Origin of the sequence: Marinobacterium mangrovicola (assembly GCF_004339595.1) — a bacterium.
In the GTDB taxonomy this organism is placed as follows: Bacteria; Pseudomonadota; Gammaproteobacteria; order Pseudomonadales; family Balneatricaceae; genus Marinobacterium_D; species Marinobacterium_D mangrovicola.
The window spans coordinates 1-55299 of the sequence record NZ_SMFU01000015.1; the positions used below are offsets into that span (position 1 = coordinate 1).

At 57.4% G+C, this 55299-nt stretch carries 61 protein-coding genes (1 of these 61 only partly in view); 23 read left to right on the plus strand and 38 right to left on the minus strand.

What is annotated here, in order from left to right; translation table 11 throughout:
- Nucleotides 1–224 precede the first annotated feature (224 nt).
- From CLV83_RS21900 to CLV83_RS21920, 5 genes are all read right to left on the minus strand, one after another.
- On the minus strand, nucleotides 225–830 hold the full coding sequence (locus CLV83_RS21900) for a Yip1 family protein (RefSeq protein ID WP_132297983.1): 606 nt from the start codon (nucleotides 828–830) through the stop codon (nucleotides 225–227).
- Between the two features lie 126 nt (nucleotides 831–956).
- Nucleotides 957–1865: a heme o synthase gene (gene cyoE / locus CLV83_RS21905; protein WP_132297985.1), complete on the minus strand. Its 909-nt coding sequence runs from the start codon at nucleotides 1863–1865 to the stop codon at nucleotides 957–959.
- Nucleotides 1843–2892: a COX15/CtaA family protein gene (locus tag CLV83_RS21910; protein WP_243642485.1), complete on the minus strand. Its 1050-nt coding sequence runs from the start codon at nucleotides 2890–2892 to the stop codon at nucleotides 1843–1845. Before CLV83_RS21910 ends, cyoE begins: the two co-directional genes overlap by 23 nt.
- A gap of 14 nt (nucleotides 2893–2906) precedes the next feature.
- A complete protein-coding gene (locus tag CLV83_RS21915; RefSeq protein ID WP_132297987.1) occupies nucleotides 2907–3374 on the minus strand; it encodes a hypothetical protein in 468 nt (155 codons plus the stop codon).
- Nucleotides 3341–4093, minus strand: coding sequence for an SURF1 family protein (locus CLV83_RS21920; RefSeq protein ID WP_165900381.1), 753 nt, complete (start codon nucleotides 4091–4093; stop codon nucleotides 3341–3343). Before CLV83_RS21920 ends, CLV83_RS21915 begins: the two co-directional genes overlap by 34 nt.
- Before the next feature lie 14 nt (nucleotides 4094–4107).
- Here CLV83_RS21920 and CLV83_RS21925 point away from each other — a divergent pair, with 14 nt between their 5' ends.
- Entirely contained in the window at nucleotides 4108–4311 is a 204-nt protein-coding gene (locus CLV83_RS21925) for a DUF2909 domain-containing protein (protein WP_132297991.1), read from the plus strand.
- Between the two features lie 24 nt (nucleotides 4312–4335).
- Here CLV83_RS21925 and CLV83_RS21930 read toward each other — a convergent pair whose 3' ends face one another.
- The 9 genes from CLV83_RS21930 to msrP all read right to left on the minus strand — a co-directional run bounded on the left by CLV83_RS21930 (nucleotide 4336) and on the right by msrP (nucleotide 11423).
- Nucleotides 4336–5238: a cytochrome c oxidase subunit 3 gene (locus CLV83_RS21930; protein WP_132297993.1), complete on the minus strand. Its 903-nt coding sequence runs from the start codon at nucleotides 5236–5238 to the stop codon at nucleotides 4336–4338.
- Nucleotides 5235–5807, minus strand: coding sequence for a cytochrome c oxidase assembly protein (locus tag CLV83_RS21935; protein ID WP_132297995.1), 573 nt, complete (start codon nucleotides 5805–5807; stop codon nucleotides 5235–5237). Before CLV83_RS21935 ends, CLV83_RS21930 begins: the two co-directional genes overlap by 4 nt.
- Nucleotides 5808–5811: 4 nt before the next feature.
- Complete coding sequence (ctaD, locus tag CLV83_RS21940; RefSeq protein ID WP_424399134.1) at nucleotides 5812–7422, minus strand: cytochrome c oxidase subunit I; 1611 nt, start codon at nucleotides 7420–7422, stop codon at nucleotides 5812–5814.
- Nucleotides 7422–8555, minus strand: a complete 1134-nt coding sequence (gene coxB, locus CLV83_RS21945) for a cytochrome c oxidase subunit II (RefSeq protein WP_132297997.1) — start codon at nucleotides 8553–8555, stop codon at nucleotides 7422–7424. Before coxB ends, ctaD begins: the two co-directional genes overlap by 1 nt.
- Nucleotides 8556–8773: 218 nt before the next feature.
- Complete coding sequence (locus tag CLV83_RS21950; RefSeq protein ID WP_132297999.1) at nucleotides 8774–8980, minus strand: DUF2970 domain-containing protein; 207 nt, start codon at nucleotides 8978–8980, stop codon at nucleotides 8774–8776.
- 90 nt (nucleotides 8981–9070) lie between these two features.
- On the minus strand, nucleotides 9071–9310 hold the full coding sequence (locus tag CLV83_RS21955) for a DUF3144 domain-containing protein (protein WP_132298001.1): 240 nt from the start codon (nucleotides 9308–9310) through the stop codon (nucleotides 9071–9073).
- Nucleotides 9311–9324: 14 nt separating this feature from the next.
- On the minus strand, nucleotides 9325–9627 hold the full coding sequence (locus CLV83_RS21960; RefSeq protein ID WP_132298003.1) for a hypothetical protein: 303 nt from the start codon (nucleotides 9625–9627) through the stop codon (nucleotides 9325–9327).
- Between the two features lie 168 nt (nucleotides 9628–9795).
- On the minus strand, nucleotides 9796–10428 hold the full coding sequence (locus tag CLV83_RS21965) for a protein-methionine-sulfoxide reductase heme-binding subunit MsrQ (protein WP_132298005.1): 633 nt from the start codon (nucleotides 10426–10428) through the stop codon (nucleotides 9796–9798).
- Nucleotides 10419–11423: a protein-methionine-sulfoxide reductase catalytic subunit MsrP gene (gene msrP / locus CLV83_RS21970; protein WP_132298007.1), complete on the minus strand. Its 1005-nt coding sequence runs from the start codon at nucleotides 11421–11423 to the stop codon at nucleotides 10419–10421. The genes CLV83_RS21965 and msrP overlap by 10 nt, the downstream gene beginning before the upstream one ends.
- A gap of 306 nt (nucleotides 11424–11729) precedes the next feature.
- Here msrP and CLV83_RS21975 point away from each other — a divergent pair, with 306 nt between their 5' ends.
- On the plus strand, nucleotides 11730–12659 hold the full coding sequence (locus CLV83_RS21975) for a 2-hydroxyacid dehydrogenase (RefSeq protein ID WP_132298009.1): 930 nt from the start codon (nucleotides 11730–11732) through the stop codon (nucleotides 12657–12659).
- Between the two features lie 89 nt (nucleotides 12660–12748).
- Here CLV83_RS21975 and CLV83_RS21980 read toward each other — a convergent pair whose 3' ends face one another.
- The 5 genes from CLV83_RS21980 to CLV83_RS22000 all read right to left on the minus strand — a co-directional run bounded on the left by CLV83_RS21980 (nucleotide 12749) and on the right by CLV83_RS22000 (nucleotide 17772).
- Nucleotides 12749–14206, minus strand: a complete 1458-nt coding sequence (locus CLV83_RS21980) for an NAD-dependent succinate-semialdehyde dehydrogenase (protein ID WP_132298011.1) — start codon at nucleotides 14204–14206, stop codon at nucleotides 12749–12751.
- Nucleotides 14207–14278: 72 nt separating this feature from the next.
- Nucleotides 14279–15169 carry a GNAT family N-acetyltransferase gene (locus CLV83_RS21985; protein WP_132298013.1) on the minus strand — a complete coding sequence of 297 codons (891 nt, stop codon included), beginning with the start codon at nucleotides 15167–15169 and terminating at the stop codon, nucleotides 14279–14281.
- Between the two features lie 10 nt (nucleotides 15170–15179).
- Nucleotides 15180–15668, minus strand: coding sequence for an Lrp/AsnC family transcriptional regulator (locus CLV83_RS21990; protein ID WP_132298015.1), 489 nt, complete (start codon nucleotides 15666–15668; stop codon nucleotides 15180–15182).
- Between the two features lie 48 nt (nucleotides 15669–15716).
- Complete coding sequence (locus tag CLV83_RS21995; protein WP_132298017.1) at nucleotides 15717–16379, minus strand: HAD family hydrolase; 663 nt, start codon at nucleotides 16377–16379, stop codon at nucleotides 15717–15719.
- A gap of 430 nt (nucleotides 16380–16809) precedes the next feature.
- The gene (locus tag CLV83_RS22000) at nucleotides 16810–17772 is read right to left on the minus strand and encodes a LysR family transcriptional regulator (RefSeq protein ID WP_132298019.1); all 963 of its coding nucleotides are present in this window, start codon (nucleotides 17770–17772) and stop codon (nucleotides 16810–16812) included.
- Between the two features lie 103 nt (nucleotides 17773–17875).
- Here CLV83_RS22000 and CLV83_RS22005 point away from each other — a divergent pair, with 103 nt between their 5' ends.
- From CLV83_RS22005 to CLV83_RS22030, 6 genes are all read left to right on the plus strand, one after another.
- Nucleotides 17876–18958 carry an ABC transporter ATP-binding protein gene (locus CLV83_RS22005; RefSeq protein ID WP_132298021.1) on the plus strand — a complete coding sequence of 361 codons (1083 nt, stop codon included), beginning with the start codon at nucleotides 17876–17878 and terminating at the stop codon, nucleotides 18956–18958.
- Between the two features lie 61 nt (nucleotides 18959–19019).
- Nucleotides 19020–19718, plus strand: a complete 699-nt coding sequence (locus CLV83_RS22010) for an HAD-IA family hydrolase (protein WP_132298023.1) — start codon at nucleotides 19020–19022, stop codon at nucleotides 19716–19718.
- 1 nt (nucleotide 19719) lies between these two features.
- Complete coding sequence (locus CLV83_RS22015; RefSeq protein WP_132298025.1) at nucleotides 19720–21039, plus strand: NAD(P)/FAD-dependent oxidoreductase; 1320 nt, start codon at nucleotides 19720–19722, stop codon at nucleotides 21037–21039.
- A 38-nt stretch (nucleotides 21040–21077) separates the two neighbouring features.
- The gene (locus CLV83_RS22020; protein WP_132298027.1) at nucleotides 21078–22127 is read left to right on the plus strand and encodes an ABC transporter substrate-binding protein; all 1050 of its coding nucleotides are present in this window, start codon (nucleotides 21078–21080) and stop codon (nucleotides 22125–22127) included.
- Nucleotides 22128–22193: 66 nt separating this feature from the next.
- Complete coding sequence (locus CLV83_RS22025; protein ID WP_243642489.1) at nucleotides 22194–23093, plus strand: ABC transporter permease; 900 nt, start codon at nucleotides 22194–22196, stop codon at nucleotides 23091–23093.
- On the plus strand, nucleotides 23090–23872 hold the full coding sequence (locus CLV83_RS22030) for an ABC transporter permease (RefSeq protein ID WP_132298029.1): 783 nt from the start codon (nucleotides 23090–23092) through the stop codon (nucleotides 23870–23872). Before CLV83_RS22025 ends, CLV83_RS22030 begins: the two co-directional genes overlap by 4 nt.
- 80 nt (nucleotides 23873–23952) lie before the next feature.
- On the opposite strand, the gene CLV83_RS22035 is transcribed toward CLV83_RS22030, so the two are convergent.
- Nucleotides 23953–24573, minus strand: a complete 621-nt coding sequence (locus CLV83_RS22035; RefSeq protein WP_132298031.1) for a cupin domain-containing protein — start codon at nucleotides 24571–24573, stop codon at nucleotides 23953–23955.
- Nucleotides 24574–24828: 255 nt separating this feature from the next.
- Between CLV83_RS22035 and CLV83_RS22040 the strand changes: the two genes are divergently transcribed.
- The 4 genes from CLV83_RS22040 to CLV83_RS22055 all read left to right on the plus strand — a co-directional run bounded on the left by CLV83_RS22040 (nucleotide 24829) and on the right by CLV83_RS22055 (nucleotide 28317).
- The gene (locus CLV83_RS22040) at nucleotides 24829–25578 is read left to right on the plus strand and encodes a substrate-binding periplasmic protein (protein WP_132298033.1); all 750 of its coding nucleotides are present in this window, start codon (nucleotides 24829–24831) and stop codon (nucleotides 25576–25578) included.
- A gap of 72 nt (nucleotides 25579–25650) precedes the next feature.
- A complete protein-coding gene (locus CLV83_RS22045) occupies nucleotides 25651–26307 on the plus strand; it encodes an amino acid ABC transporter permease (protein WP_132298035.1) in 657 nt (218 codons plus the stop codon).
- A complete protein-coding gene (locus CLV83_RS22050; RefSeq protein WP_132298037.1) occupies nucleotides 26304–27035 on the plus strand; it encodes an amino acid ABC transporter ATP-binding protein in 732 nt (243 codons plus the stop codon). The genes CLV83_RS22045 and CLV83_RS22050 overlap by 4 nt, the downstream gene beginning before the upstream one ends.
- A 16-nt stretch (nucleotides 27036–27051) precedes the next feature.
- The gene (locus CLV83_RS22055) at nucleotides 27052–28317 is read left to right on the plus strand and encodes an NAD(P)/FAD-dependent oxidoreductase (RefSeq protein ID WP_207894989.1); all 1266 of its coding nucleotides are present in this window, start codon (nucleotides 27052–27054) and stop codon (nucleotides 28315–28317) included.
- 69 nt (nucleotides 28318–28386) lie between these two features.
- On the opposite strand, the gene pssA is transcribed toward CLV83_RS22055, so the two are convergent.
- The 3 genes from pssA to CLV83_RS22070 all read right to left on the minus strand — a co-directional run bounded on the left by pssA (nucleotide 28387) and on the right by CLV83_RS22070 (nucleotide 30953).
- Nucleotides 28387–29157, minus strand: a complete 771-nt coding sequence (gene pssA, locus CLV83_RS22060) for a CDP-diacylglycerol--serine O-phosphatidyltransferase (protein ID WP_132298039.1) — start codon at nucleotides 29155–29157, stop codon at nucleotides 28387–28389.
- Between the two features lie 84 nt (nucleotides 29158–29241).
- Nucleotides 29242–30231, minus strand: a complete 990-nt coding sequence (locus tag CLV83_RS22065; RefSeq protein ID WP_132298041.1) for a patatin-like phospholipase family protein — start codon at nucleotides 30229–30231, stop codon at nucleotides 29242–29244.
- A 155-nt stretch (nucleotides 30232–30386) separates the two neighbouring features.
- Nucleotides 30387–30953, minus strand: a complete 567-nt coding sequence (locus tag CLV83_RS22070; protein WP_132298043.1) for a protoglobin domain-containing protein — start codon at nucleotides 30951–30953, stop codon at nucleotides 30387–30389.
- Nucleotides 30954–31124: 171 nt separating this feature from the next.
- Between CLV83_RS22070 and CLV83_RS22075 the strand changes: the two genes are divergently transcribed.
- Nucleotides 31125–31451 (plus strand): type 2 periplasmic-binding domain-containing protein, encoded by a 327-nt coding sequence (locus tag CLV83_RS22075; RefSeq protein WP_132298045.1) that lies wholly within the window; start codon nucleotides 31125–31127, stop codon nucleotides 31449–31451.
- Between the two features lie 96 nt (nucleotides 31452–31547).
- On the opposite strand, the gene CLV83_RS22080 is transcribed toward CLV83_RS22075, so the two are convergent.
- The 3 genes from CLV83_RS22080 to CLV83_RS22090 form a co-directional block, all read right to left on the minus strand.
- Nucleotides 31548–31766 carry a hypothetical protein gene (locus CLV83_RS22080; RefSeq protein ID WP_207894990.1) on the minus strand — a complete coding sequence of 73 codons (219 nt, stop codon included), beginning with the start codon at nucleotides 31764–31766 and terminating at the stop codon, nucleotides 31548–31550.
- 84 nt (nucleotides 31767–31850) lie between these two features.
- Nucleotides 31851–32678 (minus strand): dienelactone hydrolase family protein, encoded by an 828-nt coding sequence (locus CLV83_RS22085; RefSeq protein WP_132298047.1) that lies wholly within the window; start codon nucleotides 32676–32678, stop codon nucleotides 31851–31853.
- Nucleotides 32679–33045: 367 nt separating this feature from the next.
- Entirely contained in the window at nucleotides 33046–34926 is a 1881-nt protein-coding gene (locus CLV83_RS22090) for a sigma-54 interaction domain-containing protein (RefSeq protein ID WP_132298049.1), read from the minus strand.
- A 319-nt stretch (nucleotides 34927–35245) separates the two neighbouring features.
- On the opposite strand from CLV83_RS22090, the gene CLV83_RS22095 reads away from it, so the two are divergent.
- The 5 genes from CLV83_RS22095 to CLV83_RS22115 all read left to right on the plus strand — a co-directional run bounded on the left by CLV83_RS22095 (nucleotide 35246) and on the right by CLV83_RS22115 (nucleotide 39507).
- A complete protein-coding gene (locus CLV83_RS22095) occupies nucleotides 35246–36712 on the plus strand; it encodes a CmpA/NrtA family ABC transporter substrate-binding protein (protein WP_132298051.1) in 1467 nt (488 codons plus the stop codon).
- 3 nt (nucleotides 36713–36715) lie between these two features.
- Nucleotides 36716–37543, plus strand: coding sequence for a nitrate ABC transporter permease (ntrB, locus tag CLV83_RS22100; protein ID WP_132298053.1), 828 nt, complete (start codon nucleotides 36716–36718; stop codon nucleotides 37541–37543).
- A 3-nt stretch (nucleotides 37544–37546) separates the two neighbouring features.
- Nucleotides 37547–38461 carry an ABC transporter ATP-binding protein gene (locus tag CLV83_RS22105; protein ID WP_132298055.1) on the plus strand — a complete coding sequence of 305 codons (915 nt, stop codon included), beginning with the start codon at nucleotides 37547–37549 and terminating at the stop codon, nucleotides 38459–38461.
- Nucleotides 38462–38519: 58 nt separating this feature from the next.
- Nucleotides 38520–38960 carry a cyanase gene (cynS, locus tag CLV83_RS22110; RefSeq protein WP_132298057.1) on the plus strand — a complete coding sequence of 147 codons (441 nt, stop codon included), beginning with the start codon at nucleotides 38520–38522 and terminating at the stop codon, nucleotides 38958–38960.
- Between the two features lie 73 nt (nucleotides 38961–39033).
- Nucleotides 39034–39507, plus strand: a complete 474-nt coding sequence (locus tag CLV83_RS22115) for a nuclear transport factor 2 family protein (RefSeq protein WP_132298059.1) — start codon at nucleotides 39034–39036, stop codon at nucleotides 39505–39507.
- A gap of 96 nt (nucleotides 39508–39603) precedes the next feature.
- Here CLV83_RS22115 and ilvN read toward each other — a convergent pair whose 3' ends face one another.
- Both ilvN and CLV83_RS22125 read right to left on the minus strand, forming a co-directional pair.
- The gene (ilvN, locus tag CLV83_RS22120; protein ID WP_104005744.1) at nucleotides 39604–40098 is read right to left on the minus strand and encodes an acetolactate synthase small subunit; all 495 of its coding nucleotides are present in this window, start codon (nucleotides 40096–40098) and stop codon (nucleotides 39604–39606) included.
- Between the two features lie 2 nt (nucleotides 40099–40100).
- Complete coding sequence (locus CLV83_RS22125) at nucleotides 40101–41822, minus strand: acetolactate synthase 3 large subunit (RefSeq protein WP_132298061.1); 1722 nt, start codon at nucleotides 41820–41822, stop codon at nucleotides 40101–40103.
- A gap of 420 nt (nucleotides 41823–42242) precedes the next feature.
- Between CLV83_RS22125 and CLV83_RS22130 the strand changes: the two genes are divergently transcribed.
- Nucleotides 42243–42509, plus strand: coding sequence for a hypothetical protein (locus CLV83_RS22130; protein ID WP_132298063.1), 267 nt, complete (start codon nucleotides 42243–42245; stop codon nucleotides 42507–42509).
- 35 nt (nucleotides 42510–42544) lie between these two features.
- Here the strand turns inward: CLV83_RS22130 and CLV83_RS22135 are convergent, their stop codons facing one another.
- The 5 genes from CLV83_RS22135 to CLV83_RS22155 all read right to left on the minus strand — a co-directional run bounded on the left by CLV83_RS22135 (nucleotide 42545) and on the right by CLV83_RS22155 (nucleotide 47005).
- Nucleotides 42545–43384, minus strand: a complete 840-nt coding sequence (locus CLV83_RS22135; protein ID WP_132298065.1) for a 23S rRNA (adenine(2030)-N(6))-methyltransferase RlmJ — start codon at nucleotides 43382–43384, stop codon at nucleotides 42545–42547.
- A gap of 31 nt (nucleotides 43385–43415) precedes the next feature.
- A complete protein-coding gene (locus tag CLV83_RS22140) occupies nucleotides 43416–44120 on the minus strand; it encodes a hypothetical protein (RefSeq protein ID WP_132298067.1) in 705 nt (234 codons plus the stop codon).
- A 13-nt stretch (nucleotides 44121–44133) separates the two neighbouring features.
- A complete protein-coding gene (locus tag CLV83_RS22145) occupies nucleotides 44134–44922 on the minus strand; it encodes a response regulator (RefSeq protein WP_132298069.1) in 789 nt (262 codons plus the stop codon).
- A gap of 95 nt (nucleotides 44923–45017) precedes the next feature.
- The gene (purT, locus tag CLV83_RS22150; protein WP_132298071.1) at nucleotides 45018–46193 is read right to left on the minus strand and encodes a formate-dependent phosphoribosylglycinamide formyltransferase; all 1176 of its coding nucleotides are present in this window, start codon (nucleotides 46191–46193) and stop codon (nucleotides 45018–45020) included.
- A gap of 221 nt (nucleotides 46194–46414) precedes the next feature.
- A complete protein-coding gene (locus CLV83_RS22155) occupies nucleotides 46415–47005 on the minus strand; it encodes a malonic semialdehyde reductase (protein ID WP_132298073.1) in 591 nt (196 codons plus the stop codon).
- 427 nt (nucleotides 47006–47432) lie between these two features.
- Between CLV83_RS22155 and CLV83_RS22160 the strand changes: the two genes are divergently transcribed.
- A complete protein-coding gene (locus CLV83_RS22160) occupies nucleotides 47433–47837 on the plus strand; it encodes a DUF4399 domain-containing protein (protein WP_132298075.1) in 405 nt (134 codons plus the stop codon).
- Nucleotides 47838–48117: 280 nt separating this feature from the next.
- Nucleotides 48118–49062, plus strand: coding sequence for a bile acid:sodium symporter family protein (locus tag CLV83_RS22165; protein ID WP_132298077.1), 945 nt, complete (start codon nucleotides 48118–48120; stop codon nucleotides 49060–49062).
- A gap of 109 nt (nucleotides 49063–49171) precedes the next feature.
- Here CLV83_RS22165 and CLV83_RS22170 read toward each other — a convergent pair whose 3' ends face one another.
- The 5 genes from CLV83_RS22170 to CLV83_RS22185 all read right to left on the minus strand — a co-directional run bounded on the left by CLV83_RS22170 (nucleotide 49172) and on the right by CLV83_RS22185 (nucleotide 53290).
- Nucleotides 49172–49966 (minus strand): helix-turn-helix domain-containing protein, encoded by a 795-nt coding sequence (locus CLV83_RS22170; RefSeq protein WP_132298079.1) that lies wholly within the window; start codon nucleotides 49964–49966, stop codon nucleotides 49172–49174.
- A gap of 417 nt (nucleotides 49967–50383) precedes the next feature.
- Nucleotides 50384–50545 carry a hypothetical protein gene (locus tag CLV83_RS22645; RefSeq protein ID WP_165900382.1) on the minus strand — a complete coding sequence of 54 codons (162 nt, stop codon included), beginning with the start codon at nucleotides 50543–50545 and terminating at the stop codon, nucleotides 50384–50386.
- Nucleotides 50546–50945: 400 nt separating this feature from the next.
- Nucleotides 50946–51758 (minus strand): DODA-type extradiol aromatic ring-opening family dioxygenase, encoded by an 813-nt coding sequence (locus CLV83_RS22175; protein WP_104005758.1) that lies wholly within the window; start codon nucleotides 51756–51758, stop codon nucleotides 50946–50948.
- 49 nt (nucleotides 51759–51807) lie between these two features.
- Nucleotides 51808–52755, minus strand: a complete 948-nt coding sequence (locus CLV83_RS22180) for a glutathione S-transferase family protein (RefSeq protein WP_132298081.1) — start codon at nucleotides 52753–52755, stop codon at nucleotides 51808–51810.
- 91 nt (nucleotides 52756–52846) lie between these two features.
- Nucleotides 52847–53290, minus strand: coding sequence for a DoxX family protein (locus CLV83_RS22185; protein ID WP_132298083.1), 444 nt, complete (start codon nucleotides 53288–53290; stop codon nucleotides 52847–52849).
- 163 nt (nucleotides 53291–53453) lie between these two features.
- Between CLV83_RS22185 and CLV83_RS22190 the strand changes: the two genes are divergently transcribed.
- Together CLV83_RS22190 and CLV83_RS22195 are read left to right on the plus strand one after the other, a co-directional pair.
- Entirely contained in the window at nucleotides 53454–54359 is a 906-nt protein-coding gene (locus CLV83_RS22190; RefSeq protein WP_132298085.1) for a LysR family transcriptional regulator, read from the plus strand.
- A 45-nt stretch (nucleotides 54360–54404) separates the two neighbouring features.
- A protein-coding gene (locus tag CLV83_RS22195) for a GGDEF domain-containing protein (protein WP_132298087.1) crosses the window boundary here: on the plus strand, nucleotides 54405–55299 show its 5' portion. 476 nt of this gene lie beyond the right edge of the window; only the first 895 of its 1371 coding nucleotides appear in the window; its start codon is at nucleotides 54405–54407; its stop codon lies beyond the right edge, outside the window.

The window sequence follows — 55299 nt, forward strand, 5'->3', positions numbered from 1 at the left end:
TAGAAATTCAAGTGGTTGGAAAACCGCCTCGCTGGTCGTCTGCAGCCCCGAAGGGTGTGTCGTCTCAAGCGAGGAGGCGCATTCTACAGACCTGCTTGAGGGAGTCAACAACCTTTTTGGAAATAATTTACAAAAAGTTCAAAGCGCCTCTTCCGGGCTATAAACAGCCCACAAGAAAGGGAGCTAAGGCTCCCTTTCTTCATACTCCCATCAGTGTATAAAAATCACCCAGAAACATAGCTAAGTGGGACCACTGTACTCCAGAGAATCACGGTAGAAGCCAGCAGACCTACCAGGACCACAAGTCCGACGGTCAGGATCGAGGTTGAGAAGAAGAACGCACGATCTTCCGGGATCTGCATGATCTCCGGCACACCACTATAGAGCAGATAGACCGAGTAACTCAGCGCTATCAATCCCACGATGACGTTGAACCACAGCATGGGGTATAGACCTGCAAGCCCAGACAGGAACAGAGGTGTCGCGGTAAAGGTCGTCAGCACCATGCACTCATCAAAGCTCACGCTGCCGCCATAGGTTTTCTCCATCCAGCGGATCGTATAAGCAATAAAGCCAACGGCCACCCACATCGCCAGGTAGAGTGCGATCGCGGCGGGCAAGGCACTGGACACAGAAAGTTTTACGTAATCGGAACCGGTAATACTCCAGCCAACCTGAGTAGTACCTATAAACAGCGCTATGGCCGGTATTGCGGCCAGCACGCTGATCTGGGCGAGAAACACATGTGTTGTGGAGTAATGTTCGCTCTTGATTGAGCGCCACTCCCGCTTCGGGTGATAGAACACCCCCATCATGTGCTGCAGGAACATACGTCTACCCTCCTAACGAACGGCTATTGTTATTTTCCCGTCCGTGTTGCTTTGCTGATTGGTCTTCAGACGAACCGTGAACCCTCACGTTACCGCCTGTCCATCACCCGCTTTTCAGCGGAGCTTTTACAGCTGCAGTTTCAAGTAGTGATCAACAAGAAGTATGGCAAACAACGCCATGATGTACAGAATCGAGAAGCGGAACATTTTCATCGGATCAGCCACTTCCCGGGCGCTGTACAAACGCCATGCCCAGTAGAGCAAGCGGGCATCCAGGATAAGTACGCAAACCAGGTAGATCAGACCACTCAGGCCAATAAAATAGGGCAGCAGAGTCAGCAATACGGTTAACAGGGTGTACAGCAAAATCTGCAAGCGGGTGAAGCTTTCCCCATGAGTGATCGGCAGCATCGGCACTCCCGCCCGGGCGTAATCATCTTTGCGCGCGATACACAGAGCCCAGAAATGCGGCGGCGTCCAGGCGAAGATAATCAACATCAAAAGCAAGCCATCCGCTGTAACCTGTCCCGTTACCGCAACCCAGCCGATAAGCGGCGGCGCCGCCCCCGCCACACCACCGATGACTATGTTCTGCGGAGTCGCCCTTTTCAGGAAAGCGGTATAGACAAAGGCGTAGCCGATTAAAGAGCCTAGCGTCAGCCAGGCCGTAAGCGGGTTGACCGTGAGCGCGAGCACTGTAATACCAGCCACACCGAGCGAAGCCGCGAAGACGACCGCCTGCAGCGGGGTCACCTTTCCTTGCGGTAGTGGCCGACGGGCGGTGCGCGCCATGCGCGCATCAATGCTCTGATCGAGCACGTGGTTAACCGCCGCAGCCGAAGCAGCCGCCAAGCCGACACCTATATTGGTCAACAGCAGCAACGCCAGCGAAGGTAGCTCCGGGGTAGCCAGACACATGCCAACAACCAGCGTCAGCAACATCACTGCGACCACTCTCAATTTGCATAGCGCTAGATAATCTCGCCAGCCTGCCTTGCCAATGATCTCCGGTCTAGCCAGGGGATAGGTAGCCATGAATGACCTCCGTTCGCTTCCGCTTTACACAAGCCCTGCCATAAACAGCCATCACCGAGAGCAGCAACATAACCGCCGCCGCGTGGTGAGCCGTCGCCAATGACAGAGGTAACTGGAAAACCACGTTGAGCACGCCCAGCACTATCTGAGCGCCAGTAACCACCCAAACCAGCCCCAACCAGGGCTTCAACGCCGGGTTATTGCGCAGCCGCCAGGTGGCCAGTAGCAAAGAAAGAACGAACATCAGGGCGCCGATCCGGTGGCTGATCTGAATGGCAGCCCTTGCCTCTGCGGGAAGCATACCGCCTTCATAATTGGGGCCGAGGGGAACAACAGGGTTCATGCCGGTCGCAAAGTCATACTCAATAACATTCCCCTGGTGGCAGACCAGCCAGTGATCGCAGGCCCAGCCTGCATAGTTGGTACTGGTCCAGCCACCCAACGAAATCTGTATAAATAGCGCCACCACCAACATGACAACGGCGGGTTCGGCATGACGCCCGGTCGGTAACTCAGCGCCTTTTAGCGCCTTCAGACGCTGACGCAGCCTCACCAGCAGCGCGAGGGTAGCCATACCCCCCAGTAGATGCAGAGTTACAACCCAGGGAACAAGTTTGAGAGTCACCGTCCACATGCCGAACAGCCCCTGGATGATCACCAGCACCAGCAAACTGCAGGACAACGACAGAGGGTAGCCTTCAATGCTTCGCTTACGTATGGCTATGACTGCCTGCAGCAGAATCATCAGGCCGAGCAGTGAAGCGGCGTAACGGTGCACCATCTCCAACCAGCCCTTCTTCAGATCAACCGCATGACCCGGGAAGTCGATCAGAATCCGCTCTTCCACCTGATGCGCGGGCGGTAGAACGAAATGGCCATAGCAGGCCGGCCAGTCCGGGCAGCCCAACCCTGCATCGTTAAGGCGCGTCCATCCACCCAGCAGCACAACCACCAGCGCAAGCCCTATGGAGAAATTAACCAGACGCCAGCTTGAGTTCAGGCTTGGCGTTTTCGGGTTAAGGTTCATGCCTACCTCCCCGCTTAGCCCAGCTGAGACGCCTTCAGTAGACGCTTCAAGTCCTTGAGCAACGGTTTGCCGATCAGCTCAGGCCGGTACTTGAGGACCAGGTTACCGTTCGGATCGATTAACCAGACACCCTGCTCTACCGCGAGCGATTCAGTCTCGGCCACATGTACTCTCAACCGGGTCGAATCGCGCCCAAGCGCATCATGAATCGCTTTCAGCCTCTCCACCTGGGTCTGGCAAGGCTGGCGGCACTCTTGCTCCGGCTTAACCAATAGCGTCCAGTGACCTGTGTATAACTCACTGCTGCCACCCCACTGATTCAAGGTGAGCACAGGGCTCTGAAGTTCTCCCTGGTTAGTACGCCCCTGCGTTAGCGGCCAATCCAGAGTGTAGGCAAGACTTGCCGCGGCCACCGGAACCAATGCGATGGCCCAGATTGCCCAAAGCGTCACGCGTGATGCTGTCTTCTTCTTATTTTCCATTCCAGCACTCCTCCCAGTATCAGCAGTGCAAATGCCAGCGAAAACCACTGAAACGCATAGCCGATATGTCTTTCCGGTGGCATCTGCCCCGTCCCTGGAGACCTCGCTACTACGTCAGCAACTACGGGCTCAGTCAGCCAGATCACCCAGGGCTGCAACTCCAACTGCCAGCGCGCTTCCATCTTCCGCAGACTTTGCTGCTGCAGGCGCCACTTCTTATCAGCCCCACTTTCCGCCAAGGTGAATGTATCCACCGGTGAACCCAGCACTGCGGAGAGACCCCCTACCTCCGGCCTTACCAATCGAGGCTTTACATCACGGTTTCCCGGTATCGGCAGCCACCCCAAATTGGCGGCGATATGGCTCCCATCCTCCAGCCTTACCGGCAGTAACAGCTCATAACCGGCCTGCCCCTGGTAGGTTCTGTTATCGAGATATAGCGGTTCGACCGGCGGCCAGCTGACCGGCAGCACAACTCTGATCCAGTGACGCCCTTTCATGGCCTGCGTGATCTCCACTTCGCTCGGAGAGATCAACTCCAGATCCTGCTGTTGCGCCAGCCAACGCTTTTTCAGGTCCGCCCTGTCGAGCTGCCACAAACCCAGTGAAACAAGTCCCGCCAGCACCAAAAGCCAGAATGGATAGAGCCAAAACCGGGCGCTCAGCTTGCCGGATATCCTCACCTCTTCTTTACTGACTGAAAATAACAACCGAGCCACCACAGGATCTTCCTATGTTTCGCGTCGCAGCCCTGCTCATCTTTGCTTCCATCGTGACCGCCCTGTTCACCAGCCTCTGGTTCATGATGAAAGACAGGGACGGAGAAAAACGCATGGCCAATGCCCTGATGATCCGCGTCATTCTCAGCGCCGCGCTGCTCGCCCTCGTGCTGTTTGGCTTTCTCAGCGGCCACCTCCACTCCCACGTACCCTGGTAATCAGGCAACCCCAGGGCGCTGCTCCTAGAACACATAAACAAACAGGAACAGACCGATCCAGACCACATCCACGAAGTGCCAGTACCAGGCCACGGCCTCGAAGCCGAAATGATGCCTTGAATCGAAATGCCCCTTGAGAATCCGCAGCAGAATGATGATCAGCATCAGCGTGCCGAGGGTGACATGCAGACCATGAAATCCGGTGAGAATAAAGAAGGTTGCGCCATAGATACCGGCGTTCAGCGTCAGCCCCAGATCGTTGTATGCGTGCACATACTCGTAGGCCTGAAAGCCGATAAAGATCGCACCCAGCGCTATGGTCGCGGTAAGCCAGAGCGCCACCATCGCGCGTTTGTCCTTGAGCAGGGCATGATGGGCCAGCGTCACTGTGAAGCTTGATGTCACCAACAGCACGGTATTGAGCAACGGAATGTGCCAGGGATCGACGATTGCTCTGGGACCGGCAAACTGCGCAGCATCCGGCGGATTCATCAGCGGCCACTCCGCGGTGAACCCTGGCCAGAGCATCTGCGATACCCCCTTATCCCCCTCACCACCAAGCCAGGGCACCGCCAGGTTGCGCACATAGAAGAGCGCGCCGAAAAACGCCGCAAAAAACATCACTTCAGAGAAGATGAACCAGCTCATACCCCAGCGAAAAGAACGGTCCATCTGTGGACTGTACAGGCCGGCCCGGCTTTCATGGATGACATGACTGAACCAGCCCACCAGAATGCCCACCATCAACAACGCACCCAGCATCAGCAAGACTACGCCGAAGGTTCCATCCGCTTTGCCGCTTAGTCCGTTGATCGTCGTTCCCGCCCCGAACGCCAGCAGAAACATGGCGAACGAGGCCAGGATCGGCCAGCTGCTTTGCGCCGGCACATAGTAGGATTCCTGCGCATTCACATTTGGAGCACTCATATCCTGGAACCTCCCATCTGGACCTCTTCGGAGCGGCTCGCGGTTTTATCCGGCGAGATATCGAAGAGCGTGTAGGAAAGTGTGATCGAGCGGATATGCTCGGGCAGCTCCTTGTCGATCACGAACAACAGCGGCATATCCACCGATTCACCGGCTGCCAGCGTCTGAGAGTTAAAACAGAAACAGTTCACCTTGTGCAGATACTGCGCGGCTTCTCCCGGAGCGACCGAAGGAATCGCCTGGGCCACCATGGAACGCCCTGTAGGATTACTTGCCTGAAACGCGGTTTGTCGCATCTCCCCCGGATTAACCTCCACCAAAGAATCGATCGGCCCGAACTGCCAGGGCATACCCTCGTTGTTCACACCGATCATCCGCACCTTGACCAACCGCTGCGTATCGACACCGGTCTGCTCCACCGGGCCCGTATTGGTTATCTTGCCGTTTAACCCGGTAACGCGGCAGAAAACGTCATACAGCGGCACCAGCGCAAAACCAAAGCCGAACATCAGAACTGCCGCCAGCAGAAGACGTGTGATCAAACGACGATTGGCGCTACGGACTGTCATCGCCTTAATCCACTTTCGGTGGTGTGCTGAAGGTGTGATATGGCGCCGGTGAATCCACGGTCCATTCCAGTCCTTCGGCACCCTCCCAAACTTGAGATGTGGCTTTCTCACCGCTGCGCACGTTCTGGATCACGTTCCAGACAAACAGCAGCTGCGAAAAGCCGAAGATGAAAGCACCGATGGAGGCCACCATGTTGAAGTCGGCAAACTGCAGCGCGTAGTCAGGAATACGCCTGGGCATACCGGCCAGGCCGATAAAGTGCATCGGGAAGAAGGTGATGTTGACGCCGACAAAGCTAAGCCAGAAATGCAGCTTGCCCATGGTTTCGTTGAGCTGATGTCCGGTCCACTTCGGCAACCAGTAATAGACCGCCGCCATGATCGAGAAGATCGCCCCCGGTACCAGCACGTAGTGGAAATGCGCCACTACGAAGTAGGTATCGTGATACTGAAAATCCACCGGCGCTATCGCCAGCATCAGACCGGAGAAACCACCGATGGTGAACAGCACCACAAAGGCGATGGCGAACAGCATCGGCGTCTCGAACGTGAGCGAGCCGCGGAACATGGTTGCCACCCAGTTGAACACCTTCACCCCGGTGGGCACCGCGATCAACATGGTGGCAAACATAAAGAACAGCTCACCCACCAGAGGCAGCCCCACGGTGAACATGTGGTGCGCCCAGACCAGGAAGGAAAGAATCGCGATCGACGCTGTTGCGTACACCATCGAGGCATAACCGAACAGTTTCTTACGCGAAAAGGTCGGAATGATCTGGCTGATGATGCCGAACGCCGGCAGGATCATGATGTACACCTCGGGGTGGCCGAAGAACCAGAACACATGCTGGAACAGCACCGGATCACCGCCGCCGGCGGCATTAAAGAAGCTGGTACCGAAATGGATATCCATCAGCATCATGGTGACCACACCGGCCAGCACCGGCATCACCGCGATTAGCAGAAACGCGGTAATCAGCCAGGACCAGACAAACAGCGGCAGCTTCATCATGGTCATGCCGGGAGCGCGCATGTTCAGAATGGTGGCGATGATATTGATCGCCCCCATGATGGAGCTCGCCCCCATGATATGGATGGCGAAGATAAAGTAGGTCACGCTGGGCGGCGCATAAGTCGTGGACAGAGGCGCATAGAAGGTCCAGCCGAAGTTGGGTGCACCGCCATCCATAAACAGGGTAGAAACCAGCATCGCGAAGGCGAACGGCAGAATCCAGAAACTCCAGTTATTCATCCGCGGCAGCGCCATGTCCGGCGCTCCGATCATCATCGGGATCATCCAGTTAGCCAGGCCGACAAAAGCCGGCATCACCGCGCCGAATACCATGATCAGGCCGTGCATGGTGGTCATCTGGTTAAAGAACCCCGGCTCAACCAACTGCAGCCCCGGCTGAAACAGCTCGGCACGGATCAGCAGCGCCATCACGCCGCCGGTCAGGAACATCAGCAGGCTGAACCAGAGATAAAGCGAGCCAATATCCTTGTGGTTGGTCGTGAACAACCAGCGGCCTATGCCTTTCGCCGGACCATGATGATGCTCTTCATGCAGCTCGCCTGCAGTTGTATCCATGCCTCCGGTCGTATCCGAGATAGCCATCAGTTGCCCTCCCCTTCTGCAGCAGCGCCAAGTCGGTCCGCAATCTGCGTGGGCGAAACCGCCTCACCGGTGCTGTTACCCCAGGCATTACGTTCATAGGTGATCACCGCTGCCAGCTCGACCGGGTCCAGCTGATCACGGAACGCCTGCATCGCAGTGCCGCTTTTACCGTTCAGTACGATATCGATATGCGCACCCACATCACCCACGGCGATCGGGCTGTTTTTCAGCGCGGGGAAAGCGGGCGGAAGCCCTTCGCCACTGGCCTGGTGACAGGCTGCGCAGCTACTCAGGTAAACCTGCTCACCGCGCTGCATCAACTCATCCAGTGTCCAGCTGCGATTGGCCGCCTCTGCTGCTGCGGCTTTTTCAGCCTTGGCGTCGGCCAGCCACTGCTGGAACTCCTCGGGAGGAACCGCCTCCACCACGATCGGCATAAAGCCGTGATCCTTACCGCAGAGCTCGGCACACTGACCGCGGTAGATGCCGGGTTCATCGATCTGGGTCCAGGCTTCATTGATAAAGCCCGGAATCGCATCCTTCTTCACCGCCAGCGCCGGCACCCACCAGCTGTGGATAACGTCATTGGCGGTTAGTAGAAATCGAATTTTGGTATCGGTAGGTAACACCAGATGGCGATCCACCTCTAAAAGGTAGTTTTCGCTCTTGGCCTGTTCGTTACTGACCTGTTCACGGGGAGTTGCCAGGTTACTGAAGAAATCCAGATCCTGATCCAGGTACTGGTAACGCCACTTCCACTGGTAACCGGTGACCTGCACATCAAGGCCTGCATCCTTGGGGTCGTACATCTTGACCAGCGTTGCCGTTGCCGGCACCGCCATGGCGACCAGAATCCCCAGGGGAATCAGCGTCCAGATCACCTCCACCAGGGTGTGTTCGTGGAAATGATGGGCTTTGGCACCGCGGGACTTGCGGTGATGGAAGATCGACCAGAACATGATCCCGAATACCACGCAGCCGATGGCAACACAGATCCAGAAGATCGTCATGTGCAGATCGTAGATGGAGCGACTGATCTCGGTCACACCGGGACTGAGATTCAGCGTCCACTCGGCCCTTGCCGTCAGCGGCAACAGGGTCAGCGGGAAGCTCCGGGATATTATTCTTATCATTCCCATGCCTGGCCTCCATAAGGATATACCCAGGTTCCGTTCCGGCCCGCCGAGGCGGGTCCCTTTCCCTTTGGAATCAGAGAGCTAAGCAAGCAACTTTCAAGATCTGGCGGCTGGCTTTGGCTTGGCCCTCACTGCCGAGTATAGCAGCCGCCAGAAAAATGCAAGGAAGTGACAAGTTGAAGAAGCGAACGTCGGGCTTTGTCGCCAAACAGGTATTATGCGCCACTGAGACTCAAAGCCCAACGGACGAGAAAAATCACGAAAATCACGAAAACGGCGGCCATCAACAGGCCTACAACCACGAAGTGGATGGCCCGCCCTTCTTTGAAATCCTCTTGCCGGCGCCGCTCGGACTGGACGCCCAAAAAGCCAGCGAGTACTCCAAGCAGGGTTCGCCACCAGCGCTTCAGGATATGACTCATAAGACTCACCTTCCTTAAGAAACCTGTGGGCAGGTCTCTTAAGATATAGGTCAGGCAAGCCTCTTTTGCGAGAGAGCCATACCGAGAGGATCAGCCAGCGCGCTGCATCTCTCGAATCGCTTCTTCCAGCATCTGGCGATACTGATCGGTCAGAAATCCCACCGCCTTGGACGGGTCATCATCTTCCTGGCTGAGATAATTGAATGCATTGAACCGCGCGGCGGCATGCATGATCGCGGCGCTCAACATAGGCTGAGCCCACTCCTCCAGCATCTCGTTGGCGAGATTGACGAACTCATCCGATACTTCAAAAAAATCAGCTTCAAGCATCTCGCACTCCTCGGTTACTCAACCATATCGCCGCAGAGATATTCATCTATCTCACGCAAAATGTAGTGATTCGACTTGATATCACGGGCCAAAGCCACGCTCTCGGCAGGGCTAAAACCGTTCAGGTCGAAGGAAAGGGAGCCCGCCTGCTGATTGTCGTAGAACAGACTGAGATGCAGACGAATCGTATGATGGGCTTCGGTGGCAAGCTGCAAGCGGGAAACCACGCGCAGATGCGAGTCCACCACATTGATAAAGTTCAGTGCGCTATCGCCGGTAAGCCCCGCGGTATCGATTCGTTCAGCGGTGTTCGACATCCCCTGTTCTCCCTATCGTGTTCTTCACCCCGTCGAGAGAAATTGCATATCGAATGCCAGAACAGCCAGTCCGCAGAGAGCATCATAAGCTACTGATATGTAAGGAGTGCCCCAAACCCGACAAAGCGCCCTCTAGCGCAAAGTGTCGGGTTTACGCCAAAAACAAGCTCAGGCGTGTTGAACCCGACTACGTCGTTTCCACCAATAAATAACCCGGTGGCCCAACAACGCCAGCAACACCAGCGCGTAGCCAAGCACCTCACCGAACCCTGCGCGAATCAGCCAGGCGAAATGCAGCATCGCCAGCAGCGCAATGGGGTAAACCAGGTAGTGCAACTGCTGCCAGTGCCTGCCCAGCCTGCGGACCCAGCCTCTGGTCGAGGTAATACCGAGCGCCACAAGCCCCAGCCAGGCGACAAAGCCGACTATGATGTAGGGGCGCTCCGATAGCTCCCGGGCTATAAGGTCTGCGCGCCAGCCAAGAATAAAAGTGGCGAAGGAAAGCAGATGAAGACAGGCGTAAAACAGCGTGTAGAGCCCGAACATACGCCGGTAGCGCTGCAGCCAATTCCATCCAAACAGACGGCGGCAGGGTGTCACTGCCAGAGTCAGAAACAGAAACCTGAGCGTCCAAATACCAAAAAAGGTGACGATGGTCTGCGCAGGATCCGCGCCCAGATCCAGGCTATAAGCGGCCTCAGCAATATACGCCAGTGGCAGCAGCGGTAGTAGGAACAGCAACCACCAGAAGCTCCGGCGCCCTGCCTTGGAGCGATGCAGCTCCGCAATACTCAGTACCATTTGCGCAGATCCATACCCTGATAGAGATGAGCCACCTGATCGGCATAGCCGTTAAACATACGTGTATCGATCTGGTTGGGGTTGAACAGCGACGAAGGCAAACGCCGCTCGGTGGCCTGGCTCCAGCGCGGGTGGTCCACTTCCGGGTTCACGTTGGCGTAAAAGCCGTATTCGCTGGGCGCCGTCTCATTCCAGGTCGCGCGCGGCATCTGCTCGGTAAAGCGGATGCTGACGATCGACTTGATACTCTTGAAGCCATATTTCCAGGGCACAACCAGCCGGAACGGCGCGCCGTTCTGCGGCGGCAGCGCATCGCCATAAACACCTACGGCCATCAGCGTCAGCGGGTGCATCGCCTCATCCATCCGCAGGCCTTCTGAATAGGGCCAATTCAGCGTACTGAAAAAGCTCTTCTGCCCCGGCATCTGGTCAGGGTCATGCAGGGTAGTGAACTCTACGAACTTGGCGTTACCGGTGGGCTCCAGACGGGAGATCAGCTTATGCAGCGGAACACCCACCCAGGGGATCACCATGGACCAGGCCTCGACGCAGCGCAGACGGTAGATCCGCTCCTCCAGCTCATGGGGTTTGAGCAGGTCCTCCAGGTTATAGGAACCGGGCTTGCTGCACTCGCCACTGACCTCGACCTTCCAGGGATCGGTTTTCAACCCCTGTGCCTTCGCTTTGGGATCCTCTTTCGCCAGACCGAACTCGTAAAAGTTGTTATGACCAGTGACGTGGCGATACGGCGTCAGGTCTTCACCATTGATCGGTTGGCCCTTGCTGGCAGCACGCAGCTTTTCCTGCAGCCACTCCGGGCCCGGATAGCGTTTCGCCTCATCCGGCAGTTCATAACGTTCCAGCGCCCGGGCGGGACCAGCAGCCATCAGTGCGCCACCGGCCAGCATCGCCTTGAGCAGCTCGCGACGGCGACGGTAGACCGATTCCGGTGTTATTTCGCTGGACCGGATATCCGATGGTTTTTTAATCAACATCCGTCGTCTCCTTATTTTGTAACGGGTTAGACGCCAGGCTTTACATAAAGCTCCCTGTGTCTTCTGCTGTGTAGTCGCGCGAAGGCGTTAAACCTTACACTGGAGCCACATTTCTTTGCTTTTCTGAGGACAATCTCCATTACGAAACGGGGTTCATTACCGATCATCTGCGCCCTGCGGGCGCGGAATCCGCAGGAACTGCTATTACGAGAGTCGATTTAAGCAGTCAATGTTGCCAAGTTTCAGTAGGGTAAGGGTTTACGCAGAAAACCGGCCCGGCATCGATAGCCACCAAAAGGAATCCCCATGAGTTTTATCTACCACGCTGACCGGCAGCGCGGCCTTCGCTGGAAGCGATACTTTGCCGTTCACGCACCGCATATCCCCTTTCATATCTGGCCGGAAACCGGCGACCCCGCAGCGGTGCGTTTTATCGGCACCTGGTCACCGGAAGCGCTCGAGGATCTGAGCCGCTTTCCCAACCTCGAGGCGATCTTCTCCATTGGCGCGGGTATCGACCAGTTCGACCTGACGCGCATCCCTCCGCAGATCCCGCTGATACGGATGCAGGAGCCCGGCATCGTCTCCACCATGCGTGAATACGTACTAATGGCGGCGCTCGGCATCCATCGCAATCTGGTCGACTATATCGATCAGCAGCGCCGCGAAGTGTACGAAATCTTCGATGTGAAACCGGTTGCCGAAACCACTATCGGTGTTCTTGGCATGGGTCAGCTGGGAACGGCGGTTGCCTCAACACTCTCCAGTATAGGTTTCGACTGCCGCGGCTGGAGCCGTTCGGGCAAACCGCTGCAAGGCGTGCAGATATTCAAGGGAGAGCAGGAGCTCGGCGCGTTTCTCGCCGGGTGCAATATCCTCGTCTGTCTGCTGCCGCTTACCGATAAGACACGAGGCATCCTCAACTCCAGTCTGTTCAAGCAACTACCTGTTGGCGCAGGACTGATCAATGTGGGCCGCGGCGATCATCTGGTCGAAGCAGACCTGTTACACGCGTTGGACAGCGGCCGGCTATCATCAGCGGTGCTTGATGTGCAGAGCCCGGAGCCCCTGCCGAAAGGCCACCCCTTCTGGCAGCATCCAAGAATTCTGATCACTCCGCATATCGCCAGCCAGACCCAGCCGGAATCTGCAGCGGCGGTTCTGCTGGAGAATATCGACAACCTGGCCCAGGGCAAACCGGTCAGCGGACTGGTAGACCGCTCCAGGGGCTACTGAACCCGTCTGATATCAGACGTAAAGAAGCCGCCCATTTCAGGCGGCTTTTTTTGGTGTGTTTACATTGGAGGGTTCAGATAAGGCGAGGCTCAGAGTCCGCCGATATGGAACGCCTTCACCTCGAGATATTCATCCATCCCCAGGCTTGAGCCTTCACGGCCAATACCGGACTGTTTGATTCCGCCGAACGGCGCTACTTCCATGGAGATAGCACCGGTGTTCAATCCAACCATACCGAACTCCAGTGCATCCATGACGCGCCAGGAACGCTGCATATCCTGGGTGAAGTAGTAAGAGCCAAGGCCGAAAGGCGTACCGTTGGCGATGGCGATCGCCTCCTCTTCGGTATCAAACCGAATCAGCGGCGCCACCGGACCAAAGGTTTCCTCATGGGCAAGCAGCATATCGGTGTTGGCTTCAGAGAGCACGGTCGGCTTCACATATGGCGACCCAGCTTCCGGCAGACCGCCGGTTAGCACCTTGGCCCCCTTATCGATGGCATCCTGAATATGGGCGGTTACCTTATCCACAGCCTGAGCATTGATCATGGGGCCGATGGTGGTACCCGGCTCCATGCCGTAGCCGACCTTGAGCTTTTCCACCTCTTCGACCAGACGCGCGGCGAAGCGGTCATAGATACCGCTCTGCACCAGCAGGCGGTTGGCGCAAACACAGGTCTGGCCCGCGTTACGGAACTTGCTGGCCATGGCGCCGGCCACGGCCAGCTCGATATCGGCATCGTCGAAGACGATAAACGGCGCGTTACCGCCCAGCTCCAGGCTCAGCCGCTTGATGGTATCGGCGCTCTGGCGCATCAGCAGGCTGCCAACACCGGTGGAGCCGGTGAAGGAGATCTTACGCACCGCAGGATTGCTGGTCAGCTCGCCACCGATACCCGCCGGCAGACCGGTAATCACGTTAAACACACCGGCAGGAATACCCACGCGCTCGGCCAGTACCGCCAGCGCCAGCGCCGACAGAGGCGTCAGGTCCGCCGGCTTCACAATGATCGGGCAGCCTGCCGCCAGCGCCGGCGCCACCTTGCGGGTGATCATGGCGTTGGGGAAGTTCCACGGTGTGATCGCGGCACAGACACCCACCGGCTGCTTGATCGTCATCAGGCGGCGGTCACCGCTGGGCGCCGGGATCGTCTCACCGTAGCTGCGGCGCGCCTCTTCCGAGAACCACTTAGCGAAACTGGCGCCGTAACGCACTTCGCCCTGAGCTTCCACCAGGGGCTTGCCCTGCTCCATCGTCATGATGATCGCCAGATCTTCAAGATTTTCCAGCATCAGGTCGTTCCAGGCCTCAAGCAGCGCGGCGCGCTCGGCCGCAGGACGGGCACGCCAGGCCGGCCAGGCTTTTTCCGCCAGTTCAATCGCCCGCCGGGTCTCTTCGGCACCCATGGCCGGCACAGTGGCGATAGTTTCGCCGCTGGCCGGATCGGTGACCGCCAGGGTTTCACTGGAGTCGGCATCGATCCAGCTACCGTTCACATAGGCTTTTTCCGCCAGCAGCGACGGATCCTTGAGAAGATCTTTTAACATTGCAAAACCTCTGTATCTGTTGGTTTCATCGCACCGGACATGCGGCACCATGATTGAAAAAATCGTTCAACCTCAACCCGTTGCCTGGCTGAAAAGCGCGAAGAGCTGTTCCTCCCCCGACAGCGATGGCTGATCGCCTCGGTACATCAGCTTCACGCGGTCGACAGGACTCAGCCCAAGGCGCTGCAGCAAGGGCTCAAGTCCAGCAGGTTCGGGAAGATCCACACGCAGAAACTCACCATCGAGGTCGACAGCCAAGGCTTCGATCAGCTGCATCGCATCCGCTTCGCTGCGGCCAATCACCGGACCGATCACCCAACCACGACCGAAACGCCGCAGGCTGGCGACGCCCTGAAGGACACCTTCGCGCCTCAACCCGATCAGCCGCTCCTGCGACCGCTCCATCGCCCATATCAGCGTGTCGGGATCAACACCCCTGGCGCGCTGCAGCATCTGCCTGACCTCTGCACAATCCGCGCTCGCGAGAGGCTCCACTTCATCTATCAGATAGTGAGGCTCAACACCCCGACAGATCCCCTGCCACTGAACAACACACCCCGCATCAATGAAGCCGTACTTTCGATAGAGCGGCGCCCCCTCCTCTGTCGCGTTCAAAAACAGAGCGGGTGTCGGCGACTGCTCAATCAGCGTCTGCATTAAGCTTTTCCCCAGCCCTCTGCCACGGCAGGCCTGCTGAACCAGAATCAACGCCAATGAGGCGCGATCACCCTGTGCGATACGCAGACCACAGCCGATCACGCCGGAGCGATCCTCCAGCACAACGGCCTCGGCGAGATCCAGCATCAACAGCCAGTCACCTATTCGGTGCGGCCAGCCCTGGTCAAAAGAGAGTTGGCACATGGCCGGCAAATCCGATGCACCGGCTGCACGAATTGTCATCCCTGGAGGATTAATCTCGCTGTCACCGGGTTGACCGGCCGCGCTGGAAGAACTGTTCGACATAGCTCGAGTCTCACTCCTGCAATAGATTACGCAACGGCACAGACTCCCTGTGTAGCGGCGATTTGATCACGATATAGCTGAAGTATTTTTCAATACCCAGATCACTGCTGATGACCGACTCGATCACTTGCTGATAGTGCTTGATGTTGCGGCAGAGAAAGCGCAGCAGATAGTCAAAGCCGCCGCTGATCAGATGGCACTCCATCACCTCTTCCACCTTGCTGATGGCCCGTTCAAAACGGGAAAAATCCGACAGCCTGTGATCTTGCAGAAACACCTCGGTGAACACGGTGATCGTGTCGGTCAGGCGTTCAAGATCCAGCCGCGCGTTATAGCTGTTTATATAGCCCGCCTGCTCAAGCCTTTTCACACGCTGTAGACATGGGCTGGCCGACAACCCAACCGCATCGGCCAGGTTCACATTGCTAATGCGGCCTTGATTCTGAAGTTCCACCAGAATGCTGATATCTATCCGGTCCAGCTTCATACTTTCATACATGCAGCCCCCGTTCCCCTGTCACCTTCACCTCGCCAAACGCTATCGGCCTCAGGGCAGACACCCCTCAAGCCCTGCACTGGCGACGCGCAACTGCGTCTGATGCAGAGCCACAAGCTCCAGCAGGCTATCCACAACCAGCGCAGCACCCTCTGAATCCTTGCGCCCGGCGCGCCGCAGCTGACACCAGTCCGCGCCTGAAGGAACAAGCGATCGAGATCCACCGATGAACAGAGCCGGCACGCGGGAATCGACACGCACCTCATCGCAAAGCTCTCCCTCCAGAAACCGGACCCCGGCAATCGATGCCGCCAACGGCTGGTAGCGCTGGGGACAGAGCAGCGACAGGGTGAAGAACTTGCGCAGATACAACAACGCGCCCGGCACATCTTCATACAGCTGCCACCGGGTCACCTGCCGGGCAAATGCCCTTGCTGCGTGCAGGTCGCTCTGGAGCCCCAGCTCATTGCGGAGCTCCAAATAAGCCAGCTCGATACAGTTTTCCAGATCCGATTCCGGCTGTGCACCGCAGAGGTTGGCAAGTATCGAATCGAAGCGCCTGAGCAGATACTCATCGGTGTCATGTCGCTGGGTCAGCCGCGCCAGCGACTGCAGCGCCGTGATAAGCGAACGCTCGAAGTTGACCAGTCCAGCGGGCAGATCAAGTACGAGATGACGATAGCTAACCAGGTGCACATCACCCTGTGCTTTCATGCGGTTCCCCTTACAACTGCGCCCCTGGCTGGAAACAGACCTGCAAAGAGGCGCCTGTCGCCAGCCAACCTCGGCACCGTGGCAGCAAACAAGGGCTTATCCACCCATCAGCCAGCTTACCCGGGCCAAATTCAGGCCGCACAAAGTTAATCCCTGCATTTAAACCGGAGGGGTATTTTCATAACTGGTGAAATCAATCACCACTTGCTCAATTACATTCAGAATAATATGAGGAGCAATTTAAATAAAAGAGCATTTTTTAAAAAACATTTTCAAATAAACAAAAAACATTATTTTCTTATTTGTTAATTGTCATTTTCCGATATGGATAATATGAAAATAAAGGAGATTTTATGCACCAATAGAAGACATTAAAAATCATCATTGGAAACTAATGGTGCACTTCAAAGTGCGGATTTTGTTGCGAAGATCAACTTAAATCTAAGTTATGCCTGCGACAGGCATCGATAATATCCAGCTCGGGAAAGCGCTCGTTCAATAGCGCAATATCGGCATGGGTCTCGGCGATGATCCAGTCTTTGACCTTACGCGCCGCCGGGGACAACGGCTTGTTGCGGGGGAAGGTGATATGGCATAGACGCCCGGTGGTAACCAGCTCCGAACTCACCGGCACCAGCGCACCATTGCACAGCCAGTTCGATACGACATTCATCCAGCCCACCGCAAACCCCTGGCCGAGCAGGGCCGCCTGAAGCACCACCGCATAGTCGGTGAACTCAAGCGAGTGCAGAGCGGATGCCGGGCAGTCCACACTGGTGAAATAGTCCAGCCAGTTGGTGCGATTATCGGTCAGACCAATATAGGTGGCAGGCTCCTCCTGTCCGGCGAAGTGGGTCGCCTTGTACTCCGGGCTACAGACCAGCACCAGCAGCTCAGGAACCAGTAAATCCGCGCCCTGCGCCAGATCCTCACCGGACATGAAGCGCATACCGAAGTCCACATCCTCCACCGACCCGGAGATCGCTCCGGACATCAGCTGAAAGCGGATATCCACGTTGGGAAGCTGCGTCTGCAGCCTGTGCATTCGCGGCATCAGCCAGTGGGTGGTAAAGGCCGTGGACACCGACAGGGTGACCGTCTCCATCCCCGACCTGCGCGCAGCGATCTCCTGCAGCGAAGCATCGATGCGCTGGAAACCATCCTTCACACCACGATAGAGGATCTCGCCATCCTCCGTCAGCAGGGAGCGGCCCGACTTCCGCTCGAAGAGCCGGACCTCCAGGTACTCCTCAAGCAGCGACAGCATGCGGCTAACAGCCGGCTGGGTAACCCCCATTTCAGCAGCCGCTTTAGTGAAGCTTCCACAGCGCGCAGCGGACTCAAATACGAACAGAGCATTGGCACTTGGAATTTGTCGTCTTAGTGATGGCATAACATGAAGTTATGTCATGCAAAATTTTTTTTCAATTGATTCCGGCGTTCGTCTGCTGTTATTTATTGAAACAGACATAACGAAAACCGAAACGAGATAAGCTATGAATACCAGTCACAGCAGCGGAGTTTCTATTCAGGGCGCAAGTAAAAGCTACGGTGAAACTCAAGCTTTAAAACCGGTAAATCTCGAAATTAAAAAAGGCGAATTCGTTTCGCTATTAGGACCTTCCGGTTCAGGAAAAACCACCTTGCTGGGTTTATTGGGCGGTTTTGTAATGCCTTCTTCAGGTTCTATTTGGGTGGACGGAAAAGATATGACGTTCACCCCGCCGCACAAACGTGAGATCGGCATCGTGTTCCAGAGCTATGCGCTCTTCCCACACATGACCGTAGGTGAAAACGTAGCTTTCCCGCTTCGGGCCCGCCGCCTGCCCAAGTCCACCTGGCCGGAGAAGGTCAAGAACGCCCTGGCGATGGTGGAGCTGGACGGCTATCAGGATCGTAACATCGCAGCCCTTTCCGGCGGTCAGCGCCAGCGCGTTGCCCTGGCCCGCGCCATGGTATTCGAACCCAGCCTGATTCTGATGGACGAACCGCTCTCCGCGCTGGACAAACAGCTGCGCGAGAATATGCAGATCGAGCTGCGCAACCTGCACAAGCGCCTGGGCGCCACCATCGTCTACGTCACCCACGACCAGGGCGAGGCGCTGACCATGAGTGACCGGGTCGCTATCCTGCGCAACGGTGAACTGGTGCAGATCGGCGCTCCCGAGGAGCTGCACAACAATCCCAAGGACTCGTTTGTCGCAGACTTCATCGGTGACTCGACGCTGGTCGCGGCAACCCGCATCGACGGTAACCGCGTCAAGGTGGGGTCAGCTGAACTGACCTCTGCCCGCGCCCTGCCCGATTCCAATGATCTGCTGCTGTCGATCCAGACCGAGAAACTGCTGATCGACGACGGTACCCAGCCGGACTGCGTTAACCGACTCAGCGGCAAGGTCACCGACGTGGTGTATCAGGGTGACAGCCTGCGCGTTTACCTGGAGCTGGAGAACGGCAAGGCGATCACCTTGCGCCAGCCCAGCCATTACACCGCCGCCCAACAGATTCCGGCCATCGGCGAAACACTCAAAGTCGCACTGCATCCCGAAGACACCATCGTCGTGCCGCAATGCGCCTGAACAACCGGCCTAAACGAACTCACTCCACAACCCTGTAATCATTGATAGGAGCTTTCCACTCATGGAGCTTACCGATTTTAAAGTACTGACATTTGACGTAGTCGGCACGCTGATCGATTTTGAATCCGGTGTTCTCAATGCGGTGCGTCGCATCGGTGGCGAGGTTGCCCAGCGTTACACCGATGACGAGATTTTCGCCCCCTACAAGGAAGGTCGCGATCTTTTCCCGGGCCGCTCAAGCAGCGCCATGGCAGATGTTTACAAGCATCTGGCGAAGAAACTGGACCTGCCGGCCGACCAGGAATCCGCCGACGCTTTCCAGCTGGCTGTACTGCGCTGGCCGGCATTTGAAGACTCCATCGAAGCGATGCAGCGCCTGCGCAAGCACTTCCGCCTGGTAGCGATGACCAACGCTGACCGCACCGCGTTCACCGCCTACAACCACACCCTGGGCTACCCGTTCCACGACAGCGTTACCTGCGATGAGACCGGCTGCCCGAAACCGGATCCCAAGTACTTCGCCTACAACAAAGGCCGCCAGTTCGCCTTCGGTTACCCGCAGAACGAGATCCTGCACGTGGCCCAGAGCCAGTACCACGACATCGGCGTGGCCAAGGCTGAAGGCTACACCACCTGCTGGATCGAGCGTCGTCACGACCAGGCCGGTTTCGGCGGCACACCGGATCCGAAGGAAGTCACCAAGCCGGACTTCCACTTCACCTCCATGAAAGCACTCGCCGACGCGGTGGAAGGACTCTGAGATGAACGCGTTGACCTCAGCTCCAGTTGACTCTCTCTGGCAGGCCACATCGGCCTTCAAGGACAGCTTCCCTGTTTTCGACGGGGCAAGCGAAGAGGATAGCAGCGCTGATGTAGTTATCATCGGCGGCGGCTTTACCGGATTGTCTGCGGCTCACGAACTCGCCAAGGCGGGCATGAAGCCGATCCTGCTGGAAGCCAATCCCATCGGATGGGGCGGAAGCGGACGTAACGGTGGTGTCGTCACCGCCAAGTACCGCATGAGTTTTCCGGAGATGGCCAAGGCCTTCGACCTGGATACCGCCAAACGCATGCACCAGCTGGCGCATAGCGCGGTCGACAAGGTCGAGGAGATGGTCAACGCGTATCAGCTTACCGATGCCAAATTCCGCCGCAGCGGCAACCTCAAGTGCGCGCACAACGCGCACTCACTGCAGCATGCGGTGGACGAAGTCGAGTGGATCAAACGTGAGCTCAAGGATGAGAGCCTGAGCGTGCTCAGCCGCGAACAGGTGGCCGAGGAAACCGGCACTGAAAGTTTTGTCGGCGGCATCCTGGGCCTGAACGTAGGCACTGTGCATCCGCTGAACTACGTGCGCGGCCTGGCGCACGGCATCAACAACCGATTCGGCCAGGTGGTGCATGAATGCAGCCCCGTGGCCTCGATCAGCTACGAAAACGATGGCGTCAGGGTCACCACCGCATCCGGCGCCAGTGTGAAGGCGAAACAGATCATTCTGGCCACCAACGCCTACTCCGATCTGTTCCCCTGCACCGACTACATCCGTAAACGTACCATCCCGTTCCGCAGTTCCATGATCGCCACCGAGGTGCTTAACGACGAGCTGCAGGCGAAGCTGCTTTCAAACGAGCGCAGCTACGTGGAAACCCGCCGCATGATGCGCTGGTTCCGCAAGGCCGAGGGCCGCTTCATGTTTGGCGGCCGCGGCGCATTCGGTAAAGAGGATTCCCAGTCCGCTTTCGATGGCCTGTACAAGGCGATGACCGAGATCTTCCCGGCGCTCGAAGGGATCAAGGTGGACTACCAGTGGTCCGGGCACGTCGCGATGACGCTGGATGCCCTGCCCCACGTGGGCCGCCTCGATGAACGTACCTGCGTGGCCGCTGGCTTTAACGGCGCCGGGGTCGCTCAATCTACGCTGCTCGGCAGCCTGGCCGGGCAGTTCGCTCTGGGCGAGACACCCAACGTCGCCCTGCTCAATGCACAACGATTCAACGCTGTACCTTTCTACGCGTTCCGTGAAGTTGGCGTCCGCATGGTTGCCGGCTGGTATCAGTTCCTCGATGCCATAGGGCGCTGAAGACGCTGTCTTTCACCTGAATTTTGGAGAACCACACGATGAAGTACAGAAATCGCTTATACCAACTGATGGGCTGCACCTTCCTCTCCGCTGCGCTGCTCGGCACCAACGCCAGCGCAGAAGACAAGGTGACCTTCGTCTCCCAGGGCGGCGCCTGGCAGGATGCCCAGACGGTAGCCATTCTTGATCCAATCACCGAGCAGTACGGCATCGAGATCATGCAGGACAGCGCACCGGATGCCTGGCCGATGATCAAAACCCAGGGCACCACCGGTCAGGCGGTATGGGATGTGGTTGATACTCCGCCGCTGAACTGTGTCCGCGGTGGACAGCAGGGCCTGATCGAAGAGATCGATTACGCCAAGGTACCGAACGCATCCAGCATGCCCGATGCCTACAAGACACCTTACTCCGTAGCTTACGAGTTCTATTCCAGCGTGCTGGCCTACAACAAGGACAACCTGGAAAAGGTTCCCAGCAACTGGGTCGATTTTTGGGATGTGGAAAATTTCCCGGGTAAACGCGCCCTGCGTAACCACCCCCTCGCTACCCTGGAAGCAGCCCTGCTGGCCGATGGCGTAGCCCAGGATGAGCTCTATCCGCTGGATGTGGATCGCGCTTTCGCCAAGCTTGAAGAGATCAAACCCCACATAACCACCTGGTGGACCTCCGGTGGCCAGTCCGCTCAGCTGCTGTTCGATGGTGAAGTGGACATGCTGATGATGTGGAACGGCCGTGTCAGCGCGGCGGTCGAGGCCGGCGCTAACGCAGGCATGAGCTACGACCAGGGCATCCTGCAGAGCACCCATCTGTGCATGATCAAGGATTCCCCAAACCCGGAAGCCGCGGTGAAATTCCTCAACGCTGCAATCTCTCCGGACCTGCAGGCCAACCTGCCACTGCATATCGATTACGGTCCCGGTAACCCGGCTGCATTCGATACCGGCAAGATCTCTGAAGAGATTGCCAAGACACTGCCGAGCTACCCGGAAAACGCTAACAAGCAGGCGATGATGTCTTACGAATGGTGGGCTTCCGAGAAGGGTGAAGCAGCGGAGCGCCGCTGGCTGGAGTTCATGCAACAGTAAACCCGCCTGTGTGCCGGGCCAGCCAGTGGCTGGCCCCTTTCCGTCACAGATGTACAGGAGATTTCCGTGTCTACGCTAACCATACCTTCGACGGAGTCACCGACCGCAGCGGTCGACCCATCGGTCAAACTGCTCAAGCGTGAGCAGCGGACCATGCAGATGCTGCTCTCGCCGGCACTGGCCGTAGTAACACTGCTACTGGTAGTGCCCCTGGGATGGTTGTTTCTGCAATCATTCTATTCCGACGGGTTCACGCTCGAACATTACGCGCGGATATTCACCGAGGGCATCTACTGGAAAACCTTTGCGCTGACCTTCAAGATCAGCATTATCGTGACCATCGCAGCCCTGCTGCTGGGTTACCCAGTCGCCTACGCCATCACCCGCCTGCCACGCCGCTGGTCCATGGTCGTGCTGGCACTGGTCATCGTTCCGTTCTGGACCAGCATTCTGGTCCGTGCCTATGCCTGGCTGGTACTGCTGCAGCGTTCCGGCGTGGTGAACGACACGCTGATGGGCATCGGCCTGACCGACTCACCGCTGTCACTGGTTCATAACGAACTCGGCACCATCATCGCCACCGTGCATATCCTGCTGCCGTTTATGGTGCTGCCGCTCTACTCCACCATGCAGAAAATCCCCAACGATCTGCTGATGGCCGGTTCAAGCCTGGGCGCTTCCCCGTTCATGGTGTTCTGGCGCGTGTTTTTCCCCATGTCGATGAGCGGCGTGATTGCCGGCTCTACCCTGGTGTTCGTGCTCTGCCTCGGCTTCTACATCACCCCCGAACTGATGGGCGGTGGTCGTACCGTCATGGCCTCCATGCTGGTGAGCCGAAACATTCAGCTTTACAGCGACTGGGGCGCCGCCAGTGCTGTCAGTGTCGTGCTGCTGGTCTGTGTTGTTCTGATCTTCAACATCGTCAGCCGCTTTGTACCACTTGAGAAGATACTGGGTAGCAAATGAAGAGCATCAATCTGACAAAAATCGTCTTTGTGGCGGTGGTCCTGGCAGTACTGGTCTACCTTATCCTGCCGATCCTGATCGTCGTCCCCATGTCTTTCTCTGACAGCCGCTTTATGAGCTTCCCGCCACCGGGATACTCGCTGCGCTGGTACGAAAGCTTCTTCGACAGCCTGGCCTGGATGTCGGCGGCGGGCACCAGTATTACGCTGGCGATCTCCACTGCCGTTATCGCCACACCGCTGGGTGTGGCAGCGGCCTACGCCATCCATAACTGCGATCACTGGACCGTCCGTTATGTGAAACTGATCCTGCTGCTGCCGCTGATCGTGCCGATCATCATCGTCGCGGCCGGGGTATTCTTCATCTACGCGCTGACCGGACTGCTGGCGACCATGCCGGGCCTGATTCTGGCCAACGTGATGCTGGCGATGCCCTACGTGATCACTTCCGTTATCGCCGGGCTGTACGGCTTTGATAAGACACAAGAGATGGTGGCCCGCAGCCTCGGCATGAACCGCTTCCGCGCCTTCATGACCGTCACCCTGCCGCAGATAAAACCCAGCGTGGTCACCGGTGCAGTCTTCGCCTTTATCCAGGCGCTGGATGAAACCATGGTGGCGCTGTTTATCTCCGGTGGTGAAAACCAGACCATCACCAAGCGGATGTTCACCGCGCTGCGCGACGAGATCGACCCGACGATCGCATCGATCAGTACGCTGCTCACCGCGGCCTCCTTCGCCCTGGTCCTGCTGATTACTATGAGCCGGAAGCGCACCTGAATACGCGGCCGAAAGAATGGCAGAAACAAAACGAGCGGCTCAAGGCCGCTCGTTTTATCGTTTCCGCTGTTCGACGGTGGCTACCAGACCGCTGGGGTCGTTACCCAGAGAATTCGGGTCGGCGTCTCGGCAAGGTTCTGGAATTTGTGCGGCAGCGTGCTATCAAACTGAAAAGAATCTCCTTCACCCAACAGATATCGCTCACCGTCCACATAGAGCTCCATGCGGCCTTCAAGTACGACACCGCACTCTTCACCCTCATGAGTGTACGGCTGCTCTCCGGAACCTCCACCCGGCTCCAGCCAGATCTCCATCAGCTGCAGCTCACAGGTCTCCGACGTGGTCAGAAACTCCTTCAGCATCTTTTTACTGCCGAAGTTAACCACCCGCCTGTCGCTCTTGCGGATGATCCGGCCGGTTTCATCCTGACGCCGATCACTGGCTTCAATCAGATAATCCAGAGGGACATCCAACTCTTTGCAAATACCACGCAGGACACGAACCGATGGCGAGGAGATCCCGCGCTCAATCTGGCTTAGCAACCCTACCGATATGCCGGTGTTCGCGGCAACAGAACTCAATGACAGTCGGCGCTCGATACGGGCGCTGCGTATCGCGCTGCCCAGCGCCACATCGGCGTCTGTACTCGTTGTCGTCGCGGAGGCGTCGACGGAAGGGGCTTGGGGACGTTTATTTTTCATATATATGAATATTATCAGCTGTTATTGAGCATAGGTTAACGAATATCAAACTCTACTCATACCGAAAAATACCCGGTTAGTTTCAAATCAATGAAACCTAACGACGATAGTTAACCAACATTCAAACCATTAAAGTGAAAAAACCACCTTGCCGTGACAACAATTTTCATTATATTGAAAAAACATGCTCGCCTCAGAACGGGACGCCAGCGGCCTGTGAAGTGGGTAATCAGACTTACCAAAAGGAGTTATTTCATGTCATTGAAAAACCGCTTAAGTATCTGCGCACTCTCTCTTGCCATCGGTCTGGCGAGCACCACCTCTTCCGCCGATGAACTGGACGTAGGTGTAACCACCACCGGTATCCCGTTTACCTTTGTTGATACTCAGACTCAGGAACCTACCGGTGCCATGGTTGACCTGGCCGAGGCGATCGCCGCCAAAACCGGTGACAGCGTTAACTTCCAGATCACCGCTTTCTCCGCCCTGATCCCGGCCCTGAAAACCGGCCGTATCGATATGATCTCCGCAGGCATGTTCGCCACCGAGAAACGCGCTGAAATCGTCGACTTCTCCGATGTGGTTTACGCCTACGGCGACGCCATGTTCGTAGCCGCTGATGATGAAACACCGTACACCATCGATGATCTGGCGGGCGAAGTCGTCGGTGCTCAGGTAGGTACCACCTTCGCCGATGCTTTGAGAGAACGTGGCATCTTCAAGGAGATCAAGCTCTATGACTCCCTGCCGGACATCATGCGTGATGTAAAACTGGGCCGCATCAAGGCAGGCTTTGGTGACAAACCGATCATCGCCTACCAGATCGAACAGAACCCGGGCCTGGGCGTACGCATGGTTGGCACCTACCAGGCCGACAAAGAAAGCCCGCTGGCCCTGGCGATCTCCAAGGACAACCCTGAGCTTCTCGCCCGTGTGAACCAAGCGATTGCGGAGATGAAAAGCAGCGGCGAACTGCAGGAAATCTTCGCCAAATACGGCCTCTGATCGAGCCCGCCATCTCTCCGGGCCGGACACTGCCGGCCCGATGCTCAGCCCAACACCGATAATGTGAACCCTATGACTGACTTTTTTACCCGGTCGGCAGAGTATCTGCCTCTGCTGCTAAGCGGTCTGTGGCTGACCGTGGCCGTGACCGTACTATCACTGGTGCTTGCCACCGCCCTGGGTCTGCTCTGGGCACTGCTGCGCACCTCCGGCGTGCCCTGGCTATCGGGACCGACACGCGTATTTGTCGAGCTGGTGCGCGGGATTCCGATTCTGGTCGTGCTCTTCTATATCTACTTTGTGATGCCCGAGCTTGGCGTCGACCTCACCGCCTTTCAGGCCGGCGTGATCGGCCTGGCGCTGACCTACTCCTGCTACATCGGCGAAACCTTCCGCGCCGGTATCGAAGCGGTCGACAAAGGTCAGCTTGAAGCCGCCAAGTCAATCGGCATGAAACGTCCGATGATGATGCGCCGCATCGTGCTGCCACAGGCGTTCAAGATCGTTATGCCTCCTTACGCCAACAACTCGGTAATGCTACTGAAGGACTCCTCCCAGGTATCGGTGATCTCCGTGGCGGAGCTGACCATGCAGGGCAAGATGCTGGCCTCTTCGACCTTCGACAATATGACCGTTTTCACCCTAGTCGCTCTGCTCTACCTCTGCCTGACCATCCCGCTTAACCTGGGCATGGGGCGGATCGAAAAAATGTTGAGGCGCTCACGATGATCAGTTTTAACAACGTCCATAAAGCCTACGGCGATCACGAAGTGCTCAAGGGTATCAACGCCGAGGTAGGCAAGGGTCAGGTGGTCTGCCTGATCGGCCCATCCGGTTCCGGCAAATCCACACTACTGCGCTGCGTTAACGGTCTTGAGGAGTATCAAAAGGGCGATATTCTGATCGATAACGACCGCGTCGATGCTGAAGCGAAATCGATCCACAGCCTGCGTACCCGCGTTTCCATGGTGTTTCAGCGCTTTAACCTGTTCCCGCATATGACAGCTCTGGAGAACGTGATGGAAGGCCCGGTGCATGTTCTCAAGGAGAACAAGGCCAGCGCCCGCAAACACGCCGAGGAACTGCTGACCCGTGTAGGGCTGAGCGAAAAAATGGATTTCTATCCGTCGGCCCTCTCCGGCGGTCAGCAGCAGCGGGTCGCCATAGCCCGGGCTCTGGCCATGAAACCCGAGGCGATTCTGTTCGATGAACCCACCTCGGCGCTGGACCCGGAGATGGTTGGCGAGGTGCTGCAGGTGATGCGTTCGCTGGCGGAAGAGCACATGACGATGATCGTGGTGACTCACGAGATCCAGTTCGCCCGCGAAGTAGCCGATAGCGTCCTGTTTCTCGACGGCGGCAAGATTGTCGAACAGGGGCAGGCCCGCGAGGTACTGACCAACCCGCAGCACGAACGCACCCAGGACTTCCTGCGCCGCGTGACTCACCCGGTATAGGGGCAAAAGCAAGGCTATGACCGACCTGACCCAATCGCTATGGACGGCGACCGCTCGCCCAGCCGAAAGCTACCCGGCCCTGACAGGGTCTCAGCGAGCAGATGTTGTGGTGATCGGCGCCGGTTTTACCGGACTGACCACAGCACTCAGACTGGCCGAGGGCGGCGCCAGGACGATTGTTATCGACAGCGTCGAGCCCGGCTTCGGCGCCAGCGGGCGTAATGGCGGCCAGGTCATTCCAGGATTGAAATACGACCCGGATCAGGTCGATCAGATGTTCGGCGAGGCCACCACCGACTTTATCGGCCGGGCCGCGGACACCGTGTTCGATCTGATCGACAAATACCGGATAGAGTGCAGTCCGGTCCGCAAAGGCTGGATCCAGCCCACGGTGAAACAGGATCATCTGCCCGGCCTGAAACGCAGAATGCTGCAGTGGCAGGCCCGGGGCTGCAAAAACGAGTGGCTCGATGCGGCGCGGATGCAGCAGCTCACCGGTAGCCCCTGCTTTGTCGGTGGCTGGATCGATTATCGTGCCGGCAGTCTGCACCCGCTCAATTTCGTACGTGGCCTGGCACGCACTGCCGCTGATGCCTGCGTCACCATCAGCAGCCAGAGCAAAGCGACCAGCCTGAAACGCACAGGCGATAGCTGGGAGGTAAAAACCTCTGCCGGCGCCCTGATCAGAGCGGAACAGGTGGTGATCGCCACCAACGGTTATTCCGGCAGCCTGCTGCCCAAACTAAGCGCCACCATCGTACCAGCCAGCAGTTTCCAGATCGCCAGCGAGCCACTTACCGAAGCGCAACTGAACGAAATTCTTCCCACCCGGGCGGTGGTTTCCGATACCCGTCGCCTGGCCAACTATTTTCGCATCAGCCCGGATAACCGGCTGATGATCGGTGGGCGCGGCACATTCAGCGAACCCCGCAGCTTGAATGACTACAGCAAGATGATCTCCGATCGCCGCATGCTGTTCCCGCAATTCCCAGACCTCAAGATCGACTACGCCTGGTCAGGCCGGGTAGCAATGAACCGGGAACACCTGCCCCATATCCATCAGCCGATACCCGGTCTGACCGTCGCTCTGGGCTTTAACGGTCGCGGTGTCGCCATGGGCTGCTCTCTGGGCAGGGCTATTGGCGAGCACCTGCTTGATTCCCGTGTGGAGCTACCTCTTCCCTTCAGCAAAATGAAACCGCTCCCGCTGCATGCCTGCCATCCCTTCTATGCCACGCTGGCGATCTGGTATTACCGCCTGCGCGACCAGCTGGAGAACTAAACCTCCCCCATCCACTGTCGCACGCAAACAAAAACGCCCCGAACAGGTCGGGGCGTTTTGCAGGATCTTTTACTTCGCTGAACGTGGCCGGCGGCGCCAGAGCCAGAGCAGCGGACCGGAGATCGCATACAGCAGAAACAGCACCCAGAGGAACAGTGCCGGGTTAGTCGCGATCACGGCAACCACCAGAACGATGGCAGCCAGTTTGAGGAAGTGGATTCGGCCTTTGAAATCCACGTCCTTGAAGCTGTAGTAAAGAATGTTGCTGACCATCAGCACGCCGGAGAGCGCCACATACAGCGCAAAGCCATAGGCCCAGCCACTCGGATCAAACTCGTTGATGGTGCAGAACCAGATCAGACCCGCGATAGCAGCCGCAGCGGCCGGACTGGGCAGACCCATAAAGTAACGCTTGTCGATGGAGCCGATCTGCGTATTGAAACGCGCTAGGCGCAGCGCGCCGCCAGCGCAGTAGATAAAAGCAGCCACCCAGCCAATCTTGCCCAGGTCACTCAGCACCCAGGTGAAAGACACCAGCGCCGGTGCAATACCGAAAGACACCATATCAGACAGGGAGTCGTATTCAGCACCAAACTTGCTCTGCGTTCCCGTCATCCTGGCCACACGCCCATCCAGGCCGTCGAACACCATCGCCAGGAAGATCGCCACGGCAGCGGCTTCGAAACGCCCACTCATTCCCGCTATCACAGCATAAAAACCGGCAAACAGGGCACCGGTGGTAAACAGATTGGGCAGCAGATAGATGCCGCGGGGTTTGCGCCCCTCCTGTCCGTTCTCAGCCGATTCGTTCTGCGGCTGCGGATCACTCGAGTCAGTCATAGGTCTCCGTCTCTTAAAGGCACTTGATGGCCGACATTCTACTCGACACCCGGCGCGCCGCCCAGCCGGCAAGGGGGGGTGATGTCAGAGAAAATTGCGTTGCAGAACACAGCTGGTTCGCTTGCCCAGTTTATTCCCGTGCAGCGAGATAAACCTGCTGGCCTGATCCCGCCCCCGGTCTCGCAGCTCATAAAGAAAGGTACGGCTGGTGTCGTACTTGGTAGACCGGTGCAGAGAGGCGAGAGTTTCATCCGGTCCAACCAGGTGGAAACGGAGATGGCGGAAGCGGCGCTCCAAACTGCCCAGCAGCCAGGGCCTGCGCTTGAGCCTTTGCTGCATCAACACCACGGCACGCATCTCGCGCATGAAGGCGGTTTGAAAACCCAGTTCAGCCACCCGGTCTGCTATCGCCTGGGACGATGTGGGCAGACTGGCGCGCTCCATCGGCTGCAGCAGTACCATCAGCAGATCCAGGCTTTTGCCCTCCATCAGCAAGGGGTAGAGCACCGGATTTCCGGCAAAGCCGCCGTCCCAGTAATACCGACCCTCAATTTCCACCGCCTGATGCAGCCGCGGAAGACAGGCGGACGCGAGCAGGTGCTCAACCTTCAGTTCACTCTCCCGGAACAGTTTCAGTTTGCCGTTTTCGATCGCCGTGGCTGCTATATAGAGCTTGAAAGGCGATGCCCGCCTCAGCGCCTCGAAATCGACACACTCTTCCAACAGGTCCCGCAGGGGGTTGATATCGAAAGGGTTGAGGTCATAGGGAGAAAGATGTGAACTGATGCTTTGCCAGAGCCAGCCGACGGTATCGCCAAGTGCATTGGTGGAAAGGTTCACCGGCTGCATCAGCTCTTCCCAGAACAGCGCCAGCTGCTCTCGAGCCCCTTCTGCCCGGCTCTTGCGCCAGCCCTCGGCCAGCATCAGGGCGTTCATGGCACCGGCACTGGTCCCGCTGACACCCTCTATCTCGAACCAGGGCTCCTCCAGCAGGCGATCGAGCACCCCCCAGGTAAACGCACCATGGGCACCGCCTCCCTGAAGCGCCAGATTGAGCCGTATTCGATCTTTCATCCCTGGATCTCCAATTTTGTGCACTGCACAAAAATTGCGCTATAAAAAGCGAGGAGTCAAATGAAAGAAATTGGACGACCGCCCGATTTATGCGGGCGGGTTCCTGAGTGACGTCTACGAAACTAAGTTGGCGCGACTCTGCGCCAGGCTGGCAGTCAGCTATCTTTGTAAGCTGCGGCGAGGTTATTGAACAGCGCCCGGCTGATACCGGTGATCGCCATAAACTTTTCCAGCTCCTTCGCCAGCAACGAGGTCTGATAGGACTCCTGCATAATAATCAGGCAGAAACCGGTAACGGCACTGACCGCTTTCACCATCCGTCCCATCAGTTCGGGATCGTCAGCATAGAGTTTGGCGATTATTGGAATCAGGTGTTTCTGAATCAGCAGCGTACCACTGGCCATGAATTCCACTGGCAGGCTGACCTTCACGTGAACGTCGCCGACATGGTGCATGTATGAAGCGAAATCCTCGTCGTAGGGACCGGAAAACACGCTATCCAGCCAGGCGTTATGGGTCGCTTTGAGTGCCGATATCCGCCCCTCCAGAAAGGGTTGGGCTGCGGGAATCTGGCCCAGCTCCGCATAGAACTTATCGGTGACTTCTGGCAGGTAAGGCAGAAGCTTTGCGCCCTCTGCAAGCAGTAGCGCTTCGTCATCACTATCGAATCCCGAATATTGCTTTCCATGCTGACTTAGCTTGGCGAAATCCATCTGGCTCATTGATACACCTGTTTACGAACGAGAGTACGATCGGATATGGCGGACACCATATCGAAGAAAAGAACGCCATTTTCTCACGCGCCTTCCCTGCGCCAAAGGCGATAGAAAGGATATACCGAAGCAAACTATTGATCAGGCTCAAGGATTACCCAATTAATACATCTGGCACGCATGTTAGTCGTTAAGTCGACACAAAACTGCTGTACCGAGTCGCCGATTCCCAAAATAGCCTATCTCTCGCAAAGCCAGTGGCGGGAAATACCGCTGCTACTGTCTGAAAGCAAGATTGCACGCGGCCGAATCAACCGTTGGCTCAGCGAACGCGGTATCAAACCGAAGATTTACGCTCAAATTGCCGGGAATGAAGTGTTTGTCAGCATGGTTACTGGGGTTGGCATTGGCATGGTAACGATCATTGTGTTCGATAACAGACCACTGGCGGAAAGTTGCGGATTCTGGATCTTGAAACCGCACAAAAGCCTTATGAAACAGGCCTGATTGCGCGAAAAAACTCAAAAGCTCGCTGATTTACGCCTTATGGTCGCTGCGCCAGGCCTCCTAAAGCCGAAAGCGCAGCCGCTATGATCGATCAGGCTATCGACCTTTGGGTTCCAATGTGGCGATGCGACACTGGGCGTCTTTATAGGGACCACCCACCCGTGACCAGCCATCACCAGGATCAAACTGACGACAAAGCCGATGACCATCGACCCGGCTTTCCCAAAGATACCAGGGAGCCGGCTTGGCGAAGGACTGAATCGCCCAGAGAGTTAAAAGACAAGCAAGAATGGCTACGGCCACCCGAATAAACACCGTCGGACTCCGCGTATATAAGCTAAGGGGTAACTAACAGACACCTAAAGCCGGGTTCCGGTTCCATCCAGAACCCCGCCCGTTTTATCCCAGTTTTTTATGCAGGAAGGTCACCGTCCGGCTCCACGCCAACGCCGCATCCTCCTCGTCATAGCGGGAGCCGGTGGGGTTGGCAAAGGCGTGATCGGCCACGTACCAGTTCACCTCAAGATCGGTTTTACCCGCCTCGGCCATCGCTTTCTCGAAGCCGCCCACCATCTCTTCATTGATATTGTTGTCCAGGGTGCCGAAATGACCCAGTACCGGGCTTTCCAGCGGTGCCAACTCCTCGGCAGTTTTAGCAACGCTACCGTAGTAAATCACCGTGGCATCCACCGGCGTGGCCAAAGAGGCATTCAACGACCAGCCGCCGCCAAAGCACCAGCCCAGGGTTGCCACCTTGCCGGTACTGTTGGGGTGCTGCTTAAGCCAATCGATCCAACCCACCAGCGTCTGCGTCGCCACCTCTGAATCCAGAGCCATACGCAGTGCGTTCGCCTCCTCGGGCGTGCTGCCATACTCGCCGTTATATAAATCCACCGCCAGTGCAGCAAAACCAAGCTGAGCCAGCTCCGCTGCCACCGCTTTGATCTGATCGTTAAGGCCCCACCATTCATGGATAAGCAGCACGGTGGGCGCCTTGTCGACACCTTCAGGCAGTGCCAGATAAGCGTTCGCTGTCTGCCCGCCCGGCAGCGCCAGCGACACCTTTTCCATGCGCTCACCCGCGGCCTGTGCCAACTGGCTATCGGCCAGCACCACCGCCAGTGGCAGTGCCGCCATCCCTTTCAGAAAGGCACGACGCTGCTCAAGCGGCGCCGTAGGTAGAGGTTTGTCTGAATGTTTTTGTCCACAACCGGTGATATCGCACATCTTCTCTCTCCTTTAGCCAAGACCGTGCTCAAATTTTCAACACTGAGAACCAGGGAAGCTATGATTAAGTCTATAGCGTCTCAGCGTGGCATGAAGTGCCCAAGTACAAGGCGAGCTTTGCAGCCAATGGCCGTAGCCCTTGGCAAAAAGCTCAACGCCGTAGATGGGGGCTTCATGCCGCGCCCTTCGGGGCTTGCAGGCTGGCCCACTCTCTGTGTTGGACTTTTTTTCCGTAGCACCACTACGCCGGCAAAAGTCCGCCTTGATAGTGATCCAGCCTGTAAGCCTGAGATGCCATGAACTTGTTCATAGTTTCCCTAGATAGACCCCAACCCTACCTCGAGTTCCATCGGCATCGCCCTCTGCCTCAGGCCGGAAGGCCCATCGAGCCGCCCTTGAAGCGCCTCGGGTCTATACCCTGCTTCTTCAAACGAGACGCCAGCGTCGTGGGTTTGAGGCCCAACAACATGGCGGCGCCATCCTGTCCGGACACCTTGCCACCACAGCATGTCAGCGCCTTGATCATGTTCTCTCTCTCCTGCTGGGCCATCAGTCGTGCCGGCAGCACCTCCTGACCAGAGGCACTACTGCCACCCTCCTCCGGCAGGACCTCCTGCAGCTCCCTGAAGTGCAGCAGATCCCCTTTCGCCAGAATCACCTGGCGCTCGATCACATTTTCGAGTTCGCGAATATTGCCGGGCCAGTCATAACCTTGCAGCGCCTCCATCCCCGCATTCGAGATCTGTAGGCCGGCCTTGTTCGCGCGCTGCTCGGTACGCCGCAGAAAGTGCAGCGCCAGCTGAGGAATATCCTGTTTACGCCGCCGCAAAGGCTCAGACTCAATGGGAAATACGTTCAAACGGAAATATAGATCTTCACGAAACAGGCCATCGGCCACCAATTGACGAAGATTGCGGTTGGTGGCGCTGATAATGCGTACATCCACCTGGCGTGTTTTTGCCTCGCCGACGCGCTCAAACTGCTGCTCCTGCAACACCCGCAGCAGCTTGCCCTGCTGATGCAGCGGAATCTCACCAACCTCGTCGAGAAACAGGGTACCGCCATCGGCCAGTTCAAAGCGGCCGATGCGATCCTGAATAGCGCCGGTAAAAGCGCCCTTGGCGTGACCGAAAAATTCGCTCTCGAATAGATCCTCGGGGACGGCGGCGCAGTTCACCCTGATCAGCGAGCGACCGGCACGATCACTCATCTCATGAATCGCCCGGGCAATCAGCTCCTTACCGGTGCCCGACTCGCCATGAATCAGGACCGTCGAGTCAGTCGGCGCCACCATCTGTATCTGGTGGAAGGTGTTCTGGATGGCGTGGCTGCTGCCGATCAGCTGATGGTGATTGAACTCCGAGTTGAGCTCCTCCTGCAGATAGGCGTTTTCCAGCTCCAGCCGGTGCTTCAACGCCTGCACCTCTTCCAGCACCTCCAGCAATCGGCGTCGGTCCGCCTTTTTCTGCGAAACATCGCGAAACACCACCACAGCGCCGACTATCTGGCCGTTTTCCTTAATCGGCGTACTGGTGTACTCCACATCGATTGGCCGGCCATCCTTGCTCCAGAACACATCGTCTTCAACGCTATGTACCTCACCGTCACGGAAGGCAGCAAAAATCGGGCAGCGCCGAGCATTGAAATTGGAGCCATCCGCGTGAGAGTGATGCACGGTGGAATGCATATTCTTCCCCGCCAATTCGGCAGCGGTATAACCAAGGATCTCCTGAGCCGCCGGGTTTACGAAGGTGGTGAGTCCCTCGGTATCGACCCCGTAGATCCCCTCGCCGGCCGCATCAAGCAGCAGCTGGTTCTCACGCTCAAACTCCTGGAACACCCGCGCCACCCGGTTCCAGTGACCCAGCCCATGGCTGTGATGGCGGCTCGCATCAGAGCGGTCGCGCAATGCCCGCAGCGCATCCGCCGGCTGCAGACTCAGATAAAGGTGATGTTGATCACCGGCCCTCACACAGCGACCGGAAATCTCCTGACGCACAGGCTCCGCGTGGATCTCGATACTCAACCGGTCGGTCCATCCCTGCCCTTTATCCAGCAGCTCCTGGGTAAAAATGATCAGCTCAGGAAAGCTCTTACCAAAAAGCGCACTGACCGGCATGGCCAGAACCTGCTTCTGGCTGCGTTCAAGCAACTGACAGCACTGCTGGTTGGCGCATACAACGGCATCACCGACCGCATCCACTACCAGTTGTGCGGTGGCCGAAACATCGAAGTGTCGATCGAACATACCTTCCTCCCTGAAACCGTGCAGAGACCCGTTCTTTTCCCTGGTTCAAGTTCCGCGCCAGCTTACGATATTTCGTAAAAACACCTGACGAGATTTCGTAGTTAACGAGATCTCGTTATCTACCCCATCGCAGCCTTTAAGAAAATAAACACTCAAATTCAAATACTTAAATACAAAAAGACCGTTTGGCATCGGACTTGCGTTAGCAGGGACAGCAAGGAAAACCTGGCCGGAGGCAGGTGATGGAAGCTGCCCTGTTTTCTGGCGAGCGCACCATTTAGAACCAGAGCCCAACTTCACAACGAGAGGAAGCACGTTCATGACGACCAAGAGCCTGGCGAATCCGTTTGACGCGTCCAACAGCCTGACCCACTCCAACAGCTGCACCTGCGAGCTTTGCAGCGCAGAAGCCAAATCCGCTCAGGGCCTTTCCGACCGGGAGCGACAGATCCTGATGGAGAGGCAGGCGGAAAAAGGTCACTCCCACTCTGCCGAGACGCCGACCGATAACAACCAGTTCGACTCCAGCGACGACATGATGGATCGGGTGGTGGAGAGCGCCATCGTACGCGGCGTATTTGGCCACCATGACCCGAGCCGGCGTAACTTCATCCGCATGGTGGGCGGCGGCACCCTGGCCGCAGCACTGGGCAGCGTACTGCCCCTGGACAAGGTCAAGGCGGCGGTGAAGGAATCGATGGGGCCGCTGGAGAAAACCAAGCTCAAGGTGGGATTTGTACCGATCACCTGCGCGACTCCGATCATCATGGCAGAGCCCATGGGCTTCTACGCCAAGTACGGCCTGGATGTGGAGGTGATCAAAACCGCCGGCTGGGCCGTGGCCCGCGACAAGTCACTGAACGGCGAGTATGACGCCTCACACATGCTGACTCCGATGCCGCTGGCGATGACCATGGGCGCGGGCTCCAGCGCCACGCCGTACATCATGCCTGCGGTGGAAAACATCAATGGCCAGGCGATCGTGCTGCACAACAAGCACAAGGACAAACGCGATCCCAAGCAGTGGAAGGGATTCAAGTTCGGTGTCCCGTTCGAATACTCCATGCACAACTTCCTGCTGCGCTACTACGTGGCGGAACACGGCATCGACCCCGACCAGGATATCCAGATCCGCGTGGTGCCGCCGCCGGAGATGGTGGCCAACCTGCGCGCCGGCAACCTGGATGGCTATCTCTCCCCCGATCCGTTCAACCAGCGCGCCGTGTATGAAAAGGTCGGTTTTATTCACATGCTGACCAAGGATATCTGGGAGGGCCACCCCTGCTGCGCCTTCGCCTGCAGCCAGAAGTTCGCCACCGAGATGCCCAACACCTACGCGGCACTGTTCAAGTCGATCGTCGATGCGACCCACTATTCATCCAAGCCGGAAAACCGGGCCGAAATCGCCAAGGCGATCTCACCGACCAACTACCTGAACCAACCGGAAGTGGTGGTGCAGCAGGTACTCACCGGGCGCTATGTGGATGGCCTGGAAGCCAAGGTGCAGGACGTGCCCGGCCGCATCGACTTCGATCCTTTCCCCTGGCACTCCATGGCGGTATGGATCCTCACCCAGATGAAGCGCTGGGGCTATATCAATGGCGAGGTGGATTACCGCGGTATCGCCGAGCAGGTCTACCTGGCCTCCGATACCAGCCAGGTTATGAAGGATCTGGGTTACCAGCCGCCCTCCAGCACCTATGAGAACTACATGATCATGGGCAAGGAGTTCGATTACACCCAGCCCGAAGCGTACATCAACAGTTTCGCCATCAAGCGGAGTTAAGCCATGGCCTCACTCAATGTGAAAGCCGTTATCGTCTCGCTGCTGATTCTGCTGGTGGGGCTCGGTGTCTGGGAGGCGCTTAACCAGCCTCCCGCCGCCAGCGGCGAGATGACCGAGTACGAACGGCTGATGGGCGGTGCCGACCAGGAGGCGCGGGTTCCCCCGCCCTCCCAGGTGTTAAGCCACGCCTTTGATGAACTGAGCGATCCATTCTACGACGCAGGCCCCAACGACAAGGGGATCGGTATCCAGCTCGCCTACTCCCTGTATCGGGTGCTGACCGGCTTTATCGCCGCGGCCCTGGTGGCGATTCCGTTGGGCTTTCTGATCGGCATGTCACCGTTGATGTATCGGGCGCTGAATCCGTTTATCCAGGTGCTGCGGCCGATCTCGCCGCTGGCGTGGATGCCACTGGCGCTGTTCGTGATCAAGGACTCGGAGCAGTCGGCGATCTTCGTCATCTTCATCTGCTCCATCTGGCCGATGCTGATCAACACCGCCTTTGGCGTCGCCAATGTGCGCAAGGACTGGATTCGCGTGGCCCAGACCCATGAACTGGGCGCCCTGAAGACCGCCTTCCTGGTGATTCTGCCAGCGGCGGCACCGACCATCCTCACAGGCATGCGCATCTCCATCGGCATCGCCTGGCTGGTGATCGTCGCCGCCGAGATGCTCGTGGGCGGTACCGGCATCGGCTACTACGTCTGGAACGAGTGGAACAACCTGGATTTGAACAGCGTGATCTTCTCGATCCTGATGATCGGGCTGATCGGCATGCTGCTGGACCTGGTGCTCGGGTCACTGGCGAAACTGGTGAAATACGAGGAGTAACACATGTCCAACCGCTTTTTAAGCATCGAAGGACTGAGCAAAAGCTACCCATCGAAATCCGGCGAGCTGGTGGTGTTCGAGGACGTCAATATCGGCATCGATAAGGGCGAGTTTGTCTGCATCATCGGCCACTCCGGTTGCGGCAAGTCCACTATCCTGAACGTGCTCGCCGGTCTCGATACGCCGAGCAGCGGCAACGTGATCATGGACGGCAAGGAGGTTTCCGGCCCCAGCCTGGATCGCGGCGTGGTGTTCCAGAACTACAGCCTGCTGCCCTGGCTGACCACCCTGCAAAACGTGGCCTTTGGCGTGAAAGCGCGTTGGCCCAAGTGGAGCAAGGAGAAGGTTAACGAACACAGCAGCCGTTTTCTGGAAATGGTAGGCCTGGGTCATTCGCTGCAGAAGAAACCCTCGGAGCTCTCCGGCGGCATGCGCCAGCGCGTCAGTATCGCCCGCGCCTTCGCCACCAGCCCGAAACTGCTACTGCTCGATGAACCATTCGGCGCTCTGGACGCGCTGACCCGCGGGATTATCCAGGAGGAGCTGATCAAGATCTGGGCGGAAACCCACCAGACGGTGTTCATGATCACCCACGATGTGGATGAAGCGATCCTGCTCGCCGACCGCATTCTGCTGATGACCAACGGCCCACAGGCGCGGGTGGCGGAATCGGTGAAGATCTCCATTCCCAGACCACGCAGCCGGGCTGAAATTATCGAAACGCCGGCCTACTACAAGATCCGCAACTACCTGGTGAATTTCCTGGTGGCACGCTCCGGCAGCCTCTCTGGCTCAAGCGGCAGCGCCGCCAGCGAAACCCGCGAAGTCGATCCGACGCTGCTCAGCAGCGATGCAGACAACGGTGGAGAGAAAGACTCCGTTGCCCCGGCCCAGCCGAGAGCTGTGAATAACTATTAAGCATGTAAGCAAATAAACATTGAAGAAATACGCATAGACAAAAGCCAAGGAGCTTCTGATGGACAAAGTGACAATGACCGAAACCATTATCGCCAGCAAACTGGAAAAAGGGCTGACCTGGGAAGCGATCGCCGAGAAAGTCGATGCCTCACCGGTATGGCTCACCTCCGCATGTCTGGGGATGAACAGCGCGTCGCCGGAACAGGCCGCTGCGATCTGCGACTGCCTGGGGCTCGGCAGCGAGGTATCCACAGCGCTGCAGACATTCCCCACCAAGATCTGGGAACAGACCGTACCCACCGACCCGCTGATCTATCGTTTTTACGAGATCATGGGCGTTTACGGCGATACCCTGAAAGAGGTGATCCAGGAGAAGTTCGGCGACGGCATCATGAGCGCCATCGACTTCAATATGGAAGTGGATAAAGAGGAAAACCCCAAGGGCGACCGCGTAGTCGTGACCATGAGCGGCAAGTTCCTGAAATACTCTGCCTGGTAAGCTCTCACCAGGTAAATGCAGGGTTCAATCCACGGGCGGCGCATAGTGCCGCCCCTCTGCTGGAGAGGTCAAGATGTCAACCGAACCGCGTCCGCCGTTACCGCCGTTTACCCGCGAAACCGCCATCCAGAAGGTTCGAGCCGCCGAGAACGGCTGGAACGGCCGCAAACCAGAACAGGTGGCGCAGGCTTATACACAGAACTCACTCTGGCGTAACCGCAGTGAATTTATCCACGGCCGGGACGAAATCATCCAGTTTCTGACACGAAAGTGGCAGAAAGAACAAGAGTACCGACTGATCAAGGAGCTATGGGCGTTCGGCAGCCACCGCATCGCCGTGCGCTTTGCCTACGAGTGGCAGGACGACAGCGGCCAGTGGTTCCGCTCCTATGGCAACGAAAATTGGGAGTTCGATAACAACGGACTAATGCAGGCGCGCCACGCCAGCATCAATGATCTGCCGATCGCCGAGTCAGAACGCAAGTTTCTCTGGGAACAGGGAATCCGTCCCGATGATCACCCTGGGCTCAGTGAGCTGGGGCTTTAAATCAACGGCGGAAATCAGACAACAAAAAAAACCGCTACCGCCACAAACGTCTACTGGCGCAGGGCGATAGCGGTTTCAGATGCTGTAGCGCCTGACTTAGAGGCTCAGCACCTTTTCGCCACGGGCGATACCGGAAACACCCGAGCGTACCACCTCCATGATGCTGGCCATGTTGCCCAGCGAGGCGATAAACGCATCCAGCTTGTCGGAAGCGCCGACCAGCTGAACGGTGTAGGTGTTCGGTGTCACGTCGATGATCTGACCGCGGAAGATATCGCAGGTACGCTTGATCTCCGCGCGCATCTGGCCGTTGGCCTTCAGCTTGATCATCATCAGCTCGCGCTCGATGTGCTCACCTTCAGACAGATCCACCACCTTGACCACGTCGATCAGCTTGTTCAGCTGCTTGGTGATCTGCTCAACCACGCGATCGTCACCAGTGGTGGTCACGGTCAGGCGAGACAGGGTGGAGTCTTCGGTGGGCGCTACGGTCAGCGACTCGATGTTGTAGTTGCGCTGAGAGAACAGCCCGACAACCCGCGACAGCGCACCCGGTTCGTTTTCCAACAGAACTGAAATGATATGACGCATGATCAGGTCCTCTCCGTCTTGCTCAGCCACATGTCACGCATGGCACCGCGCGGTACCTGCATCGGATAGACGTGCTCGAACGGATCGACCGCGATATCCATAAACACCAGTCGGTCTTTCAGGGAGAACGCTTCACGCATCGCACCTTCCAGATCAGCGTACTTGTCGACCTTCATACCGACATGGCCGTACGCCTCGACCAGCTTGACGAAGTCGGGCAGAGACTTCATGTAGGACTGAGAGTGACGTGATTCATAGTTCATATCCTGCCACTGACGCACCATCCCGAGAGACTGGTTGTTGAGGCAGAGAACCTTGACCGGCAGATCGTACTGCTTGCAGGTGGACAGCTCCTGGATGTTCATCTGGATACTGCCTTCACCGGTGACGCAAGCCACGTCCGCATCCGGGAAGTTCATCTTCACGCCCATGGCCGCCGGCAGACCGAAGCCCATGGTGCCGAGGCCACCGGAGTTGATCCAGCGGTTGGGCTTGTTGAACTTGTAGTACTGGGCCGCGAACATCTGGTGCTGACCAACGTCGGAGCAGACGAACGCGTCGCCGCCGGTGACCTTGCTCAGCATCTCGATCACCTGCTGCGGTTTCATCAGCTCGGAATCAGCGGTTTCATAGCGACCGCCGTGACGGCTGCGCCACTCTTCGATCTGCTTCCACCAGGTTTCCAGCGCTGCCGCATCCGGCTGCTTCTTGCTGTCCTTGATCTGCTCGATCATCTCTTCCAGCACGACCTTGGACGGGCCAACGATAGGTACGTCGGCACGGACTGTCTTGGAGATGGATGCCGGATCGATATCGATATGCACGATACGCGCGGTCGGGCAGAACTTGTCGACGGCGTTGGTCACACGGTCGTCGAAACGGGCGCCAATGGCCAGAATCAGGTCCGCGTGGTGCATCGCCATGTTGGCTTCGTAGCTACCGTGCATTCCCAGCATACCGACGAACTGACGATCGGTACCGGGATAACCACCCAGGCCCATCAGCGTGTTGGTGACCGGGAAGTTCAGCATTTTCGCCAGTTCGGTCAGCTCGGCACTGGCATCACCCATGATGACGCCGCCACCGGAGTAGATCACCGGACGACGTGCCTGCAGCATCATATCCACAGCCTTGCGGATCTGACCGCTATGGCCACGGCTGATCGGGTTGTAGGAGCGCAGCTTGACCGATTTCGGGTACTCGTACGGGTAGCGATCTGTCGGCGTGGTCATATCCTTGGGGATATCCACAACGACAGGGCCCGGACGACCGGTTTCGGCGATATAAAACGCTTTCTTGATGATCGACGGAATCTCTTCCGGGTTACGCACACTGAAGTTGTGTTTCACCACCGGACGGGAGATACCGAGCATGTCGGTTTCCTGGAAGGCGTCTTCCCCGATCAGGTGGCTCATGACCTGGCCGGTGATGACAACCATCGGGATAGAGTCGGTAAAGGCAGTCGCGATACCGGTGACCGCATTGGTCGCACCGGGGCCGGACGTTACCAGCGCGACGCCGGCTTTACCGGTCGCACGTGCATAAGCATCGGCCATGTGAGTCGCAGCCTGCTCATGGCGCACAAGAACGTGCTGGACATCATCCTGCTGGAAAAGCGCATCGTACACATGCAGAAGCGCCCCGCCGGGATACCCATAGATATGCTTCACGCCCTCATCACGGAGTGCGCGAACGACCATTTCTGCGCCTGAAAGTTGTTCCACTTGTCTTACCCTCTACTCAGCACCGACAACCCAGTGTGCCGGTGGCAAACAGTTCAATTAAAGTGCGTCTGAAAACACCCGCGAGCGCAGCGATAGTGACGCCTGCGAACGCAAACCGCGCAAATCAGCCTCGGATGCCCATCGGAATGGACGGTGGATTCGGAGCCGGTCGGTACGGGGATCGCCCATGCGGACCTGTTTCTGTTCTGAGCCCTAAGCCGGGTACTGCTTAATTAGCCACAAAGAGTCGCTGGGATCGGGATTTCCTGGCCCCAACGACAGAAAAGAGCCCGGTATTCTGTCACCCTGTCGTTTTTTGATCAACCAAACAACTCTATTTTCTACCCCCTTTTCCACCTCTGGGCAGTTCCGGAGAGTCAGGTTATAGTGAATGCAGATGAAGGTTAGGGAGTTACTGCAATGAGCGTATCCGATATCAAGAACAAAGAACGTGTGATCAACGAGCTGCTGCGCTTTATTCGCAAGGTCCTCGACGAACCGGAGATCTGTGACAAGGCCAAGGAGATCGCCCGCAAGTATTCAGGTCAGGCCAACGCGGCCCAGCTGATTGCCGAAGAGCTGTCCTCGACCACCAACGTCAACATCCCTATCGAACACAGTGACGCTGACAGTCTGTTCCTTGAAGTGCTTCAGGAGCTGGTTAAAGACGAAAAAGCGCTCTACTGAGCGCTTTTTCGGGAATCGATGTGAGCCAGTCAGACCTAGACCGGCTCTCTCAGCCACTGCAGCGATACCGCATCCGCAGACAATCCCAGCGCCGCCGCCAGTTGCGGCATTGCCCTTTCCAGTGACTTATCCAGCTGCCAGGGCGGATTAACAATCAGCATGCCCGAGCCGTACATCCGGCCGCAGTCTTCATGGGCAACTCTCAGCTCGCTGCGCAACACCGCGCCATCCACCGCATCGACCACGCTCTTGATCATCCCCTGCCAACGATTGGCTGCCAGCAGCGGATACCAGATCGCGAACATACCCACCGGCCAAAGACGCTGCGCCTTACGCAGAAAACGTCCGACCTGCTCGTACTCTTCCTTCACCTCATAGGCGGGGTCGATCAATACCAGTCCGCGCCGGGGATCCGGCGGCAACAGTGCCGATACACCCTCGTAACCGTCACGGTGATGCACGGCCACGCGATCATCGCGGCGGAATACCCCACGCAGAGCCTCAACCTCCGTCGGGTGCAGTTCCATCAGGGCGATGCGGTCATTCTCCCGCGCCATGCCCGCCGCGATGCTGGGCGAGCCGGGATAGCGGGTCAGCTCATCTCCACTGTTTACGTTACGCACCTGCTCGAGGTAGGCCTGAATCAGAGGATCCTGGCTGCCGGCCTGCCAAAGCCTGGCGATACCTTCACGGTATTCACCGGTCTTCTGCGACTGATCATCCGCCAGTTCGTACATCGCCCGGCCACTGTGAGTTTCCAGGTAACTCCAGGGCTTGGCTTTTTTGTTCAGGGATGAAAGCAGACCGACCTGCAGCAGATGCTTGTGCAGGTCGGCAAAATTTCCGGCGTGAAAGCCGTGCTGGTAACTGAGCATTATCGGGTTCCGGTTTTACTGCACCGCCGCGTCAGCGAATCTGCGGCACCTGTAGATTGGGGAAGAGTGCGGCCATACCTGTCGCCACAGCCTGCAACAGCGGCCAGCGCTCGTCATAGAGTACGGTATCGCCGGACTCAGCATAGGCCCCCATCATGCCGGGCATGCCACTGAAAGACTGGTAGAGCGACCCCTTAGTCTGGCCACTACACTCGAAGCGTCCCGGACCTGTCTGCGAAAACGCCCAACCGTTCCCACCCCAGACCGGCGGATTATCCGCGCCCTCGACGGTGCAGATGCGGGCGTGTTTCAACACCAGGGCGTATCCTGGCTGACCGTTTCTGACCACGTTGAACGCGTTCATCACCGCACCGGGCTGCACCGAAAAGGTCACCATCGCCCAGCGCTGGGTGTCATCCAGAGCGCGAAACAGAATCACCGCCTGGTTGCCGTTGGGCGATTTCATGGCACCGCCGATGCGGTAATCGCGGCTGATCTTCATCGGGTTGCTTACCCGGTACAGCGGCGCTCCCAGGTAATGGGAAACCACGGCCAGCGCGAGCTGCTGCTCCTGGCCATACCCCTGCAACTGGCCGACCTTGAGCGGTTTAGGCGTGACGGAATTTTCAAGCTTAGGCTGTACCGGCGCTTCCGGTGTCTTCCCGGCACAGCCGGCAAGCAGGGCAGCGATGGCTGCGGTGGAAACAAGGGTTCTGAACAGACTGCGGCCGGTCATCAACGTTCTCCTATCAACGCACGCTGGCTATATATTTCGACAGATGTGCCATCTTGTCGGTATCGTCATCCACGAACTGCACCCTGACATCAACGTAGGGTGTATTCTGGCGCGGTTCCGCTGCCTGCATCGACAGCACAAAACCGTTGATACGTGCGACCGAATCGCCGGAGAGTTGTTCAATATCGACCACCACCTGATCGAGCAACACAGGGAAGCGACCTTCGTTCTTGATGACCACGCGCACTTCTCGCAGGTTCAGATCCCGTATGGCGCACTTGAAGGTGTGATCCGAGCAGCGTAGCTGAGCCAGCCCCTTGGGTTTGGGCATCGATTTGCTGGCCGGTGCGGCCGCTTCTTTGCGTGCCTTCTCTTCCTGCAGCATTTTTGCCGCACGCGCCTGCTGTTCGGGGCTCAGCGATCCGCCCTTAGCCAGCGCCTTGATGATTTTCTGTACCAGCTGTTCAGCAGTAAAAGGCTTGCCAAGGTAATCGTTAACCCCAGCCTGAATCGCCTTGAGTACGTACTCGCGCTCCCCGCGGCTGGTGACCATCAGAAACGGCGTGGTTTTGTAATTTTCCTGGGCCCGGGTCCACTGCAGCACTTCGAGGCCGCTCATCTCCGGCATCTCCCAGTCACACAACAAAACGTCGTATTGGGTCTGCTGCATCGCACGGGTCGCGTCCTTGCCGTTTTCACAAGCATCGACGGAAGACTCGGGAAACGCTTGGCGAACCATGGCGGTCACCCGCTCGCGAATAAACTTCGCGTCGTCGATCACCAGTACTTTGAGTTTACTCATCTCTCAGGCTTACTTCCGCTGCATCATGACTGTTTTACACTCTCCCATAATCGCGCACTGGACTGAAGGAAAGACTGTCTTCAGAGTGAAACAGATCAGTATTTTATAACGATTTTGGCCGCCGAAGCTTTCGCGCGCTCCACCGCCTCTTCCACCGATTCAGCTCGCGCCAGTGCTACGCCCAAGCGGCGGCTACCGGCGATCTCCGGTTTACCGAAGAGACGAAGCTGAGTATCCACATCGGCCAGCGCGGCGGCCATGCCTTCAAACCTAAGGTTAGTCGACTCACCGTCACCGAGGATAACTGCGGAAGCGCTGGGGCCACGCTGGCGAATCGGGCCGATAGGAAAACCAAGGATAGCGCGTACGTGCAGCGCGAACTCAGAAAGATCCTGGGAGATCAGTGTTACCAGGCCGGTATCATGCGGACGCGGCGATACTTCGCTGAACCAGACCTGATCGCCTTTGACGAACAGTTCCACACCGTAGATACCGTAGCCTGCCAGGTTTTCCACCACCGCTTTCGCTACCTGCTGGGCGTTAAGCAACGCCTGTTCGGTCATCGCCTGCGGCTGCCAGGATTCACGATAGTCGCCACCTTCCTGACGATGCCCGATCGGCGCACAGAACTGAATTCCATCCACGGCATTGACGGTCAGCAGTGTGATCTCGTAGTCGAAGTCCACAAAGCCTTCGACGATCACCCGCCCCTTGCCAGCGCGACCTCCGGCCTGAGCGTACTCCCAGGCGGGCGCTATATCGGCCTCAGCTCGCACCAGCGACTGCCCCTTGCCGGATGAGCTCATCACCGGTTTCACCACGCAGGGCAGTCCAACGGCCGTAATCGCTGCATTGTACTCTTCTTCCGTATCGGCAAAGCGGTAGGGAGAGGTGGGCAGCCGCAGTTCTTCGGCGGCAAGGCGGCGGATCCCTTCGCGATCCATGGTCAAACGGGCGGTGCGGGCAGTCGGTACTACCTTGTAGCCCTCGCTTTCCAGCGCCAGCAGGGTTTCAGTCGCCAACGCTTCAATCTCTGGCACGATCAGGTCCGGCTTTTCCTGCTCAACCACGGCACGCAACGCATCACCATCGAGCATATTGATGGTGTGGCTGCGGTGGGCAACCTGCATCGCCGGCGCATTGTCATAGCGGTCAACAGCGATCACCTCGATACCGAACCGCTGCAACTCGATAACTACCTCTTTGCCGAGTTCTCCACATCCACAAAGCAGTACACGGGTTGCGTCCGGGGTAAGGGCTGTTCCCAACATTGATCGTCCTCTCGACAAAGCCTGAAATGGCGCCATTGTACCAGCGCCACTGAGGAAAGCACCGACCACCGAAAATAGAAAAGGCCGATGCACCTGTTGTTCAGGTCCACCGGCCCTTTTCTTCAGCTAAGACGTTGGCAGATTCAGGCTCAGCCGGAGATACACCAGCAGAATCAGCGCGCTGACTCCAAAGCCCCGCTAAGCCCTCGCCAGAGGATTCCTCACAGAATCGCAGCAACCTGATCAAACGCGAGGCGCTGACCACGCGGATGATGCCCACCCTCGGTGGCGTAGCCCAGATTGACGATGAAGTTGACCTTCCAGCGCCCTTCCGGGAAGAACTCGGCGTTCACCTTCTCTTTGTCAAAGCCACTCATCGGCCCACAGGCCAGCCCCAGCGCCCGGGCAGCCGTAATCAGGTAGGCGCCCTGCATGGAGCCGTTACGGAAAGCGGTTTCCTCGGCCAGACCGCTGTTTTCACGAAACAGGGGGGCTGCGTCATAGGCGGTAAACTGGGTCGGCAGGTGCTCGTAGAACTCGCTGTCGCTGGCGATAATCACGGTCAGCGGTGCATTGCGGGTTTTTTCCGCGTTGCTGGCGATCATCGCCGGCAGCAGGCGTTCCCTGGCTTCGTCACTCTGGATAAACAGGTAGCGGGCCGGCTGGGTATTCATGGAGGTGGGCCCCCATTTCAGCAGCTCGTAAAGCTCGGCGATGGTTTCTTCGCTGATCGCTTTATCGGCAAAGCTGTTATAGCTGTGAGCCTGAAAGAAAAGCTGGTCAAGCGCCTGCTGGCCAAGAGCGTTGGACATTCAATTCACCTCGATACTGTGAGAAATTTCAATGCCGCCACTTTACTCACCGAAACCGGTCGAAAACAGGCCAAAAACCTAGGCTGATTGATCCATAAATCTGATCATCCGGGCCGTTCAGACTCCCGTTGCATTTAACTCATCGATAACAACCGCTTGAGCACTGATGCGCAACTCGAGCCTGTGGATCCATAAAACGCTTCGTATGTGAATGCTGTGGACCCGTAACAAACGCGTGCTGGATACAGATAAACGGGCACTGCGCATTCTATTAAGGGCGGCCCAGACACGGCTGGAGCCGGCGCAACTACTGAAATTGGCGCAGGTCGCCAGCGCAGACTACCTTGCAAAGGTCGGGTCGGTGCAGTTGCGACTCTCACCTCATCAGAACGTAACCCAACATCATCCAGGATATGGACGTTTGATTATGAAGAAACTACTCGCTACAGCAGGGCTGACAGCGCTCCTGAGTACCAGCGTCTTTGCCGCGTCCTCACCGGAAGGCGCCGAAGCCTACATAGTATCACCCAGTGACGGTGCCACTGTGCCGGCTACCTTCACTGTTACCTTTGGCCTCAAGGGGATGGGCGTGGCCCCTGCCGGCACAGACAAGGAAAACACCGGCCACCATCATCTGCTGATCGATGGCGAGCTGCCGCCGATGGATGCCCCCATGGGAGACCAGGTAAAGCATTTCGGTGGTGGCCAGACCGAAACCGAACTCACACTGGAACCGGGCACTCATACGCTGCAGCTGATTCTGGGCGATATGGCACATCAGCCCCATGATCCCCCGGTGGTATCGGAAAAAATCACCATCACCGTGGAATAATCCTTCAGCCACCTTATCCACAGCCCCGGACACCGGGGCTTTATCTCCCCACCGGTTCAACCTCGGCAACAACCTGTCTGCTTGGCAAAGGGGCCGACGGCATATATCCTGCGCGCCCCTGTGCAGAAAACAATCAACTTCGCGATCACACTGCCCATAAAAAATCTCCGCGATCAGGAGTCGCTTACTTTCCGCAACACAGAGCCAGATACGCGGGCGCGGCCCTCAGAAGACCGCCCCACCCTCAGCTAACCCAACCTGATCGAACCCGGGAGTTCGAATGATTACCAGAATTACACAACTCTTCCCTCTTTGGGCAGTGCTGTTTTCGGCCTGCGCCTTTTTCCTGCCCAACCTGTTTGTGGATCTCAAAAGCGCCATCGTTCCGCTGCTGACCATCATCATGCTGGCCATGGGGCTGACCCTGACACCCGCAGATTTTGTTAACGTGCTGCGCTACCGCACTGCGATCCTGCTGGGCGTTATCCTGCAGTTTTCGGTCATGCCGCTGCTCGCACTGGGCATCAGCCTGGCACTGGGTTTCAGCCCCGAACTGACCGTGGGCATGATTCTGGTGGGCTGCGTCGCCGGTGGCACATCATCCAACGTGATGACCTACCTGGCCGGCGGTAACGTGGCGCTGTCGATCTCCATGACGGCAATCTCCACCCTGATCGGCGTGTTGGCGACGCCTCTGCTGACCGAGCTGCTGGCCGGTCAAAGCGTTAATGTGCCGGTCGCTGGCATGCTGCTTAGCCTGGTCAAGATCGTGCTAGTGCCGGTGGCCGTCGGCGTAGCGCTGAACAGGCTGGCCCGTGGCGTGATCAAACCGCTCGAGCCGCTGCTGCCGCTGGTATCCATGGCCAGCATCGTCATGATTATCGCCATCGTCGTTGCCCTGACACGCGATAACCTGGCGTCTCAGGGACTGGCCGTGGCACTGGCGGTTGTCCTGCACAACGGCTTCGGTCTGGCGCTCGGTTACGGGCTCTGTCGTCTGTTTGGTTTTGATGCTGCAATCAGCCGCACCATCGCCTTTGAAGTGGGTCTGCAGAACTCGGGACTGGCCACCACCCTGGCGATGAAGTTCTTTAGCCCGATCGCAGCCATGCCCGGCACCCTGTTCTCTGTCTGGCATAACATTTCCGGGTCGATTCTGGCGGGCTACTGGTCACGCAAACCTGTGCATGAGCAGGACGTCACTTCCGAACCTCAGTCGGTATGAAGTCAGGCCTCTGAGTTCGCCGCTCAGCCGCTGACAACAAAAAAAGCCACCCTGACCGGGGTGGCTTTTTGGTTGGCGAAGGCTGCCGTGCTGACGGTGTTCGCTCTGTTTACCAGATGGTGCCTTCGGCACTGCCCAGCCATAGCGCGGTGAGCCCCGTGCGACCACGCACACCAAGTTTTTTGCAGATTCTTACGCTGTAGGTATGTACGGTGCTGCGGGTCAGGTTAAGCTCTTCGCCGATCTGAACTTCCGTTTTCCCCGATAGCAGCTGCGCCATGACACGCTTTTCCGCCGCGGTCAGCGGATCTTTGATCATCATCATGCCTTGGTGCAGAGCGATACGCCGGTGGAACCAGTTCATCGGTCTGGTGCAGTATTCAAGCAGCGCTCGATCCTCATCATTAAAACGCGGTGCATCTCTGTCACTGCGCTCAAACGCGAACCAAGACTCGGCAAACGGCCCCAGACGCACCGTCACGTACAACACATCGAGAACCCCGAACGGCTCAAACAACAACTTGTAGTAGTCGCTGTCGAACCACTCCGGTTCGATCACTTCATGCAGGGATGTGATCTTGAACTGCTCGGGTCCGCATAGATTGGCATAGACCGAAATATCGGGATTGCCCCGTTCCAGCCGTCTGAAGCGTTCGACCCTGGCAAGCTTGCGCCCCTCGGTGTCGACCAATCTGACGATCTGACGCGGCCGCCACCCCTGAGCCAGGTCATGCTGCCCCCGATCCGATAAGCGCAGGCCTCCCAGCCAGTAGGAGTCGGTTGAGTTGATCAATGAGCATACCGTCTCCTGAAAGTGCGTTAACGCCTGCCCCATATCCACTGCGGGGAACGCAGCCAGCTCATCCCAAAGCCTGTGAATCTGCTCAATCTTTTCCGCCTGCATGAACGTACTTCTCCAACATTCACTCGAATCTTCTTCAACTATCGCTACCGGCCATTTAAACCCTGTCTACACAGCGGGCTGTTTCATTCAGCCAAAGAAAGCTGCAATAGGCGCGGACCTTTCGACCTGGCCACTACAAGATTATTTTTATTGGAAAAGAAACTGCACAAACTCGGAATGAAACCAGGAACATCCCGGCTATCGGAACGGCTGCTAGCCAGTCATCAGCGTCATAGCAATATGACGGACATTTGCAGTAAATGCTGCAGCACTTCAGTTAAAGCCTTATCGCTCGGCAAGATCTAGCTTGGCTGCCCGCTTCAACATCAGCCAGAGACCGAAAACAAAAAGCCCACCAGCGAGAACTGAGGGGCTTTTACCGATTCTGAAGTCCCAGACTCGCCTGGGTCACCCCGGTCAACTTACCGGACGGGGACGGCAGACCTGGTCACCATAGTAGTTGTCAGCGTAATTGCAGTGTCCGCATTCAGCAGCCTCAACCTCGACAACCGGCTTTGCATCAGCGCTGACGGCAGCAACTCCCGCATCAGCCAAAACGTAACGAAGAACCTGACCCATAGCTTTTCTCCTGCTGTGGTATTTATCAACATCTTCAGATTAATAAACAGTCACTATTTAGAGAATTTGGATTTCGCTAAGGGTGCTATAGCTGCAGCTTATCAAACGAGTCTCTGCCACACCGATCAGTCCGACGGCAACACTCTACGGTCGATACCACCCGGAGTTTCTTGATCTATGGATTGTTGCTGTACCGGGCGCTAATGCTGAACAGCCCCTGGCTGGCCTTGCGGATCTTGCCCTGCGTGCTTTAAGAGTCGGCGGCGAACTTCTCGGCCCCCTCCCTGGCATTACGGGTGGCCTCTTCGATCATCGCCGGCTTCACCTCGCTCAGTCAGGTGAAAAAGCAGACTACTCATGTTTGAGAAGCCTGCTCCCTGGCTGATTCAGCCTGACTGACTCAGCGGGCCGGCAGTGTCCAGTGAAAGATACCGGATTGTTTTCTCAGTATGCGGGCCGCTATATGCTCATCGCAGGCGCGGCCAGCCATGCCGTAACAGACATGAATCGGCAGCAGATGCTCTTCGCGTGGATGGCAGAAGCGTGCATGGGGCGCGTTCTCCCAGTGCAGCAGTCGCTCGTAGCGCTGCTCTTCGCTGAGTTCTGCGCTGCCACAGGTCTCTTCCAGCCAGTCTTCAAACTCTTGATTACCCGCTCTGATAGCCGGCGTTTCCGGCGCAAAGAAGGCACGCATATTGTGGAACGAGAAGCCGGAGCCGATCACCAGCAGGTTGTCATAGTCCAGAGCCTGCAGCGCCTGGCCGATCTTCAGATGCGTATCCGGGTCCAGGTTCTTCACCAGCGAAAGCTGCACGCAGGGAATATCCGCCTGCGGATACATCAGCTTCAACGGTACAAACAAGCCGTGGTCGAAACCGCGCTGCTGATCCAGTTTCACCGCTAAACCAGCCTGCTCCAGCGCGCCGTGAATCTGCTGCGCCAGGGCGGGTTCGCCCGGTGCCGGGTACTTGATCTCGTAGGATTCCGGCGGAAAACCGTAGTAATCGTAGATCAGCTCAGGGTTGGCACCTGCGGTAATCGTCGCCACGGACTCCTCCCAGTGAGCACTGATCACCAGAATCGCTGAGGGCTTCTTCAGCTTGCCAGAGATCTCAACCAGGCGGTCGACCATCTCCTGGTGATCCGGGTCACCCAGCAGCGGCATCGGGCCGCCACCGTGGGAAATGTAGAGAATATCGGTTGCTGTGCTCATAGGAGCTCCTCCTGGACCGGCGCGCCCCAAGCGGGCACACCCTATCCTGTTAAATTTCGTAGGGTCCGACCGGCACGATGCCGCCCGGGTTTAACGCCTTGACCGAATAATACCCCGCCTTGATATGGTCGATGCGCACGGTCTCAGCAATTCCGTCCAGCGCCAGCACCCGGTGCACATAGGCATGCAGATTGGGCATCGCTTTCAGCGTATTACGGTTGCACTTGAAGATACCGTGGTAAGCAGCATCAAAACGCACCAGGGTGACGAAAAGGCGCAGATCGGTTTCGGTCAGGCGCTCGCCAAACAGATAGCTGCGGCCATCAGACAGGCGGGATTCCAGCTCATCCAGAGTAGCGAACACCTTTGCGTAGGCTTCTTCATAGGCCTGCTGGCTGGATGCAAACCCCGCCTGGTACACACCATTGTTGAGGTTGGTGTAGATATAGTCGTTGAGTGCATCGATCTCGCCAGCCAGATCCGCCGGGTAAAGATCCGGTCCCTGATCGACCAAGCCGCTGAAGGCACTGTTCAGCATGCGCACTATATCCGCGGACTCGTTATTGACGATGGTGCCGGTTTTATTATCCCAGAGCACCGGAACCGTGGCGCGACCGGAAATCTGCGGATCGGCACGGGTGTAGAGCTCGTGCATGTAGCGGGCGCCGTTGAGCGTGTCTTCATCGGCGCCGGGATAGCCGCCAAACTGCCAGCCTTGATCGGTCAATACCGGATTCACCACGCAGACATCGATCAGCTTATCCAGCCCTTTCAGTTTTCGCACCATCAGCGCCCGGGACGCCCAGGGGCAGATATAGGCCACGTACAGCTGGTAACGCCCTGCTTCGGCCTTGAACCCGGCATCGCCAGTAGGGCCGGCAGAACCATCCGGCGTTACCCAGTGACGGAACGAGGAGGTCTGGCGGATAAAACGCCCTTCCTCATCCTTGGCCTGAACCGGCTGCCAGTTTTCCTTCCAGATACCATTCACCAACATCTGCCTCACCTCCTCTCGTATTCGCCCGAAACTAGCCAGCTAAAAATGACAGGGGGGCTTGCGCCCCCCTGTCTGGATTAGCCCGCTCTTATCAGAGACGTTTGCTCAGCAGACTATCCACAGACAGGCGACCACCACCCTGAACAGCCAGTGCCGCAGTCATCGCAAACAGTGCCAGGGCGAACTCGTAACCGTTGTTGGACATGAACAGGCCGTTACCGATATGAACACTGAAGATCGCAACCAGCATCGCAAATGCGGTAACCAGTCCCGCCGGGCGGGTCAGCAGACCCAGCAGCAGCGCAATACCACCGAAGAATTCAGCACTACCGGCCAGCAGAGCCATCAGGAAGCCAGGCTGCAGACCGATGCTGGCCATCCACTGACCGGTGCCTTCCAGACCGTAGCCACCGAACCAGCCAAAGAGTTTCTGCGAACCGTGCGCAGCCAGAATGATACCCACAGGCACACGCAGCACGAGGGAGCCAAAACCACCGTTAGAACTGAACAGGAGCTTGGAAAGAGTTGCGTTCATGAGTCTGTACCTCACTTCGTATTAACAGGATGCCTGAAGCCCTGTGCTTCAAGTTATGAGGCTAGTCTACTATCCTCATGTTCGCTTAATAAGACAGTCATTATTGGTATATTATAAACGCAGCATTGTTAATAAACCGCTCCCCCTGTAACAGGAGGCCTGTATGGACCGTATCGACGCGATGCGTGCGTTCACGACCGTGGCAACCGAAGGCAGCTTCACCCGTGCAGCCGAGCGGCTGGAGATGTCGCCGCAGCTGGTCAGCAAATATGTTTCCCAGTTGGAACAGCATTTAGGCACCCGCCTGCTCAACCGCACCACACGCAAGGTCCATCTCACCGAAGCGGGCACCCGCTACTGGCAGGGTGCGCAGCAGATCCTGGATGAGATAGAAGCGGTGGAAAGTCAGCTTGGGGATATGCAGGAGAGCGCTCAGGGTCGGCTCAGGGTCAGCGCTCCGGTCTCCTTTGCCTCCCACCATCTGGCACCGATGCTGGTTGAGTTTCAGCGCCAGCATCCCGCCGTAAGCATCGACCTGCAATTGAACGACCGTAAGGTCGATATCGTTGAAGAGGGCTTTGATATCGCCCTTCGCATCGGCCACCTGCGCAGCTCATCGCTGATCGCGAAGCGTATTGCGCCGGTGCGACTGGTTACCGTCGCCTCCCCCGAATACCTGGCGGAGCATGGCGAACCAGCAAGGCTTGAAGATCTGCAGGGGCACCGCTATCTGCGCTACAGCTATGTGGAAAACGATGCCATCCTGCCGATGCATCGCTGGCTGAGGGAAAAGGGTATCAGCCTAGGTAATGAGGTCGCCTGCAACAACGGAGATGTGCTGGTGCACGCCGCCATCGAGGGCGGTGGCATCGCTATCCAACCCACTTTTATCACCGGGCCAGCAATCGCCGAAGGTAAACTCAAGGTACTGCTGGAGGAGCATGAACCCGAGCCCATGGGGCTTTATGCGGTCTACGCACACCGCCAGCTAATGGCCAGCAAGGTGCGCAGCTTTATCGATTTTATGGATGGTTATTTCGGCGACCCACCTTACTGGGACCGTTTCTAACTTACTGATTTGCTATACTGCGCCAGCCTTCTGCAAGGAACTGCAATGACCCATTCGATCCTCTCCTGGCTCAGCGCCTCATTCACCCGAAAGATCGGCGGCCTGTCGACCATCCTGCTCAGTTTTATCCTGCTGGTCATCATCTATTCGGTCATACAGCTCGACAGTATCAGCCGTGAAATGCGGGAACTCGCGGAGATCGATATACCCCTCACCGAGATCGCCTCCGAGTTCGAAATGAAGCAGTTGGAACAGCATATTCTGCTGGAGCGCACACGCTTAGCGGCCTCCTCGACGCCCCCAGCCTCGGTCGAGCAGCAGCACCTGAACATGCAGTTGATTGAGCATTCCGAGCAGGTAGAGGCACTGCTCGACCAAGCCGTGACAGTGGCAAATACCGCACTAAAACAGCATGAAATTGTTGATGGCATGCAGGCGCATAAAGAACTGCTGCAGCACCTGCAGGCATATGCGCAAAGCCAGGGAAGCTTCCATGCTCGAATCAGCGAGAGCCTGGCTCAGCCCCTGAGCGAAGTAAACGCCGCCGCATTGGATGCTGCCGCCGAGCAGATGGATCTGGCAACCGAAGTACTGCTTGAGCAGATAGAGCGATTAACCGAAGAGGTAGCCGAGATCACCGCGAGCCACCAGCAGCGCTTTCTGCTGGTCGATATTGCACTGGGCAGCGGCGCTTTTGTTATCGGCATCTACATCACTCTTTATCTGATCGTCAGTTTTCGCCGGCACATGGGCGAAATACAGCGCAAGGTGGACCGCCTAAATCATTCTCTGCAGGGAAGCTCCGCCACGAAAATATCCCTGGAGCCTGCCGCGGGAGATGATGAGCTTGCTCGTCTGGCGGCCAATATCGATGGTGTGCTGGACAGCTTCACCAGTGAAATGAAAAACCGCAGCGAGGTGGAAAGGCAGCTGCTGCAAC

Coding starts and splice junctions, on each gene's coding strand:
- CLV83_RS22005 (WP_132298021.1), top strand. CDS start 17,876: ATGAATACCAGTCACAGCAGCGGAGTTTCTATTCAGGGCGCAAGTAAA.
- CLV83_RS22035 (WP_132298031.1), bottom strand. CDS start 24,573: ATGAAAAATAAACGTCCCCAAGCCCCTTCCGTCGACGCCTCCGCGACG.
- CLV83_RS21990 (WP_132298015.1), bottom strand. CDS start 15,668: ATGTATGAAAGTATGAAGCTGGACCGGATAGATATCAGCATTCTGGTG.
- CLV83_RS22020 (WP_132298027.1), top strand. CDS start 21,078: ATGAAGTACAGAAATCGCTTATACCAACTGATGGGCTGCACCTTCCTC.
- CLV83_RS22045 (WP_132298035.1), top strand. CDS start 25,651: ATGACTGACTTTTTTACCCGGTCGGCAGAGTATCTGCCTCTGCTGCTA.
- CLV83_RS22130 (WP_132298063.1), top strand. CDS start 42,243: ATGAGCGTATCCGATATCAAGAACAAAGAACGTGTGATCAACGAGCTG.
- CLV83_RS22070 (WP_132298043.1), bottom strand. CDS start 30,953: ATGAGCCAGATGGATTTCGCCAAGCTAAGTCAGCATGGAAAGCAATAT.
- CLV83_RS22010 (WP_132298023.1), top strand. CDS start 19,020: ATGGAGCTTACCGATTTTAAAGTACTGACATTTGACGTAGTCGGCACG.
- CLV83_RS21900 (WP_132297983.1), bottom strand. CDS start 830: ATGTTCCTGCAGCACATGATGGGGGTGTTCTATCACCCGAAGCGGGAG.
- cynS (WP_132298057.1), top strand. CDS start 38,520: ATGGACAAAGTGACAATGACCGAAACCATTATCGCCAGCAAACTGGAA.
- CLV83_RS22030 (WP_132298029.1), top strand. CDS start 23,090: ATGAAGAGCATCAATCTGACAAAAATCGTCTTTGTGGCGGTGGTCCTG.
- CLV83_RS21910 (WP_243642485.1), bottom strand. CDS start 2,892: ATGAACCTTAACCCGAAAACGCCAAGCCTGAACTCAAGCTGGCGTCTG.
- CLV83_RS22000 (WP_132298019.1), bottom strand. CDS start 17,772: ATGCCATCACTAAGACGACAAATTCCAAGTGCCAATGCTCTGTTCGTA.
- ilvN (WP_104005744.1), bottom strand. CDS start 40,098: ATGCGTCATATCATTTCAGTTCTGTTGGAAAACGAACCGGGTGCGCTG.
- CLV83_RS21930 (WP_132297993.1), bottom strand. CDS start 5,238: ATGAGTGCTCCAAATGTGAATGCGCAGGAATCCTACTATGTGCCGGCG.
- CLV83_RS22085 (WP_132298047.1), bottom strand. CDS start 32,678: ATGTGCGATATCACCGGTTGTGGACAAAAACATTCAGACAAACCTCTA.
- CLV83_RS22645 (WP_165900382.1), bottom strand. CDS start 50,545: ATGGGTCAGGTTCTTCGTTACGTTTTGGCTGATGCGGGAGTTGCTGCC.
- coxB (WP_132297997.1), bottom strand. CDS start 8,555: ATGATAAGAATAATATCCCGGAGCTTCCCGCTGACCCTGTTGCCGCTG.
- CLV83_RS22165 (WP_132298077.1), top strand. CDS start 48,118: ATGATTACCAGAATTACACAACTCTTCCCTCTTTGGGCAGTGCTGTTT.
- CLV83_RS22095 (WP_132298051.1), top strand. CDS start 35,246: ATGACGACCAAGAGCCTGGCGAATCCGTTTGACGCGTCCAACAGCCTG.
- CLV83_RS22040 (WP_132298033.1), top strand. CDS start 24,829: ATGTCATTGAAAAACCGCTTAAGTATCTGCGCACTCTCTCTTGCCATC.
- CLV83_RS21980 (WP_132298011.1), bottom strand. CDS start 14,206: ATGTTAAAAGATCTTCTCAAGGATCCGTCGCTGCTGGCGGAAAAAGCC.
- CLV83_RS22140 (WP_132298067.1), bottom strand. CDS start 44,120: ATGACCGGCCGCAGTCTGTTCAGAACCCTTGTTTCCACCGCAGCCATC.
- CLV83_RS22015 (WP_132298025.1), top strand. CDS start 19,720: ATGAACGCGTTGACCTCAGCTCCAGTTGACTCTCTCTGGCAGGCCACA.
- CLV83_RS21975 (WP_132298009.1), top strand. CDS start 11,730: ATGAGTTTTATCTACCACGCTGACCGGCAGCGCGGCCTTCGCTGGAAG.
- cyoE (WP_132297985.1), bottom strand. CDS start 1,865: ATGGCTACCTATCCCCTGGCTAGACCGGAGATCATTGGCAAGGCAGGC.
- ctaD (WP_424399134.1), bottom strand. CDS start 7,422: ATGGCTATCTCGGATACGACCGGAGGCATGGATACAACTGCAGGCGAG.
- msrP (WP_132298007.1), bottom strand. CDS start 11,423: ATGTTGATTAAAAAACCATCGGATATCCGGTCCAGCGAAATAACACCG.
- CLV83_RS22155 (WP_132298073.1), bottom strand. CDS start 47,005: ATGTCCAACGCTCTTGGCCAGCAGGCGCTTGACCAGCTTTTCTTTCAG.
- CLV83_RS22180 (WP_132298081.1), bottom strand. CDS start 52,755: ATGTTGGTGAATGGTATCTGGAAGGAAAACTGGCAGCCGGTTCAGGCC.
- CLV83_RS22160 (WP_132298075.1), top strand. CDS start 47,433: ATGAAGAAACTACTCGCTACAGCAGGGCTGACAGCGCTCCTGAGTACC.
- CLV83_RS22105 (WP_132298055.1), top strand. CDS start 37,547: ATGTCCAACCGCTTTTTAAGCATCGAAGGACTGAGCAAAAGCTACCCA.
- CLV83_RS21985 (WP_132298013.1), bottom strand. CDS start 15,169: ATGTCGAACAGTTCTTCCAGCGCGGCCGGTCAACCCGGTGACAGCGAG.
- CLV83_RS22190 (WP_132298085.1), top strand. CDS start 53,454: ATGGACCGTATCGACGCGATGCGTGCGTTCACGACCGTGGCAACCGAA.
- CLV83_RS21965 (WP_132298005.1), bottom strand. CDS start 10,428: ATGGTACTGAGTATTGCGGAGCTGCATCGCTCCAAGGCAGGGCGCCGG.
- pssA (WP_132298039.1), bottom strand. CDS start 29,157: ATGACTGACTCGAGTGATCCGCAGCCGCAGAACGAATCGGCTGAGAAC.
- CLV83_RS21995 (WP_132298017.1), bottom strand. CDS start 16,379: ATGAAAGCACAGGGTGATGTGCACCTGGTTAGCTATCGTCATCTCGTA.
- CLV83_RS22065 (WP_132298041.1), bottom strand. CDS start 30,231: ATGAAAGATCGAATACGGCTCAATCTGGCGCTTCAGGGAGGCGGTGCC.
- CLV83_RS22115 (WP_132298059.1), top strand. CDS start 39,034: ATGTCAACCGAACCGCGTCCGCCGTTACCGCCGTTTACCCGCGAAACC.
- CLV83_RS22090 (WP_132298049.1), bottom strand. CDS start 34,926: ATGTTCGATCGACACTTCGATGTTTCGGCCACCGCACAACTGGTAGTG.
- CLV83_RS22135 (WP_132298065.1), bottom strand. CDS start 43,384: ATGCTCAGTTACCAGCACGGCTTTCACGCCGGAAATTTTGCCGACCTG.
- CLV83_RS22055 (WP_207894989.1), top strand. CDS start 27,052: ATGACCGACCTGACCCAATCGCTATGGACGGCGACCGCTCGCCCAGCC.
- CLV83_RS22175 (WP_104005758.1), bottom strand. CDS start 51,758: ATGAGCACAGCAACCGATATTCTCTACATTTCCCACGGTGGCGGCCCG.
- CLV83_RS22050 (WP_132298037.1), top strand. CDS start 26,304: ATGATCAGTTTTAACAACGTCCATAAAGCCTACGGCGATCACGAAGTG.
- CLV83_RS22075 (WP_132298045.1), top strand. CDS start 31,125: ATGTTAGTCGTTAAGTCGACACAAAACTGCTGTACCGAGTCGCCGATT.
- CLV83_RS21955 (WP_132298001.1), bottom strand. CDS start 9,310: ATGCTTGAAGCTGATTTTTTTGAAGTATCGGATGAGTTCGTCAATCTC.
- CLV83_RS21915 (WP_132297987.1), bottom strand. CDS start 3,374: ATGGAAAATAAGAAGAAGACAGCATCACGCGTGACGCTTTGGGCAATC.
- CLV83_RS21925 (WP_132297991.1), top strand. CDS start 4,108: ATGTTTCGCGTCGCAGCCCTGCTCATCTTTGCTTCCATCGTGACCGCC.
- ntrB (WP_132298053.1), top strand. CDS start 36,716: ATGGCCTCACTCAATGTGAAAGCCGTTATCGTCTCGCTGCTGATTCTG.
- CLV83_RS22170 (WP_132298079.1), bottom strand. CDS start 49,966: ATGCAGGCGGAAAAGATTGAGCAGATTCACAGGCTTTGGGATGAGCTG.
- CLV83_RS21960 (WP_132298003.1), bottom strand. CDS start 9,627: ATGTCGAACACCGCTGAACGAATCGATACCGCGGGGCTTACCGGCGAT.
- CLV83_RS22185 (WP_132298083.1), bottom strand. CDS start 53,290: ATGAACGCAACTCTTTCCAAGCTCCTGTTCAGTTCTAACGGTGGTTTT.
- CLV83_RS21950 (WP_132297999.1), bottom strand. CDS start 8,980: ATGAGTCATATCCTGAAGCGCTGGTGGCGAACCCTGCTTGGAGTACTC.
- CLV83_RS22145 (WP_132298069.1), bottom strand. CDS start 44,922: ATGAGTAAACTCAAAGTACTGGTGATCGACGACGCGAAGTTTATTCGC.
- purT (WP_132298071.1), bottom strand. CDS start 46,193: ATGTTGGGAACAGCCCTTACCCCGGACGCAACCCGTGTACTGCTTTGT.
- CLV83_RS21935 (WP_132297995.1), bottom strand. CDS start 5,807: ATGACAGTCCGTAGCGCCAATCGTCGTTTGATCACACGTCTTCTGCTG.